A 55,906-nucleotide genomic window follows, 5' to 3' on the forward strand; every position below is an offset into this window, starting at 1 on the left:
GCCCCCCTGCCTGTTCCGCCGGACGCCGCCCGGCATCCGCACGAGGTCAAGGCCCCGTTCGGCGCGACCCGCAACGACGACTATTACTGGCTGCGTGACGACAAGCGCGCGAACAAGGACATGCTGGCCTACCTGCAGGCCGAGAACGCCTATGCCGACCAGGTGCTGGCGCCATTGAAGCCGCTGGAAGACGCGCTGTACAAGGAAATCGTCGGCCGCATCAAGCAGGATGATTCCAGCGTGCCGGCGCGCGAGCGCGGCTACTGGTACTACAGCCGCTTCGAGACCGGGCAGGACTACCCGATCCACGCACGCCGCAAGGGCAGCATGGATGCCGCCGAAGAAGTGCTGCTGGACGTCAACGCAATGGCCGCCGGCAAGGGCTACTTCAATGTCGGCTCGATGGAAGTCAGCCAGGACAACCAGCTGCTGGCCTGGGCCGACGATGACGTGGGCCGTCGCCAGTACACGATCCGCTTCAAGGACCTGCGGACCGGGCAGGTGCTGCCCGACGTGATCACCGGCAGTTCCGGCGACCTGGTCTGGGCCGACGACAACCGCACCGTGCTGTACGTCGAGAACGATCCGGAAACGCTGCTGACCGTGCGCGTGAAAAAGCACGTGCTGGGCACCCCGGCCAGCGCCGACACCGTCGTCTACGAAGAGAAGGACGACAGCTTCTACATGGGCATCGGCCGCACCCGCGACGACCGCTTCATCACCATCGGCGTGCACAGTACCGTGTCGTCGGAAGAGCGCTACGCGCCGGCCGGCGACCCGACCACGTTCACCGTGCTGGCGCCACGCCAGCGCGACGTCGAGTACGACGGCGACCACTACGATGGCCGCTGGGTGATACGTACCAACGACAGTGCAAAGAACTTCAAACTGGTCACCGCACCGACCGATGCCACTTCGCGTGCGCAGTGGAAGGACTGGATCGCGCATGACGATGCGGTGTTCATCGAAGGCTTCGAGCTGTTTGATGGCTTCACCGCCATTGCCGAGCGCTCCGAAGGCCTGGAGCGCATCCGCCTGCTGTTCAAGGATGGCCGCAGCGACTACGTGAAGGCCGATGAGCCGGCGTACTCGATGGGCCTGGGCGACAACACCGAGGCCGATACGCCATGGCTGCGCTACGTCTACACCTCGATGACCACCCCGACCACCGTGTTCGAGCTGAACACCGCCACCGGCGAGCGCCGCCAGCTGAAGGTGCAGCCGGTGATCGGCTATGACGCATCGAAGTACGAAACCGAACGCGTCTGGATCACCGCGCGCGATGGCGTGAAGGTGCCGGTGTCGCTGGTCTACCGCAAGGGCTACCAGAAGGACGGCAAGGGCGCGCTGTTCCAGTACGCCTACGGCAGCTACGGCATGTCGATGGACCCGTACTTCAACCAGACGGCAGTGAGCCTGCTCGATCGCGGCGTGGTGTATGCCATCGCCCACATCCGCGGTGGCCAGGAGATGGGCCGCGACTGGTACGAGAACGGCAAGCTGCTGCACAAGCAGAACACCTTCAACGACTTCATCGACGTTACCCGTGGACTGGTGGCGCAGGGCTGGGCGGCGAAGGATCGCGTGGCCGCGTCCGGTGGCAGTGCCGGTGGCCTGCTGATGGGGGCGGTGGCCAACCAGGCGCCGCAGGACTACCGGGTGATGGTGGCGCAGGTGCCGTTCGTGGACGTGGTCACCACCATGCTGGATCCGACCATCCCGCTGACCACCAACGAGTACGACGAGTGGGGCAACCCGGAGCAGAAGCAGTACTACGACTACATGCTCTCGTACTCGCCCTACGACAATGTCAGGAAGCAGGATTATCCGGCGCTGTTCGTCGGTACCGGCCTGTGGGATTCGCAGGTGCAGTACTGGGAACCGGCCAAGTGGGTGGCCAGGCTGCGCGACGACAACACTGGCCATTACCCGATCCTGTTCCGCACCAACATGGAGGCCGGCCATGGCGGCAAGTCGGGTCGCTTCCAGCGTTACCGCGAGCTGTCCGAATCGTATGCCTTCGTGCTGCAGCAACTGGGTATCGCAGCACCGTGATTGCGGCGGGGTGCCGGGCGTTGCCGGGCACCCCGAACCGTTATCCTTGCGAGCATGAGCCTGCCTGAACCGCCTGCCGCCCAGGACGCAGCCCCGACCCGCCGGCCGGTGCGTTTCCGCTGGGCATGGTGGCTGCTCGCCTATGTCAGTCTCGGCACCGGCATTGTCGGCATCTTCGTGCCGGGGCTGCCGACAACCGTATTCATCCTGATCTCGGCATGGGCCGCCTCGCGCGGCTCCGAGCGGCTGCACGCCTGGCTGCTGCAGCATCCGCGCTTCGGGCCGGCCATCAGCAACTGGCAGGCGCATGGCGCGGTCAGCCGCTACGGCAAATGGATGGCCACGATCACCATGGCGGTCTGCGCCGGGATCATGCTGTGGTGCGTGCCGATCGCCTGGGTGAAATGGTTTTCCATCGGCAGCATGACCGTGGTGGCGATCTGGCTGTGGACGCGGCCGCTGCCGCCGCCGCCGCAGGACTGACCCTTCCGCCGGGCATGGCCCGGCGCTGCCATGGGGGCCGTACCCTCCACCAACCGCTCAGCCGGCAGTGGCTATACTCGGGGCATGAAGATTCCCCATCGAAACGCCATCCTGATTCCGCTGGCAGCGGCCTCGCTGCTGTTCCTGTCCGCCTGCGGCAACAAGGGCCCGCTGGTGCTGCCGCAGAAGCCGGTGCCGGTGGAAGAGACCGTCGAGCCGGCCACCGATGCCGACGGCGAAGCCACCCCGCCTGCCACCCAGGACACGGGTGACGGCAGTCCGTCGGTGACCCCGGACCCGGTGAAGAAGGTGGACGACGGGAATGAGTAAGACCGGTTCCACCGCGCTGCGTTTCAGCAAGATGCACGGCGCGGGTAACGATTTCGTAGTGATCGACCTGCGCGACGGCACCGCGCCGCCCACGCCACAGCTGGCCGCGCGCCTGGCCGACCGCCACACCGGCGTGGGCTGCGACCAGATCCTGACCATCGAGGCCCCGCGCGTCGAAGGCTCGGTCGCCTCGTACCGGATCTGGAACGCCGATGGCTCCAATTCCGAGCAGTGCGGCAACGGCGCGCGCTGCATCGCGGCCTGGCTGGTGCGCGAGGGCAGTGCCCAGGGCGATGCATTCGTCATCGACAGCCCACTGGCCAGCCATGCGGTGCAGGTGCTGGGCCAGGGCCAGTATGCGGTGACCATGGGCGTACCCGCATTCGAACCTGCCAGCGTGCCGCTGGTCGGCTTTGCCCACCCGCGCGAGGAGTATCTGCTGCCGCTGCAGGGCGAGAGCGTGCGGTTTGCTGCGGTGTCGATGGGCAATCCGCATGCCGTGATCGAGGTGGGCCTGATCGATGCGGCGCCGGTCGAGCGCGTCGGCGCGCTGCTGCAGCAGCATGCCTCGTTCCCGAAGTCGGTGAACGTGGGTTTCACCCAGGTCATCGCGCCGGACCATGCGCGGTTGCGCGTGTTCGAGCGGGGCGTCGGCGAGACCCTCGCCTGCGGCAGCGGCGCCTGTGCAGCCGCAGTCACCCTCATGCAGCGCGGTCGCCTGCAGCGCGATGCACGCATCAGCCTGCCCGGCGGCGAACTGCGCATCCAGTGGCCGGGCGAGGGGCAGCCCGTGGTGATGGCCGGCCCCACCGCATTCGTCTTCGAAGGGGAGTGGATCGCATGACTGAGACCGTCGACAAGCTCGGGGCCCATGAAGTCGCTGCCTGGTTGCGGCGCCATCCGGCCTTCCTCAAGCAGTTCCCGGACCTGGCGCTGACCCTGGTGGTGCCGCGCGATGACGGCCCGACCGCATCGCTGGCCAGCTACCAGCTGGAGCTGCTGCGGGAAAAGAACCGCGAGCTGGCGCGACGGTTGGCCGATCTGGGCGCGACCGCCCAGGTCAACGAACGGCTGGCGGTGCGCACCCACCAGCTGACGCTGGCACTGATGAAGCAGGGCAGTGCCGCCGATACCCTGCGTGCGATGGCCGCCTCGCTGCAGGAGGATTTTGCGGGTGATCTGGTGCGGCTGGTCGTGCACGTGCCGGTGGCCGGGCTGGAACAGGCCGAATGGCTGCAGGTCATCGCGGCCGACGATCCACGCCTGGGCCCCTTCCGTGATTGCCTGAAGGACGGTGAGCCGATCTGCGGCCGCCTGCAGCCGGAAAAGAACGCGGTGCTGTATGGCGCGCGCAGTGAGGAGGTGCAGACCACCGCCCTGCTGCCGCTGCCGGGTGTCGGCCTGATCGCGGTCGGCAGCCATGACCCGAACCGCTTCTACCCGGGCATGGGCACGCTGTTCCTGCGCATGATGGGCGAGGCCCTGGCCACCGGCCTCAAGCGCTTCCAGGACTGAGCGGAGCGCGGCGGCGATGAGCGCGGTCATGGCGTTCCTGCAGCACCTGCAGGTGGAACGGCGGATGTCGGCGCATACGCTGGACGCCTACCGTCGCGACCTGGATGCGCTGGCGGCATGGGCCGAGCCGCGGGGCGTGCCGGTGGAGGCGCTGGATGCTGACGCCGTGCGACAGTTCGTCGCCGATGAACATCGCCGGGGCCTGTCGGCCAAGAGCCTGCAGCGGCGGCTGTCTGCCTGCCGCAGCTTTTATGCGTGGCTGCTCAGGCATGGCCGCATCGAGGTCAGTCCAGCGGCCACCCTGAAGGCACCGCGAGCGCCGCGCAGGCTGCCGCAGGTGCTCGACGCCGATGAAGCCGTGCAACTGGTCGAACTGGAACCGGAAGGCGAGCTGGGGCGACGCGACCGCGCGCTGCTGGAGCTGTTCTATTCCTCCGGCCTGCGCCTGAGCGAGGTCTGCGCATTGACCTGGCGTGACCTGGATTTTGCCAGCGGACTGGTCAACGTGATGGGCAAAGGCAACCGCCAGCGTCGGGTACCGTTCGGCAAGCCGGCGCGCGAGGCACTGCTTGCGTGGCGCAGCGAAAGCGGCGGCGCCGCGGCCTCCCCGGTGTTTCCGGGCCGCAACGGGCCGATCAGCCAGCGCGCGGTGCAGATCCGCATCCGCCAGCTGGCGCAGCGGCAAGGGCTGTTCAAGCACGTGCATCCGCACATGCTGCGGCACAGCTTCGCCAGCCACATCCTCGAGTCGTCCGGCGACCTGCGCGGCGTGCAGGAACTGCTGGGGCACGCCGACATCGCCACCACGCAGATCTACACCCATCTGGATTTCCAGCACCTGGCCAAGGTCTACGACGCTGCGCATCCGCGCGCCAAGCGCCGCCGGTAGCGCCAATCCACGCCCGGCGGCAGTGGTAGCGCCGGGCCGTGCCCGGCGGATACGGCGGCCGCTGGCGCCCGAGCCCTGAACGGCAGCCATCCGCGCAGGCTTGATCGGCCCCGGCGCTGTCCCCATGTCCCGGGAACAGCTATCGGAGGCCGCATGGACCCCAGTCAGAACCCCAACGTTTTCCACGCCACCACCATCGTCTGCGTGCGTCGCGGCGAGCATGTGGCCATTGCCGGCGACGGCCAGGTCACGCTCGGCCACACCGTGATGAAGGGCAATGCGCGCAAGGTGCGCCGGCTGGGTCGCGATGGCCAGGTGCTGGCCGGTTTCGCCGGCGCGGCCGCCGATGCCTTCACCCTGTTCGAGCTGTTCGAGGCCAAGCTGGAAAAGCACGGCCAGCTGCAGCGTGCCGCCGTCGAGCTGGCCAAGGACTGGCGCACCGAGCGTCGCCTGGGCAAGCTGGAAGCACTGCTGGCCGTGGCCGACAAGGAAACCTCGCTGATCATCAGCGGTACCGGCGATGTGATCGAGCCGGAAGACGGCATCATCGCCATCGGTTCCGGCGGTTCCTACGCGCTGTCGGCGGCCCGCGCGCTGATGGCGCACACGGCGCTGGATGCGCGCACCATCGCCAGTGAAGCGATCAACATCGCGGGCGACATCTGCATCTACACCAACCGCAACGTGGTGGTCGAGGAGCTGTGACGCTCCCTGATCCGCCGGGCATGGCCCGGCGCTACCGGCCGGGCCGTCTGGTTCCGGTGTCATCGACAACGCATTCGTGAGCCCATCCATGTCGAAGATCGAAGTTTCCTCCGCCACCATGACGCCGCGCGAGATCGTGCAGGAGCTGGACCGGCACATCGTTGGCCAGCATGACGCCAAGCGCGCCGTGGCCATCGCCCTGCGCAACCGCTGGCGCCGCATGCAGCTGCCGGCCGAGCTGCGCAACGAGGTCATGCCGAAGAACATCCTGATGATCGGCCCGACCGGCGTCGGCAAGACCGAGATCGCGCGTCGCCTGGCCACGCTGGCCAATGCGCCGTTCGTGAAGGTCGAAGCGACCCGTTTCACCGAGGTCGGCTACGTCGGCAAGGACGTCGAACAGATCATCCGCGATCTGGCCGATACCGCGGTCAAGCTGTACCGCGAGCAGGCCAAGGTGCGCGTGCGCACCCAGGCAGAAGAACGTGCCGAAGACCGCATTCTCGATGCGCTGCTGCCACGCCGCAGCGGCGGCATCGGTTTCGACCCGGAAGTGGCGCGCAACGAGCCGTCGGCACAGGACAACGAAACCCGCATCAAGTTCCGCAAGATGCTGCGCAATGGCGAGCTGGACGAGCGCGAGATTGAACTGGATCTGGCCGCCAACGTCAGCATGGACATCATGACGCCGCCGGGCATGGAGGAGATGGGCCAGCAGCTGAAGTCCATGTTCGCCAATCTCGGCGGTGGTGCCAAGGCGCACAAGCGCACCTTGACCATCAAGGCGGCACGCCCGCTGCTGCTGGAGGAAGAAGCCGGCAAGCTGGTCAACGAGGACGATATCCGCACTGCGGCGATCGAAGCCTGCGAGCAGCATGGCATCGTCTTCATCGACGAGATCGACAAGGTTGCCAAGCGCGGTGACAACGTGGGTGGTGGCGACGTCTCGCGTGAAGGCGTGCAGCGCGATCTGCTGCCGCTGGTGGAAGGCTCGAACGTGTCGACCAAGTACGGCACGATCAAGACCGACCATATCCTGTTCATCGCTTCCGGTGCCTTCCACCTGGCCAAGCCGAGCGATCTGATTCCGGAGCTGCAGGGTCGTTTCCCGATCCGCGTGGAACTGGGCGCGCTGAGCAAGGGTGATTTCGTGCGCATCCTGACCGAGCCGAAGGCGGCGCTGACCAAGCAGTACGAAGCGCTGCTGGCCACCGAAGGCGTCAAGGTCAGCTTCACTGCCGACGCCATCGACCGCCTGGCCGAGATCGCCTTCCAGGTGAACGAGCGCCAGGAGAACATCGGTGCCCGCCGCCTGCATACGGTACTGGAGCGCCTGCTGGATTCGCTCAGCTACGAAGCGCCTGACCGCGATGGCGAGACCCTGGCCATCGACAGCGCTTACGTCGATGCGCATCTGGGTGAACTGGTGCAGGATCCGGACCTGAGCCGCTACATCCTGTAACGCAGAAGGCCGCCGAAAGGCGGCCTTCTTGTTTGAGGGATCCGACCCCTGTGCGCTCAGGCCTCCGGCAACGGCGCAGGTACGGTGCCCGGCTCGAACACGCCTTCCTTCACGTAGGCGGCCAGGGTCATGTCCAGCGCGAGCATGCCGTCGCGCTGGAGATCCATCAGATCCGGCTCGACCATCGCGCCATGCAGCACCCCCAGCACGGTCGCGTGCAGCATGCGCGCGGCGATCTTCGGGTCGGCGCCTTCGCGCAGCTGGCCCAGCGCCTGCGCGCGTCGCAGCGCACGCTCCATCCGGTCCAGCGCGTCGCGGAAACCGGCCTGCTGGAGTTCGGTCAGCACCTTGGTGTCGGCCGAAGCATCGCTGCGCAGCATGATCTCCATGGTCTTGCGCAGGCGCTCGTCTTCGGACAGCTCGATGAAGGAATGGATCATCACCGCGCGCAGATCATGCACCGGCGTATCGCGCTGCTCGGTGGAGGTGCGCTCCAGTTCCTGCATGAAAGGCAGGTGCACCCGTTCGATGATCGCGGCCAGCACCTCGCCCTTGTTCTTGAAGTGCCAGTACACGGCGCCGCGGGTATAGCCGGCGCGGGCACCGATCATCTCCAGCGTGGTACGGGCCACGCCATGTTCATGGAAGCAGGCTTCGGCGGCGTCAAGGATGCCTTCCCGGGTTGCCTGGGTGTCCTCTTTGGTCTTGCGGGCCATGGGTACGAGTACGGGTGAAACGTGGCTGAATTGTACCTGTTTACAAACAAACAAGCATGTATGTATATTTCACCTCCATCGTTCCCGTCGTGTGCGTGGCTGTCCTGTTCCGGCACCCATGACTGCCCGGGTGGCGTTGTACGTGAGGCCTCAACCCGTTCCCGGGAGGTGTCCGCCGTATCAGCGCCTGCTGAGATTCTTCCTTCCAAGAGCCTTCCCCATGTTGCTGAGCCGAATCCGACCCTTTGCGCTGTCGCTGGCCATCGCCACGACCGTGGCCGCCTGTGGCGGCGAACCCCAGGCCCCCGAACAGGGGCCCGGCCAGGTCAGCGTGGTCACGCTGAAGTCCGAGACCGTGGGTCTGACCCGCGAGTTGCCGGGCCGGACCAATGCCTTCCTGGTGGCCGAAGTCCGTCCGCAGGTCAGCGGCATCGTGGCCAAGCGCCTGTTTACCGAGGGCGGCATGGTCAAGGCCGGCGAGCCGTTGTACCAGCTGGATGACGCCAGCTACCGCGCCCAGGCCAACAGTGCCCGCGCACAGCTGGCCCGCGCCGAAGCCACGGCCAACGCCGCGCGCCTGAGTGCCAAGCGCATCACCGAGCTGGCCAAGGTCGATGCGGTCAGCCAGCAGGATCTGGAAAACGCCGTAGCCGCGCAGAAGCAGGCCGAGGCCGATGTCGGCGCCGCCCGGGCTTCGCTGGATTCGGCCAACGTCACGCTGGGCTACGCGCGCATCACCGCGCCCATCAGCGGCCGCATCGGCAAGTCCAGCGTCACCCAAGGTGCGCTGGTGAACGCCGGCCAGGCCGACGCCCTGGCCACAGTGCAGCAGCTGGATCCGATCTATGTCGACCTCACCCAGTCCTCGGCCGAGCTGCTGCAGCTGCGCCGCGAGCTGGCCGCCGGCCGCCTGCAGGACAACCAGCAGACGCCGGTCAGCATCCTGCTGGAAGACGGCAGCGCTTTCGAGCACAAGGGCACGCTGGAGTTCTCCGAAGTCAGCGTCGATCCAGCCACCGGCAGCTTCGGCCTGCGGGTCAAGGTGGAAAACCCCGATGGCCTGCTGATGCCGGGCATGTACGTGCGCGCAGTGATCGGTGGCGGCGTGCGCAGCGACGCGGTGCTGGTGCCGATGCAGGGCATCGCACGCGATGCCAAGGGTGACACCACGGCGATGGTGGTCGGCAAGGACAGCAAGGTCGAAGTCCGCCCGGTCAAGGTCAGCCGCACCATCGGCGACAAGTGGCTGGTCGAGGATGGCCTGAAGCCCGGCGACAAGGTCATCGTCGAAGGCCTGCAGAAGATCGGCCCCGGCATGCCGGTCAACGCCACCGAAAAGGGCGCCGCACCGGCCAAGCCGGCCGCTGCCCCGCCTGCGGCTCCGGCCGGCGACGCGAAGTAAGCGGAGAATTCCATGGCACGCTTTTTCATCGATCGACCCATCTTCGCGTGGGTCATCGCCATCATCATCATGCTCGCCGGCGGCCTGGCCCTGTTCAAGCTGCCGGTCTCGATGTATCCCAACGTCGCTCCGCCGGCGGTGGAAATCAGCGCCACCTACCCGGGTGCCTCGGCCAAAGTGGTCGAAGACTCGGTGACGCAGATCATCGAGCAGAACATGAAGGGCCTTGATGGCCTGATCTACTTCTCCTCCAACAGCTCGGCCAACGGCCAGGCGACCATCACCCTGACCTTCGAGAGCGGTACCAATCCGGACATCGCGCAGGTGCAGGTGCAGAACAAGCTGCAGCTGGCCATGCCGCTGCTGCCGCAGGAAGTGCAGCGGCAGGGCATCAACGTGGCCAAGTCCAGCTCGGGCTTCCTGAACGTGATCGCCTTCGTCTCCGAAGACGGCAGCATGGATGCCAACGACATCGCCGATTACGTCGGCTCCAATGTCGTCGATCGCCTGAGCCGGGTCCCGGGCGTGGGCAACATCCAGGTCTTCGGCGGCAAGTACGCCATGCGCATCTGGCTGGACCCGAACAAGCTGCATACCTATGGCCTGTCGGTGCCGGAAGTGACCGCAGCGATCCAGGCACAGAACGCACAGGTGGCGATCGGCCAGCTGGGCGGCGCGCCCTCGGTCAAGGGCCAGCAGCTCAACGCCACGATCAATGCGCAGTCGCGCCTGCAGACGCCGGAGCAGTTCCGCAACATCGTCGTGCGCGGCGCGCAGGACGGTGCCGAACTGCGCCTGGGTGATGTCGCCCGCGTCGAGCTGGGCGCGGAATCCTACGACTTCGTCACCCGCTACAACGGCCAGCCGGCCAGCGGCCTGGCCGTCACCCTGGCCACCGGCGCCAATGCGCTCGACACCGCCGCCGGCGTGGATGCTGCGCTGGACGACCTGAAGAACTTCTTCCCGGCCGGCCTGAAGGCCGAGATTCCGTACGACACCACGCCGTTCGTACGCGTGTCGATCAAGGGCGTCGTGCAGACCCTGATCGAAGCGATCGTGCTGGTGTTCGTGGTGATGTACCTGTTCCTGCAGAACTTCCGCGCCACCCTGATCCCGACCATCGCCGTGCCGGTGGTGCTGCTGGGCACGTTCGGTGTACTGGCGATGCTCGGCTTCTCGGTGAACATGCTGACCATGTTCGCGATGGTGCTGGCGATCGGCCTGCTGGTGGACGACGCCATCGTGGTGGTGGAGAACGTCGAGCGCATCATGTCCGAGGAGGGCCTGTCGCCGCTGGAGGCCACCCGCAAGTCGATGGGCCAGATCACCGGTGCACTGGTCGGCATCGGCCTGGTGCTGTCGGCCGTCTTCGTGCCGATGGCCTTCATGAGTGGCTCCACCGGCGTGATCTACCGGCAGTTCTCGGCCACGATCGTTTCGGCGATGGCGCTGTCGGTGCTGGTCGCGATCGTACTGACCCCGGCGCTGTGCGCCACCCTGCTCAAGCCGCTGAAGAAGGGCGAGCATCATGTCGCCCACCGCGGCCTGGCCGGTCGCTTCTTCAACGGCTTCAACCGGGGTTTCGACCGCACCAGCGAAAGCTACCAGCGTGGTGTACGCGGCATCCTGAATCGTCCGTGGCGTTTCATGGGCATCGTCGCCGCGCTGTTCGTACTGATGGCGGTTCTGTTCGTGCGCCTGCCCAGCTCGTTCCTGCCCAATGAAGACCAGGGCGTGCTGATGGCGCTGGTGCAGGCCCCGGTCGGCGCCACCCAGGAACGTACCCTGGAATCGATCGCGGCACTGGAGAACCACTTCCTGGAGAACGAGAAGGCGGCGGTCGAGTCGGTGTTCTCGGTGCAGGGCTTCAGCTTCGCCGGCATGGGCCAGAACGCGGGCATGGCCTTCGTCAAGCTGAAGGACTGGAGCGAGCGTGACGCCGACAACGGCGTGATGCCGATCACCGGCCGCGCCATGGCTGCGCTGGGTGGGATCAAGGACGCCTTCATCTTCGCCTTCCCGCCGCCGGCGATCCCGGAGCTGGGTACCGCTTCGGGCTACACCTTCTTCCTGAAGGACAACAGCGGCCAGGGCCACGATGCACTGGTGGCCGCGCGTGACCAGCTGCTCGGCCTGGCGGCCGGCAGCAAGAAGCTGGCCAACGTCCGCCCGAACGGACAGGAAGACACGCCGCAGTTCCGCATCGACATCGACGTGGCCAAGGCAACGTCGCTGGGGCTGTCGATCGCCCAGGTCAATACCACCCTGGCCACCGCATGGGGCAGCGCGTACATCGATGATTTCGTCGATCGTGGCCGCGTCAAGCGCGTGTTCGTGCAGGCCGACCAGCCGTTCCGCATGGTGCCGGAGGACTTCGATCTCTGGTCGGTGAAGAACGACAAGGGCGAGATGGTTCCGTTCAGCGCCTTCGCCAGCAAGCACTGGGACTACGGCTCGCCGCGCCTGGAGCGCTACAACGGCGTGTCGGCAATGGAAATCCAGGGCGAACCGGCCCCGGGAGTCGCCTCCGGTGACGCCATGACCGAGATCGAGCAGCTGGCCAAGCAGCTGCCGGCGGGCTTCGGCATCGAGTGGACCGCGATGTCCTATCAGGAACGCCAGGCCGGCTCGCAGACCCCGCTGCTGTACACGCTGTCGCTGATGATCGTGTTCCTGTGCCTGGCCGCGATGTACGAAAGCTGGAGTGTTCCGACCGCCGTGCTGCTGGCCGCCCCGCTGGGTATCCTCGGCGCGGTGCTGGCCAACACCTTCAAGGGCCTGGAGCGCGACATCTACTTCCAGGTGGCAATGCTGACCACGGTGGGCCTGACCAGCAAGAACGCGATCCTGATCGTAGAGTTCGCCAAGGAAAACCTGGAGAAGGGGGCCGGCCTGATCGAATCGATCATGCATGCCGTGCGCGATCGCCTGCGTCCCATCGTGATGACCTCGCTTGCATTCGGCATGGGCGTGGTGCCGCTGGCGATCTCCACCGGTGCCGGTTCCGGCGCCAAGCAGGCCATCGGCATCGGCGTGCTGGGCGGCATGATCGTCGGCACCGCGCTGGGCGTGTTCTTCGTGCCGCTGTTCTTCGTGGTGGTGCAGCGCGTGTTCAAACGCAGGACCGCCGAGTGATGGAATCCGGCAGCGCCGGGCCATGCCCGGCGGATGCCTTACCACGTAGCTGCCGGGAACGGCCCGGCGCTACCACCGTGACCCCCAAGGTGTCGCCATGAAATTCTCTTCTCTTGCTGTATCCCTGGCCGCCGTGCTCACGGTCGCCGGCTGCTCCACCCTCGCGCCGAAGGACACGGCCGTTGCCCCGGCGATTCCTGCGCAGTGGCCGGCAGAGGCCACGCAGGGCCAGGTTGCCGATGTGGCCACGCTGGGCTGGCGTGACTTCTTCACCGATCCACGCCTGCAGCAGGTGATCGGCCAGGCGCTGGACAACAACCGCGACCTGCGTGTGGCCGTGCTCAATGTCGAGCGCGCACGCGGCCAGTACCGGGTGCAGCGCGCCGACCGGGTGCCGGGTGTGGCCATCACCGGGCAGATGGAGCGCACAGGTACGGATGCGGGAGTCACCGAGCAGTTCACTGCCGGCGTCGGCGTGGCCGAATTCGAGCTGGACCTGTTCGGCCGCGTGCGCAACCTCAGCGAAGCAGCCCTGCAGCAGTACTTCGCCATCGCCGCCAACCGCCGTAATGCACAGCTGAGCCTGGTGGCCGAGACGGCAACGGCGTGGCTGACCTACGGCGCCGACAGCCAGCAGCTGAAGATCGCCGAAGCGACGCTGAAGACCTATGAGGATTCGCTGCGCCTGGCAGAAGCACGCCATGAACGTGGCGGCAGTTCAGCACTGGAACTGACCCAGACCCGCACCCTGGTCGAAACCGCGCGCACCGATGCCGCACGCCTGCGCGGCCAGCTCGCGCAGGACCGCAACGCCCTGGCGCTGCTGGCCGGTGGCCAGGTCGACCCGGCTCTGCTGCCGGATGGCATCGAGCCGCAATTGCTGGCACTGGCCCCACCACCGGCCGGCCTGCCCAGCGACGTGCTGCTGCTGCGCCCGGACATCATGGCGGCCGAACACCAGTTGCTGGCTGCCAACGCCAACATCGGCGCTGCCCGCGCAGCGTTCTTCCCGAGCATTTCGCTGACAGGCAGCATCGGCAGCGGATCGAACGAACTGTCGAACCTCTTCGACAGCGGCACGCGCGTGTGGAGCTTCCTGCCGAAGATCACCCTGCCGATCTTCCAGGGCGGCCGTCTGCGTGCCAATCTCGACATCGCCAATGCAGATCGTGATATCGCATTGGCGCAGTACGAGAAGGCGATCCAGAACGGCTTCCGCGAAGCGGCGGATGCGCTGGCGATGAACGTAAGCCTGGATGAGCAGGTCAGCGCCCAGCAGCGTCTGGTCGACGCGGCCGAGCAGGCCAACCGGCTGTCGCAGGCACGCTATGACGCCGGCCTGGACAGCTTCGTCAGCCTGCTCGACGCGCGTCGTACGGCCTACAGCGCGCAGCAGACGCGGCTGCAGGCGCAGCTGGCCCAGCAGGCGAACCGCATCACCCTGTACAAGGTGCTGGGCGGCGGCTGGCACGAACGCAGCTGACGGGACGCGCCGGGCATGGCCCGGCGTGGATTCTGGTAGCGCCGGGTCATACCCGGCGGCGCTTCGATCAGGCGTTCGCGGGTCGTCGTGTCAGGGCTACACCGCTTCATCATCACGGCGCACCGTGTGGCAGGCCCGCACACGGGCCAGCGCGTCGCCGGCTTCGCGTGCCATCCGCTCATACTCGGCGCGGATCTCTTCCAGCCGCTGTTCGTCCAGTTCTTCCAGATCCAGCAGCTCGTTGTTGGCTTCCGCGGTGGCCCGGATCAGTTCGTCCAGCTTGATCTGCATCGCCGCCGTATCGGCGTTCTGCGTGTGCTGGATCAGGAAGACCATCAGGAAGGTGATGATGGTGGTGCCGGTGTTGATGACCAGCTGCCAGGTGTCGTTGAAGCCGAACACCGGGCCGGAGATGCCCCACACCACCACGATGGCTACTGCACCCAGAAAGGTCCACGGAGAGCCGGTGGCGGCCGCGGCCTTCTTGGCGATGGTATTGAACAGGTTTCTTGCTTTCACCGTCGTCGTCCCGCTGGGGTGACGTGATGATCGGCGCGTGGCCGTGCAGCCCGCGTGCAGCAGGCCTGCTCAGGCGCGCAGCCGCGGTGCGTCCTGCAGGCGCACGCGGCTGGCCTGGTAGACGTGCTGCCAGCAGCGGTCGACGAACTCGCGGGCCTGTGCTTCGCTCAGCCGCGGCATGATCTGCAGCGCATACTGGGTCTGGAACATCTCGTCACGCTGCTCGTTGCTGGCGCGCGGCTGGGTGATCAGCGAATCGCAGGCGAACTTGATCCAGGGTACGTAGGAACCGAACGAATTATGAGGCAGCGCACCGTCGGCATGCTGGCGGCGCCAGTGCTCGAGTTCCGCATCGACGTCGATGACCGGGGGAATGGCAGGGACTTCAGTGTGCATGTCGATCCAATCGGTTGAGGTGGACGTGGAGTGGGGGGAATCGCAGTGTTGCCTGATCACCGGTGGAAGCGGTGTCATCGCAATGTGGAAACAGCGTTGCGATTGCCGATCAGTTGGGCGTGCTCGACCACGCCGAGGTCTTCAGCGATGTCCGCCATCGCGTTGCACAGGCGGACGTGGTCGCGTGGATGGTCGCGCACCAGTTCCAGCTGCATGCTCTGATAAGCGGTCCAGAACAGGGCACCGCGCCGATGCAACCGATATTGGCCCCGCAGGCGGGCGCGGATTCCGTCAAGGATCAGATTGGGCGTGGGGCTTGCAGCGTGCGCGCACATGGCTGGCTCCGCCGGGGTAGGGGGCCCCGGTAACCCCACCGTAGGCGTGCCGGAGCGGTGGGGTGTTACCGCGGCGTGTGCATGCGTGCCGACGGAGTGCGCAGCGCGTCACATCGAACGCCGCAGACGCTGACTGCACAAGGGCCTGCCGCGGATGAAGCATTCATTAAACGCGGGCTGGGGTCAGTCCACGGCACTCATTCGCCGATGTCTTCGTTCCAGATCTCGGGATATTGCGCAATGAAGCTCCCGAGCAGGTCGACGCATTCCTGGCTGTCGAGGTCGATCACATTGACGCCGTTTTCGCGCAGCCAGTCGATGCCGCCCTGGAACGTGCGGGACTCGCCGACCACCACGGTGCCGATGTTGAACTGGCGCACCAGTCCCGAGCAGTACCAGCACGGGGCCAGGGTGGTCACCATGATCGTGTCGCGGTAGCGACGCTGGCGCCCGGCCTTGCGGAAGGCGTCGGTCTCGCCGTGCACGGAGGGATCGCCTTCCTGCACCCGGCGGTTGTGGCCGCAGCCGAGCAGGCGACCGTCGTTGTGGTACAGCGCCGCGCCGATCGGCACGCCGCCCTCGGCCAAGCCCTGGCGGGCTTCGGCGATGGCGGTCTGCAGCAGGGCCTGGTAATCAGGTGTGGTGATCATGCGGGGCTCCGGAAGGTCATGGGCTGCCATGATAAGGCGCTGTTCCCCCGCAGCGGCCCTGGCGGTGCGATAATCGGGGGCATGAGCGAATCCCCCTACAAATCCGGTACCACCCATTTCGGGTTCCGCGACGTCGCCGCCAAGGACAAGCAGAAGCTGGTCGGGCAGGTGTTCACCTCGGTCGCGCGCAACTACGACCTGATGAACGACCTGATGAGCCTGGGCGTGCACCGGGCGTGGAAGCGTTACTACGTGGCGACCGCGCAGGTGAAGCCCGGTGACCGCGTGCTTGACCTCGCGGGGGGCACTGGCGACATTGCCGCCCTGCTGAAGGAGCGCGTCGGCGCCGAAGGTTCGGTGGTTCTGGGCGACATCAATGCCGGCATGCTGTCGGTGGGCCGTGATCGCCTCACCAACCGCGGCCTGGTGCTGGGCCTGGACTACGTCCAGTGCAATGCCGAGGCCCTGCCGTTCCCGGACAACAGCTTCGACCTTGTCACCATCGCCTTCGGCCTGCGCAACGTGACCGACAAGGATGCTGGCCTGCGCGAGATGTACCGCGTGCTCAAGGTCGGCGGCCAGGCGCGTGTGCTGGAGTTCTCCGAGGTCACCGCCGACTGGTTCAAGCCGATCTACGACTTCCACTCGTTCAAGATCCTGCCGAAGCTGGGCAAGCTGTTCGCCAATGATTCGGACAGCTACCAGTACCTGGCCGAGAGCATCCGCAAGCATCCGCCGCAGGACGAGCTGAAGGCCATGATGGGCGAGGCCGGTTTCGAGCGCTGCCACTACAAGAACCTGACCGGCGGCATCGTGTCGATCCACTCCGGCTACAAGCTGTAAGCCTTGCCCTTGGTGGGTGCCAACCTTGGTTGGCACTCGGCCGCTGCGGTCATCCGCTCTGGTAGGTGCCGACCTTGGTCGGCACGGGCCTGCCACATGCGTTGATGGATCCGTGCCAACCAAGGTTGGCACCTACCCAGGGCGCCGCCGCAGGATCGGCCTTGGCCGCCTTACCCCGCACCGCGCAACGCCTGCGGGGCCGGAGGGAGGTACCATTGGGGTTTGCTCCCCGTAACGGTCCCGATTCATGCGCAATCCGCTGATGCTCCTTCCGTTGGCCGTGGCCCTGGCCGCTGGCTGCTCCCAGGAGGCGGCCGCGCCCGCCGCCGCCCCGACTGCCGAAAAGGCCCCCGCCGCTCCCGTGAACGCCGAGAACCGCAGCCACGACGAAAGCTCGTACGCCGAGCCGGACAAGGTCGTCATCAAGGACATCGCGCTGGACCTGAAGCTGGACTTCGACCAGAAGCAGATCGGCGGTACCGCGACCTACACCCTGGAGTGGAAGCAGAAGGACGCCACGCAGCTGGTGCTCGACACCCGCGAGCTGACCGTGTCCAAGGTCGAAGCCGTTGCCGCCGACGGCGCACGCAGCCCGCTGAAGTTCGAGCTGGCGGCGGCCGACAAGGTGTTCGGCAGCAAGCTGACCATCGAGGCCCCGCAGCAGCCGTCCAAGGTCGAGGTGACCTACCACACCGCGCCGACCGCCTCGGGCCTGCAGTGGCTGGCGCCGTCGATGACCGAAGGCAAGAAGCTCCCCTTCATGTTCAGCCAGTCGCAGGCCATCCATGCCCGTTCCTGGGTGCCGCTGCAGGACACCCCGAGCGTGCGCTTCACCTACAGCGCGCACGTGGTCTCGCGCCCGGACGTCATGGTGCTGATGAGCGCCGACAACGACCCCAAGGCCGCGCGTGATGGTGACTACACCTTCAAGATGCCGCAGCCGATCCCGTCCTACCTGCTGGCGATCGCCGCCGGCGATCTGGTGTTCGAGCCGATCTCCGGCCGCTCCGGCGTCTGGGCCGAACCGACCATGGTCGGCAAGGCGGCCAAGGAGTTCGAGGACACCGAGAAGATGATTGGTGCCGCCGAGAAGCTGTACGGCGAGTACCGCTGGGGCCGTTACGACATGCTGGTGCTGCCGCCGTCGTTCCCGTTCGGCGGCATGGAGAACCCGCGCCTGACCTTCGCCACCCCGACCGTGATCGTCGGCGACAAGTCGCTGGTCTCGCTGGTCGCCCACGAACTGGCGCACAGCTGGTCGGGCAACCTGGTGACCAACGCCAGCTGGAAGGACATCTGGCTCAACGAGGGCTTCACCACCTACGTCCAGGGCCGCATCACCGAAGCGCTGTACGGCAAGGAGATGGCCGAAATGGAGCGGCAGATCGACCAGACCGACCTGCTGGCGGAAGTGAAGGACATGAGCCCCGCCGACCAGGCGCTGGCGCTGCCGCCGCTGAACGAGCGTGACCCCGATGAAGCCCTGAGCCAGGTGGCCTACGTCAAGGGTTCCTGGTTCCTGGAGTTCCTGGAACAGCGTTTCGGCCGCGAGACCTTCGATCCGTTCCTGCGCGGCTGGTTCGATGACCACGCCTTCCAGAGCGCGAATACCGACCAGTTCGTCGAGTACCTGAAGAAGAACCTGCTGCCGAAGAACCCGTCGGCAGTGACGGAAGCCGAACTGAAGGCATGGCTGGACGAGCCGGGCATCCCGGCGTTCGCGGCCAAGGCGCAGTCGCGCAACTTCAGCAGCGTCGATACCGCGCGCATCGCCTTCACCAGCGCAGGCACCGTGCCCAGCAGCCAGGTCATCGCTGACTGGAGCACCCAGGAGTGGGTGCGCTTCATCGACGGCCTGGGCACGACCCAGCCGCTGGACACGCTGGCCACGCTGGACAAGGCCTTCCACTTCACGGGCACGCCGAATGGCGAGATCGCCATGCGCTGGTATCCGCTGGCCATCCGCAGCGGCTACGAGCCGGCCAATGAGGCCGCGGCGGCATTCATCGAGCGTGTCGGCCGTCGCAAGCTGATCCTGCCGATCTACGCCGAACTGGTGAAGACGCCGAAGGGGCTGGAGCTGGCCAAGCAGGCCTTCGAGAAGGCCAAGCCGGGCTACCATCCGATCACCACTGCCTCGGTCCAGGACATGCTGGCCAAGGCCGAAGCCAAGTAAGAACAAGCGCCGGGCACTGCCCGGCGCTTTTTTTGTAGAGTCGAGCCATGCGCGACTTTGCAAGCATGCGAAAAACACGAAGGACCTCTGCCATGAAACGACTGATCCTGCTCACCGCCTGCACCCTGGCCCTGGCCGCCTGCAGCAATCCCGAAGAAGAGCGCAAGGCGCAGGAAGCCGCCGCGGCCGCCGTTCAGGCGCAGAAGGAAGCCAAGGCCGAGGACGTGGCCAGGCAGTACGACATGGCCGTCGCCGCGCAGGACTGGGAGCGCGCGCGACTGCATGGCGCCGCGCTGCTGGATGAGTACAAGGACACGGCCGCCGCCGAGCGCATCGCCGCAGGCTTCGAAGAGGTCAAGGCCAAGGGCGATGCCGCGCGCGACCTGCGCCGCATGCAGGCGCTGTGGCAGTACAACCAGATACCGGTCGGCAACAAGGGCAACCAGGTGTCGGCGCAGATCTACAGCAAGGAACGGGTGGACGTGGATGGCAGCGGCGCCAAGCCGGTGCAGCTGGTGTTCCGCGATCACCCGGAGTGGAAGCGGCACGCCTACCTGGTGCTGCAGGCCGGCGATTTCCGCTGCCCGCAGTGTACGGTGAAGGTGACCGTGGACGACGGCAAGCCGGTGTCGATGGCCGCCTGGCGGCCGCAGACCGATGAGGCGATTGCGCTGTTCATCACCGATCAGAAGGCGCTGTGGAAGCTTGCGCGCAAGGGCAAGTCGATCAGCATCGAGTTCCCGGTCAAGGCCGGCGGCACCCGCACGGCGGTGTTCGAAACCGGTGGCGTCGACGCCAGCCGCATGCCGCAGTGGTGGCAGTGATCGTTGCGGCGGGCAGCGCCGTGCACGCGTTGTCCGCGATCCGGCACTGGGTGTTCGACATGGACGGCACGCTGACTGTGGCCGTGCATGATTTCGCCGCGATCCGCCGCGCACTGGAGATCGCCGCCGAGGAAGACATCCTCGACCATATCGCGGCGCTGCCTGACGCATCGGCGCAGGCCAAGCGTGAGTGGTTGCTGGACCACGAGCGCGGGCTGGCCGAGGGGGCGTTGCCGGCACCGGGCGCGGTGAAGCTGCTGCGCGCGCTGGCGGCGGCTGGCTGCCGGCTGGGCATCCTGACCCGCAACGACCATGCGCTGGCGAAGCTGACGCTGGAGGCGATCGGGGTCGGGGAACTGTTCGACGATGCCGACATCATCGGCCGCGAAGAAGCGGTGCCCAAGCCCTCGCCGGATGGCCTGCAGCAGCACCTGCGGCGCTGGGGCGTTGCCGCCGCGCAGGCGGTGATGGTGGGTGACCACGCCTATGATCTGGACTGCGGCCGTGCCGCCGGCACCCACACCGTGCTGGTCAACCTGCCTGACAACCCGTGGCCGGGCCGCGCGGATTGGCACTTCGCCGATTGCCGCGCCCTGTTGGCAGCGTGGCAGGGCGCATGACCGTGTAGAGCCGAGCCCACGCTCGGCTGCTCTGCGGTCAGATCGCGCTGGCGCGCGCAGGCCGAGCATGGGCTCGGCTCTACAGACAGCAGGCAACGTGTCGGTCGGAAGTTCCGGTGGTGCCGGCCGCTGGCCGGCAGTGTCGACCCAGGTCGACACCCACCGAGCAGATGCGCGGGCAGTTCGGTTTACGCGCCCAGCGCGTAACCGAACTGCTGCTTGAACTGCTCGTTGAACTCATCGAAGGTGAAGCGCTGGTTCTGGGTGCCCGGGTGCTCGACCTTCAGTGCGCCCATCAGGTTGCCCATGCGGCCGATGGTCAGCCAGTCGTAGCCTTTCTGGATGCCGTAGATCAGGCCGGCGCGGAAGGCATCGCCGCAGCCGGTCGGATCGACCACACGGCGCTCGTGCGCCGGCGGGATGTCGTAGCTCTTGTCCGGCGTGTGGATGACCGCGCCCTTCGGGCCGCGGGTGGTGATGTAGGCCTGCACGCGGCTGACGATTTCCTTCTCGTCCCAGCCGGTGCGTTCCTGCAGCAGGTTCGACTCGTAGTCGTTGACCACCACGTAGTCGGCCTGCTCGATGAACTGGCGCAGCTCCGGTCCGTTGAACAGCGGCATGGCCTGGCCCGGGTCGAAGATGAACGGGATGCCGTCCTCGTGGAACTCCAGCGCGTTCTGGATCATGCCTTCGCGGCCGTCCGGGCCGACCAGGCCCAGGGTCACGCCCGGCACGCCACGCACGTGGTTCTCGTAGGAACGCATCATCGCGCCCGGGTGGAAGGCGGTGATCTGGTTGTTGTCGTGGTCGGTGGTGATGAAGGCCTGCGGGGTGAACAGCTCATCGATCACGCGCACGCGCGACAGGTCGATGCCCAGGCCATCGAAGTACTCGCGGTACGGGCCGAAGTCCGAGCCGACCGTGCCCATCGGGATCGGGTGGCCGCCCAGCAGATGCAGGTTGTAGGCGATGTTGCCGGCGCAGCCGCCGAACTCGCGGCGCATCCGCGGGACCAGGAACGACACGTTCAGGATGTGCACCTTGTCCGGCAGGATGTGATTCTTGAACTGGTCCGGAAACACCATGATGGTGTCGAAGGCAAGAGAACCACAGATCAGAGCGGACATCGATGTAAGCCTATGCGGTGAATTTTGGGGTGGGCCTGCCCGCTTCGACGGGCAAGCAAACGGCGCCCTTGGGCGCCCGACGGCGCAAAGGTTACCCGCTGGTGCCGCTCAGGGCCAGAAGCGGGTGATGCCGGATCAGGCCCAAAGCCTGTGAAGACGCGGGTTCAGCTGGATTTTTCCTTGCTCGGCGGCAGGCGGGTTGCTAGGCTTGTCGGCCTCGATTTCTGCCCATTTTTTCGCCATCCCGCGGCGGGCACGACACCCCTCAGGACTCCTTCCTCAGATGTTCAAGAAACTCCGTGGCATGTTCTCCAATGACCTGTCCATCGACCTGGGCACGGCCAACACCCTCATCTACGTGCGCGGGCAGGGGATCGTGCTGAATGAGCCTTCGGTCGTGGCCGTGCGCCAGGACCGTGCCATCGGTGGCACCCGCTCGGTGGCAGCCGTCGGTGCCGAGGCCAAGCAGATGCTGGGCCGTACCCCGGGCCACATCACCACCATCCGCCCGATGAAGGATGGCGTCATCGCCGACTTCACCTATACCGAGGCGATGCTCAAGCACTTCATCAAGAAGGTGCACAAGTCCCGCGTGCTGCGCCCGAGTCCGCGCGTGCTGGTCTGTGTGCCGGCCGGCTCGACCCAGGTCGAGCGTCGTGCGATCAAGGAATCGGCCGAGGAAGCCGGTGCCCGCGACGTGTACCTGATCGAAGAGCCGATGGCCGCTGCGATCGGCGCCGGCATGCCGGTCACCGAAGCCCGTGGCTCGATGGTCATCGATATCGGCGGTGGCACCACCGAAGTGGCGGTCATCTCCCTCAACGGCATCGTCTATTCGGCCTCCGTCCGCATCGGTGGCGACCGCTTCGACGAGTCGATCACCAACTACGTGCGCCGCAACCACGGCATGCTGATCGGTGAAGCCACGGCCGAGCGCATCAAGGTGGAGCTGGGCTGTGCCTACCCGCAGGCGGAGGTGCAGGAGCTGGAGATTTCCGGCCGCAACCTCGCCGAGGGCGTGCCGAAGATGATCAAGATCAGCTCCAACGAAGTGCTCGAAGCCCTGCACGAACCCCTGTCGGGCATCGTCAGCGCGGTCAAGCTGGCCCTGGAGCAGACGCCGCCAGAACTGTGCGCCGACGTCGCCGAGCGCGGCATCGTGCTGACCGGTGGTGGCGCCCTGCTGCGCGACCTGGATCGCCTGATCTCCGAGGAGACCGGCCTGCACGTGCAGGTGGCCGACGATCCGCTGACCTGCGTGGCCCGCGGCGGTGGTCGTGCGCTGGAGCTGGTCGACATGCACGGCAACGAGTTCTTTGCGCCGGAATAAGCCGTCCCGGCCGTTCCTGCCCGCAGCGCCCCTCCGGGGTGCGGCCCGTCGCGTTGGCGGGCCGGCACCGGCGGGGCGTCCGCGTGTTTCCCCTCCGCCTTCTGCCAGTTGAATCGTTGCCGTGCCGCCCTACGCCGGTCCTCCCGTTGCTTCCCGATCCGGTGATGCCGCCAGCCCGCTGCGGCTGCTGGCCTATCTCGCGCTGGCCATCACCCTGATCGTCCTCGACGACCAGGCCGGCTGGCTGGCGCGCCTGCGTGAACAGGCCAACACCCTGGTGCAGCCGGTCTGGGCCCTGGCAGGCCTGCCGGGCAAGCTGGGCAGCCAGGTCAAGGACAACGCGGCCAGCCACAGCCAGCTGGTCAGCGAGAACCGCGAGCTGCGCAACCAGCTGCTGCTGGCCAACGCCCGCCTGACCCGTCTGCAGACCGCTGCGCTGGACAATGCCCAGCTGCGCGAACTGTTGAACGTGGCCGAGCGCAGCGGACTGGACGTGCAGTTGGCGCCGATCCTCGATATCGACCTGGACCCGGTGAAACAGCGTCTGGTACTCGACGCAGGCAGCCGCGAGGGAGTGCATGTCGGCCAGGCGGTGATCGACGCCGGTGGGCTGATGGGCCAGGTGATCAGCGTTACCGGCGGCACCTCTACCGTGCTGCTGCTGACCGACCCCGACCATGCCGTGCCGGTGACCGTGGCCCGCAACGGTGTCCGCCTGATCGTCTACGGTCGCGGCGATACGCTGGAACTGCGCGACATCCCGCTCAGTGCCGGGGTGGAAGTGGGCGATGAGATCGTCACCTCCGGTCTCGGTGGCCGTTTCCCGGCCGGTTTCCCGGTCGGCACCATCACCGCGCTGCGCCCGGATGACACCCATGCCTTCCTGGTCGGTGAGCTGAAGCCGGCCGCACAGCTCGACCGCGGCCGCGATGTGCTGCTGCTGCGCCCGGGCGCAGCGATCCGCATCCCGCCGGAAGTACGCCTGCAGCTGGAGGACACCGCGCCAGGCGGGCCAGCCAATGCGGCAACCGTGCCAGTCCCGGCAACGCCGGCAGCAGCACCGGCAGCAGCACCGGCAGACGCCCGCGCAGGGCAGCCGTCGGCGCCGGCCGTCACTCCGGCGTCTTCGACCGCCCCGGATCCGCAGCCGGCAACCGGACCGGCCGCCGCCGCAGAGGTCCAGCGATGAGCCGCCTGCGCGACAATCCCTGGGTGCTGCCGGCCAGTCTGGTGGTGGCCCTGCTGCTGGGCCTGCTGCCGTTGCCGGCCCTGCTGCAGCCGCTGCGCCCGTACTGGCTGGCGCTGGTGCTGGCGTACTGGGTGATCGAAACGCCCGAGCGCGTTGGTCTCGGCATCGCATTCGCCAGTGGCGTTGTCGCCGACCTGCTGTATGGCGGGGTGCTGGGTGAACAAGCGCTGCGCCTGGTGATGCTGGCCTTCATCCTGCAGCGCTTCCGCGCCCGCATCCGCTTCTTCCCGATGTCCCAGCAGATGCTCGCCATTGGTGGCCTGCTGTTCAACGACCGCATCGTCAGCGCGCTGGTGCACATCGTGGTGGATGAGCCGACGCTGCCGTGGTCGTACTGGTGGGCGCCGCTGCTGGGCATGGGCCTGTGGCCGCTGGTATTCGTGCTGCTGGACGCGGTGCGTTTCGGCAAACGCGGGCGTTGAGCCATGATTCCGCGCCGCCAGGTCAAGAACCCGCACGCCGAAGCCGAGCAGTTCCGCCGTCGTGCGGCGCTGGGTTTCCTGGGGGTGCTGGTCTGCCTGCTCGGGCTGGGGGGCTGGTACTTCAAGCTGCAGGTGCTGGACCACGACATCTACGCCACCCGTTCGGAAGCCAACCGCATCAAGCCGCGGCCGGTGGTGCCGGGGCGCGGCATGATCTACGACCGCAACGGCCGCCTGCTGGCCGAGAACGTGCCGGCTTTCCGCCTGGACGTGACCCCGGACAAGGTCAAGGACATGGATGCCACGCTGGAAGGACTGGCAAAGATCATCGAGATCAGTCCGGAAGAGCTGGAGGCGTTCAACAAGTCGCGCAAGGCGCGCCGGAAGTTCCTGCCGGTCACGCTCAAGCTGCGCATGACCGACGATGAGATGGCACGCTTCGCCGTCGATCGCTGGCGCTTCCCGGGTGTCGAGCTGGAGCCCTACCTGACCCGTCGTTATCCGTACGGCGATCTGTTCGCGCATATCATCGGCTACGTCGGTCGTGTCGATGACAAGGATCTGGAGATCCTTGGCGAGGGCAATGCCGCGTTGACCCACATCGGCAAGTCGGGCCTGGAGCGTTATTACGAGCAGCAGCTGCGCGGCAAGGTCGGTTACGAGCAGGTGGAGACCAACGTGCAGGGCCGTGCGATCCGCACCATCGGGCGCGTTGCCGCGCAGTCCGGTGTCGACCTGCGCCTGTCGATCGACGCCGACCTGCAGCGGGCGATGGTTGCCGCCTTCGGCGACCAGGAAGGCTCGGCGGTCGCGATGGACCCGCGCACGGGCGAGGTCCTGGCGATGGTCAGCCTGCCGTCGTACGACCCGAACCTGTTCGTCAACGGCATCTCCCACGCCGATTTCAAAGCGTTGAACGACAATCCATCGCGCCCGCAGTTCAACCGCCTTGTACTGGGCGGCGTGGCCCCCGGCTCGACGCTCAAGCCGCTGATCGCACTGGCCGGTCTGGACGCCGGTGTGCGCCGCCCGGAAGACAAGATCCTGTCCACCGGCATGTTCTACCTGCCCGGCACCAGCCGCGGCTGGGGCGATGCCAACCGTGGCGGCCATGGCTGGACCGACCTGCGCAAGTCGATCTCAAATTCGGTCAATACCTATTACTACCGGCTGGCGCTGGACCTGGGCATCGAGCGTTTCGACCATTACATGGACTATTACGGTTTCGGCCAGCCGACCGGCATCGACCTGACCGGCGAGATCGGCGGCATCCTGCCGTCACCGGCGTACAAGCGGAAGACCCGCAAGGAAGCGTGGTACCCCGGCGATACGGTCAACATCAGCATCGGCCAGGGCGACTGGAAGGTCACCCCGCTGCAGCTGGCGCGGGGCGTCAGCGGTCTGGCCAGCGGGCAGCTGCGCACGCCGCACCTGGTCATCCAGCAGCGCGAAGGGTTCGACAGCGAGTGGACCGGGGTGCCGGCACGCGACAGCAAGCCGGTCAGCCCCAATCCGAACAACGTGCAGGCCGTGCGCGAAGGCATGATGGCGACCATGCAGCCCGGCGGCAGCGGCTGGCGGGTGGCGGTCGGGGCGCCGTACGTGATGGCCGGCAAGACCGGCACCGCGCAGGTGGTCAGCCGCCGTGGCACGGCAGCGGTGAATCCCAAGAGCCTGCCGATGCACCTGCGCCACCGTGCGCTGTTCGTTGGCTTCGCGCCGGCTGATCAGCCGGTGATCGCATTGGCGATCGCGGTGGAAGGCGGCGGTTACGGCGGCTCGGCAGCTGCGCCGATCGCACGCAAGGTGTTCGATGCCTGGCTGCTGGGCAAGATGCCCGATGGCATCCAGCCGCTGGACAGTGAACGCGGCACCACCGCCATCGGTGCGACCGCTTTCGACAACGAGGACGTGGGCGCCCGCCAGGCGGGGGATGCTGCCGCCGCACAGGTCGGTGAGCATCCGGTGCTGATCGGCGCTGCGGTCCCGCAGCCCCAGCCGCAGCCGGGAACACCCGCTGCGCCGGCACCGGCACTGCCTGCCGCGCCGCGTCCACCGGCGGCTGCGGAGGCGACGCGATGAAGGCCTTCCTGCGATGGGCCGGGGACATGCTGCGGCGCTTCTTCAGCACGCTGGACTGGGTGCTGTGCCTTGCCCTGGGCGCGCTGATGATGATCGGCCTGGCCACGCTGAAGAGTGCAGGCGGCGACAGCCTGGTAATGGCGCAGGGCGCCCGCTTCGCCGTGGGCATGGCTGCGCTGTGGGCCATCTCGCGGGTACCGATCCTGCGCATCCGTTCGGCGACGCCGATGATCTACGCGATCTCGATGATCCCGTTGCTGGCGGTGTTCGTGCTCGGTACCGGCAAATACGGCCGGCAGTGGCTGGACCTGAAGTTCTTCTACCTGCAGCCGGCTGAACTGCTGAAGGTGAGCCTGCCGATGATGGTGGCCTGGTACCTGCACCGGGTGCCCTTGCCACCACGCATCAATACGGTGCTGGTGTCGCTGGTCATCATCGGCGTGCCGACCGGTCTGGTGATGCTGCAGCCGGACTTCGGCACGGGCGTGCTGATCGCCGCCAGCGGCGTGTTCGTGCTGCTGCTGGCCGGGTTGCCATGGTGGTGGGTGGGGCTGGGCGTGGGCGGCGTGGCCGCGGTTGCGCCGCTGGCCTGGTTCTGGCTGCTGCGGCCCTACCAGAAGGACCGCATCATGATGTTCCTCGACCCGGAAATGGATGCGCTGGGCGCGGGCTGGAACATCATCCAGTCGAAGATCGCGATCGGTTCCGGCGGGTTCGACGGCAAGGGCTGGGGCGAAGGCTCGCAGTCGCACCTGAACTTCATTCCCGAGCAGACCACCGACTTTGCATTCTCGGTGTTGAGCGAGGAATTCGGCTGGATCGGCGTGGCCGTCGTGCTGGCGCTGTACCTGGTGGTGATCGGGCGCTGCCTGTGGATTGCCAGCCAGTCGCGCGACTCCTATTCGCGGCTGCTGGCCGGTGCCACCGGCCTGGCGTTCTTCGTCTACGTGCTGGTCAATGGCGGAATGATCTCGGGTCTGTTGCCGGTGGTGGGCGTACCGATGCCGTTGATCAGCTATGGCGGTACGTCGGCCGTCTCGCTGCTGGCCGGCTTCGGGCTGGTGATGGCGGTGCGCAGCCACAATCCCGTGCACGGCGGCTACGGCTAGCACCTCCGGGAGCGCGCGGCCGACGCGGGTTGCTGCACCTCTGCGGTTTCGGGCAAGGCCGGGGCCGTCCAACGCTTGCGCAACGCCCTTCATGGAAGCGTTCCCATGAAGACGCGCAACAGCAGGTCCGCTGACCAAAGCCCTAAAAAAACGTTATCTAGTTCACACTTTTACGCTGCGTTGATTTTGATCAATGGACTTGTCGCAATCGGCCTGCACAATGGCGGCCCGTTCGGCACGGCGCGCCGTCTATCGTTGCAGCGCGAGGGGGCGTCGGGCGGGAAGCAGTACTGATCCAACGGATACAGGGCGCGCGGGGGTACTGCCACTGGGGAGCGGCAGCCGCGCGCGTATCGACCGGATCCGGTCGCCGGTTGCGTCTGCGGGGATGGGGACGCAACCGGCAACCTCTCAACTGAATACGATGGATCGCTCACATCGTTTTCACAATTTCGACTGCTTGCAAGCAAATCGTTGTGATTCATGGTGTTAGGGGTTCTAATTCATCCATGACCTGCTAACCTGCGACGATGATTCGACGCACTCTGGCCTGCATGCTTACCCTCGGCCTGGTCGCCTGCGCGACCCAGCCGACATCTCCACCGTCTTCACCGCAGGCCAGCAGTACGCCGCGCCATCCGGCCACCAAGCCCAAGGGACCGGCCGAGGCCGCGCCGGAAGCCACCGCCGCCACCGCGCCGCCGGTCGATCTCACGCCGGTTCCGTTCGAGACTGCGCGCGCCACCTTCATCGCCGATACCGCCAAGCGTTACGGACTCCAGCCCGACGAGATCCGTCGCGTGCTCGACCAGGCGCAGGTGCGCCAGCCGATCATCGCCGCGATGTCGCGCCCTGCCGAACGGGTCAAACCCTGGAACGAATACCGGCCGATGTTCATCAGCAAGGCGCGCATCGAGGGGGGCCGTGCCTTCCTCGCCGAACACCGCGCCGAGCTGGATCGCGTGCAGCAGCGCACCGGTGTTCCGGCCGAGGTGATCGTGGCGATCATCGGCGTGGAGACAAGCTATGGCAGGAATGCCGGCAACCACCGCGTGCTCGATGCGCTGTACACGCTGGCCTTCTACTACCCGCGCAGCGGCGATCCGGAGAAGCTGGAACGCGAGGTGCGCCGCGAGCTGTTCTTCCGTGATGAACTGGCCAAGCTGTTTGAACTGGGCCGCGAGGAGAAACTCGACATCACCACGCTCAAGGGCAGCTATGCCGGTGCGATGGGCATGGGCCAGTTCATGCCGTCCAGCTACCTGGACTATGCCGTGGATGGCAACGGCGACGGTCGCCGTGACCTGTTCAACAGCTACGACGACGTGTTTTCCTCCATTGCCAACTACTTCGTGAAGAAGGGAGGCTGGGTCCGGGGCGGGCAGGTGGCCGTGCCGGCGACACTCGCTCCGGGGCGCGAGGAATTCAATCCGACCGAGTGGGCACCGACCTGGTCGCTGGCCGATCTGGCCCAGCGTGGCTATCAGCCTGCCGCACCGGTACAGCCGGGTGCGACGGCCACTCCGGTTACGCTCGAGGGCAGCGCCGGCAAGCAGTACTGGCTGGGCTTCCAGAACTACTACGCGATCACCCGCTACAACCTCTCGAAGATGTATGCGATGGCCGTGTTCCAGTTGTCGCAGGCCATTGCCGGACAGGAGCTGCCCCCGGCATGAACATCAGATGGCTGGTCCCTGGATTGATCGTCCTCGCGCTGGCCGCCTGCAGCAGCGCGCCGAAGAAGCCGGCCACCGCCGGCCACGGTGGAACGCCTTCCGGTACGGTGGTGCAGGGCAGGGGCACGCGCCCGGCGCATTGTCCGGAGGGATCGCCCTATGCGGCGGCCAAGGAAGACCCGAACACGCGGGGCAACTACACCGCCGGCGGCCTGTACCGGCCGGGCGTGAAAGACAGCACGCCGACCTACATTCCGAACGTGGCCTGCATTCCCGAGCCGGAAGTGACGGCTGAAACACGCTCGGCCATCGGCAACAAATCGCCGTACGTGGTGCTGGGCAAGTCGTACAAGGTGCTCGACGATACCCGCGATTATGTCGAGCGCGGTACGGCGTCGTACTACGGCGCCAAGTTCCATGGCCGCCTGACCTCGAACCGGGAGGTCTACGACATGTACCAGTTCACCGCTGCGCACAAGACGCTGCCGCTGCCCAGCTTCGCCCGCGTGACCAATCTGGACAACGGCGAGTCGGTGATCGTGCGGGTCAATGACCGGGGCCCGTTCCACGATGGCCGCGTGGTCGATCTGAGCTATGCCGCTGCGGTACGCCTGGGCATCACCCAGCGCGGAACCGGCAATGTGGAGGTGCGCGCGCTGCAGCCGGGTGAGGGCAATCTGCTGGCGCAGAAGCCGTCGCGCCGCGAGCGCCGGGCGGCCGAAGCCGCCGCCGCTGCCGGTGCGGCGACGACGATGGCGAGCACTGTCGCCACGCGCCCGGCGGCCGACAGCGACATCGACCGCCTGGTCAAACGCCTGCCTGCCGATGCGGCGCCGACCCGGGGCCAGCCGGCCACCACGCAGGCGGTGGTCAGCACGTTGCCGGACGTGGCGGTCAGCAGCCTGCCGCCGAGTGCAGTGGGCGTCCGCACTGCGGCACCTGCCGCTGCGCCGGCGAGGGTCGCCGCCACGGCGCCGCGCGCTTCCGCGGCACCGGCCAGCAGCCCCACGCTGTCGCAGCAGGTGGTGGGTGCGGTGATGGTGCAGGTGGCCAGCTTCTCCAACCGTGACAATGCCAATCGTGCGATGGGCCAGCTCAATGCGGCCGGCATCGTCGGCGCGACCATCAGCGACATCGCCGCCGGTGGCCGCACGCTCTTCCGTCTGCGCGTACCCGCCAGCGACCATGCCAGTGCCGCGGAACTTGTCGGCCGCATCGCCGGTCTGGGCCTTGGATCGCCGCAGATCGTCAAGGATTGATCCCGCCCGGGTCGGTGCTGCCGGCCCGGGCCCCCCCGGCCTACAATGGCCATTCTGTTCCCCCTCCATTCCCGGCCGTCCCTGGAGCCCGCTGTCCAATGAATTTCCGTTCCGCCGCCACCGCCCTGGCCGCCACCCTGGTGGTGGGCCTGGCTTCTGCCCAGACGCCGCTGCCGACCCCGGCCGCACCTGCACCTGCCGCCGCTGCGGCTCCGGCCACCGTGGCCACGCCACCGGCCCCGGTGCCGAGTGTGTCCAAGGCCTGGATCCTGATGGACTACGCCACCGGCCAGGTGCTGGCGGGCGAGAACATCCACGAGCAGCTGGCGCCGGCCAGCATCACCAAGGTGATGACCTCCTACGTGATCGCCGCTGAGGTCAAGAACGGCAAGGTCCGTGCGGATGACCAGGTGATGATGAGCGAGCGCGCCTGGCGCGAAGGCGGTGCGGGTACCGACGGCAGCTACAGCGGCTTCCCGGTGAACCAGACCGCGCGCCTGGAAGACATGGAAAAGGGCATGGCCATCCAGTCCGGCAACGATGCCGCGATCGCCCTGGCCGAGCACGTGGCGGGCAGCGAGGAAGCCTTCGCCTCGCTGATGAACAGCTACGCCGCCAAGATCGGCATGAAGAACTCGCACTTCGTCAACGCCCACGGCCTGACCGCCGCGGGCCACCACAGCACCGCCTATGACCTGGCGTTGCTGGGACGGGCGATGGTGCGTGATTACCCGGAAACCTACGCGTACAACAAGATCAAGGAATTCCAGGTCGGCAACATCAAGCAGCCCAACCGCAACCTGCTGTTGTGGCGCGACGGCAGTGTCGATGGCATCAAGACCGGGCACACCTCCGAGGCGGGCTACTGCCTGATGAGTTCGGCGCAGCGCGGCGACCAGCGCCTGATCGCGGTGGTGCTGGGCGGCGCCTCCGAGAAGCAGCGCGCCGATGACAGCCTGGCGCTGTTGAACTGGGGCTTCCGCTTCTTCGAAACGCACCGCCTGTATGAGCCGGGCAAGGCCGTCGCCGAGCACAAGGTGTGGAAGGGCACCAGTGACAAGGTGCAGCTGGGCGTGGCGCAGCCGATGCTGGTCAGCGTGCCGCGTGGCCGCTACAACGATCTGAAGCCGAGCATCGATGTGCCCAAGACCCTGGAAGCGCCGTTCACGGCCGGCCAGCAGATCGGCACGGTGAAGGTGAGCCTGGATGGCAAGGTGGTGGCCGAAGCACCGCTGGTGGCGGTGGCTGCCGTCGAGCAGGCCGGTTTCTTCAAGCGCCTGTGGGACAGCTTCTGGATGTGGTGGGAATCGGAATGATGCGCAGCGCCGTGCGCTGACATGAAAAGGAAAAGGCCGGCGCATGCCGGCCTTTTCCGTTGCAGCCAATGTGCGGACCAGATGTCCGCACTGTTCTAGAGCGAACGGCTGATGGTGAAGCTGCCGAACACCGGTGCCTCGCGCTGGCCGTTGAACTCGCGGGTGCTGTGGTAGCGCGCCGCCGCGAACTTCCAGCGACCGCGCATCACCGCGATTCCGTAGCCGCCGTAGGCCACGATGTGGCGCTTGTCGACGCTGTGGCTGTTGCGGAAGGTGTTGCCGTCCAGGGTGATGTTGCGGATCACCCAGGCGGCATCGCTGGTGGCGAACAGGTGCCATGACCAGCCGCTCGGCCTGCCACCGCGGGTCGGCGCGGTGTTCTCGCCGGCAGGACGCAGCGGCGTGCTGCCGAAGTCATCCGGCAGTTTCCAGCCGAAGCGCACCTCGCCACCGATGTTGGCCTTGGTCGCCAGGTTGCCGACCGAGCCGCCGTAGTGGCTGATCGCGTCCCAGCCCCAGCCGCCCGCGTTGATGCTGGCGTCGCCCGGCCAACGACGCATCCGCTCATGGGTCAGCATCACCAGCGGCTCGTTGTGCAGTTGGTTGTCCCAGCCCTGGAATTTCTCGTCGCCCAGCACCTCATGCACGGCGTTCTGCACCTGCTTGCCCTGGGCCCACGGACCGACAACGCCCAGCGTCAGCTGGGTGGTCTGCAGCCGATCACCACTGCGCGCGTTGTAGCCGAAGCTGGCGATCAGCACGCCCGCATAGGGGCGGTCATCCTTGATCAGGTCCTTCCGGGTGAAGTCGGTCGGGGTGAAGATGCCCTGGGCGATGCTGAAGATCATGTTCTGCTGTTCGAACCGGCCCGGGTGCAGGCGCTCCAGATAGCCGTTGACCCAGCGCGCCAGGCGCGGCAGGCAGGGATCGTCCGTGTAATCGACGAGGTTCGGTGATACGAAGGTCAGTTCGGCGCCGTTGGTATACCCCTGGTCCTGGTGGCGGCCGCCGAACAGGTCGTTGTCAACGCGGAAATTGATCTGCGGCGGGTGCTCACGCATGGCATCGGGGCCGCATTGTTCGGCGGCCTGCGCGGCAAGGGGGAGGGCGGCGGCCAGGAGGCCGGACAGCCCGAAGGCTGCGACGCTACGCATGGATGGAATGCTCATGGGGAAAGGGGTGGTCGTCTGTCGTTATATGCAACGACACGGTACCCCGGCCCGCGTGACGGTACGAGCGCGTCCCGGTCACTTGTCTGTTCCGAAAACGACATTGTCTCGTGACGACAACCGGCGCCGGGGGGGGCTTGTCGCGCGCCCGCGGCAGGAAGCTGAATGGGAATTCAGGTGCAACGCAGCGGCCTGCCGGTGTCCGCGTTGACCTGGATGAATACTCTTGGGTTTGTTGCCCTGCGGCCCGATAATGGGTCCATGGAAATCAAGTCCGACAACCCCGACCACGGCTTCCAGTTCCCCGGCCAGTTCGAGCTCAGCGCCATGGGCCCGGCCAACCGCGGCCTGGAGCATGAGCTTCCTCGACTGCTGCAGGCCGAAGGCCTCGACGTCGTGAACGAGCGCATCAGCTGGAAGCATTCGTCCAATGGCAAGTACGTGTCGGTCCGGCTGGTGTTCAAGGCCGAGACCCGCGAACAGTACGACGCCGCCCATCGGGCGCTGCGCGATCACCCGGAAGTGAAGTGGACGCTGTAGCCGACAGCTGCCCGGCCGACGCCGCTCCGGAAAACCGCCCGCCGCGTCCGGCGCTGGTGCGCGACCTTGGCCGCCAGGCCTATGAGCCGGTCTGGCGGGCGATGCAGCGCTTCACCGATCAGCGCGCTGACGAGACGACCGACGAGCTGTGGGTGGTGGAACACGATCCGGTGTTCACCCTCGGCCAGGCCGGCAAGGACGAGCATGTGCTGGCCCCGGGGGCGATCCCGGTGCTGCACGTGGACCGCGGCGGCCAGGTCACCTACCACGGGCCGGGGCAGATCGTGATCTACCCGCTGCTGCGCCTGCCGCGCCTGGGCATCGGCGTGCGCGACTACGTGTGCCGCATCGAGCAGGCCATCATCGATACGTTGGCCGAATGGAACATCGGTGCCGAACGTCGCGAAGGTGCCCCGGGCGTCTACGTTGGCAATGCCAAGATTGCCGCGCTGGGCATCCGCGTGCGCCGTGGCTGCACCTTCCATGGCCTGGCCTTCAACGTGGCCATGGACCTGGAACCCTTCCACCGCATCAACCCCTGTGGTTATCAGGGGCTGCAGGTGACCTCGGTGGTAGACTTGGGCGGGCCGTCCGGGATGGATGCCGTCAAGACGGTGCTGCTGGAACAGCTGGCCCGCCAGTTCGGCCTGCGGCTGCAGCACGTGCCCGAACTGCCTGATCTCTCTGCGGCCGCGTGACCGCTCCCCGGAACTGCCATGACTGAAACCACTGCCCGCACCATTCCCCTGCAGATCGTGCAGGGCGACATTCCGACCGCCGCACCGTTGCAGGCCGGCGTCAAGCAGCTGGGCGGGGACAAGATCAACCGTTCGCCGGTTCAGTTCGCCGATGCACCGGTGCTGCGCAAGCCTTCCTGGATCCGCGTGCGCATTCCCTCGGGCAATGCGGTCCAGAACCTGAAGGCCAAGCTGCGCGAGAACCGCCTGGTGACGGTCTGCGAGGAAGCCAGCTGCCCGAACATCCATGAGTGCTTCGGCCACGGTACGGCGACCTTCATGATCCTGGGCGAGGTCTGCACCCGCCGCTGCTCGTTCTGCGACGTCGCCCACGGCCGGCCCAAGCCGCCGGATGCCAACGAGCCGGCCAGCCTCGGCCAGACGGTGGCCGACATGGGCCTGAAGTATGTGGTGGTGACCAGTGTCGACCGCGATGACCTGCGCGACGGCGGTGCCCAGCACTTCGTCGACTGCATCACCGCCATCCGTGAGAAGTCGCCGGGTACCCGCATCGAAGTGCTGACCCCGGACTTCCGCGGCAAGGGCCGCATGGAGCGCGCGCTGGACATCCTCGCGCAGAACCCGCCGGACGTGTTCAACCACAACATCGAGACCGTGCCGGACCTGTACCGCAACGTGCGCCCGGGCGCGGACTACCAGTGGTCGCTGACGCTGCTGAAGAACTTCAAGGCCCAGCACCCGCAGGTGCCGACCAAGAGCGGCATCATGCTGGGTCTGGGCGAGGACTTCGAGCAGATCAAGGCGACGATGCGTGACCTGCGTGCCCACGACGTGGACATGATCACCATCGGCCAGTACCTGCAGCCGACCGCGCACCACCACCCGGTGCTGAAGTACTGGACGCCCGAGGATTACAAGGCGCTGGAAGACTACGGCTATGAGCTGGGCTTCAGCCACGTCGCCTCCGGCCCCATGGTGCGCTCTTCGTACCACGCCGACGTGCAGGCCAAGGGCGCCGGAGTTTCCTGACCGGTAGCGGGGGGGGCGGACACGCCGGGGGTGAGACCGCGGGACGCCCCGCCGGGGCCCCCGCGAGGTTGCGCCGGGCACGGCCGGGGGTTTCTTTCCTGGGGCGCTCGCGGGGCCGGCCCCGCCGCTACCGATGGGCGTGCCTACCACCGTGGTGGGCGCGGACCGTTGGTCCGCACGCCTTCGCCTGCATTCACAATTTGCTACACCGGCCCCGCTAGGCTGGTTTTCCACCGGATGCGGACGGGTGACAAACCCGGCAACTTTCGGCACTGTCGTGATGTCTGAACACCACGCAGTCTCCCCCTTGGCAAGGCGCCTTCGAGCACGTTCATGAAATTCAAAGCCCCCGCATTCCTGATGGCCCTGGCGCTGGTAGCGCCGCTGGCGCTGTCGGCCAAGGCCGATTCGCCGGCGCTGCCGGCTGCGGCGACCGCCGATCAGGTGACCACCTCCAAGCTGGTGTACGGCCTGTTGTCCGACAGCCGGTACGCCTACCGTCCGCGTGCGCTCGATGAAGCCACCTCCAAGGATGTGTTCAAGCGTTACCTGGAGACCCTGGACGGCGGCAAGCAGTACTTCACCCAGGCCGATGTGGCGCGCTTCGCACCCTTCGAGGCGAACATCGCCAATGCCATCCGTGGCGGTGAACTTGAGCCGGCCTTCCAGGTCTTCGCGGTGTACAAGCAGCGCGTAGGCGAGCGCGTGGCCTACGCACGCAAGCTGCTCAGGCAGGAGCCGGACTTCACCACCGACGAGCGCTTTGAGTACGACCGCAAGAAGGTGCCGTGGGCGGCCAGCAATGCCGAGCTGGATGAACTGTGGCGCAAGTCGGTCAAGAATGACTGGCTGCGCCTGAAGCTGGCCGGCAAGAAGCCGGACGACATCCGCAAGACGCTCGACAAGCGCTACGCGACGCTGGAGAAGTCGGTCAACGAGCTGAAGGGCGAGGATGTCTTCCAGTTCTTCCTCAACGCCTACACCAGTGCGGTCGATCCGCACACCGACTACTTCACTCCGCGTACCGCCGAGAACTTCAACCAGGCGATGTCGCTGTCGCTGGAAGGCATCGGTGCGCAGCTGCAGCGGCAGGACGACATGGTGGTGATCCGCGAGATCATCGCCGGTGGACCGGCCTCCGTGGATGGCACCCTGAAGCCGGGTGACCGCATCGTCGGCGTCGGTCAGGGCAAGTCGGGCGTGGTCGAGGATGTGATCGGCTGGCGCATCGACGATGTCGTGGCCAAGATCCGCGGTGCCAAGGATACCCAGGTCAAGCTGGAGTTCATCCCGGCCGAGGAGGGCGCCGATGGCAAGCATCACACCCTGGTCCTGACCCGGCAGAAGGTGCGCCTGGCCGAGCAGGCCGCCAAGGGTGAAACCATGACCATTCCGGCCGCCAATGGCGAGCCGGCGCGGAAGATCGGCGTGATCAAGCTGCCGACCTTCTACCAGGACTTCGAGGGCCGCCGCCGCAATGCCGCCGATTATGCGTCGGCCACCCGCGATGTGGCCAAGCTGCTGGCGGGCTTCAAGAACGACAAGCTCGACGGCGTCGTGCTGGACCTGCGCAACAACGGTGGTGGCTCGCTGGACGAGGCGATCGAACTGACCGGGCTGTTCATCGAACAGGGCCCCGTGGTGCAGGTGCGTGAATCGGGCGGCCGCATCACCGTCAACAGCGACCGCAATCAGGGCGTGGCGTGGGACGGCCCGCTGGCCGTGCTGGTCAACCGTGGTTCGGCCTCGGCGTCGGAAATCTTCGCCGGTGCCATCCAGGACTACGGCCGCGGCCTGGTGATCGGCGAGACCACCTTCGGCAAGGGCACCGTGCAGAACATCGTCGACCTTGATCGCTGGCCGAGCGGCGAAACGCAGCGCTTCGGCCAGGTCAAGCTGACCATCGCCCAGTTCTTCCGCATCAGCGGCAGCAGCACCCAGCACAAGGGCGTGGTGCCGGACCTGGCGTTCCCCGCCAGCGTCGATGCCACCGAGTTCGGCGAAAGCACCTACGACAATGCCCTGCCGTGGACCCGCATCGCCGCGGTGCCGCATACGCAGTACGGCAACTTCGCGCCGCTGCTGCCGAAGCTGGAAACCCGCCACGAGGCACGCATCGCCACCGACAAGGAATTCGTGTGGTGGAACGAGGATGTCGAGCAGTTCCGTGCCGAAGCAGCGAAGAAGTATGTCTCGCTCAATGAAGCGACGCGTCGTGCCGAGCGGGAACGCCAGGACACCCAGCGCAAGGAGCGCCAGATCATGCGCAAGGAGCTGGGCCTGGCCCTGGATCCGCTGGCCGATGACAGCAGCGATGACGGCCTGACCGGCAACGAGCGCGATATCGTCAAGGATGCCGCCCGTGAGAAGGCCGCCGAGAAGCGACCGGACCCGCTGCTGCGTGAATCCGCTGCGATCCTGGCCGATGCGGTGAATCTGCTGGCCAATGATCGCCCGCTGTCGGCGCAGGTGCTGCCGCAGTCCACCGGGGCCGGTCGCTGGGCCGACTGAGCCACGCGTGACATGAAGTACCCCACGGGGCCGGCAATGCCGGCCCCGTCTGCGTTGACGGGCAGCGCCGGGTCATGCCCGGCGCTGCCGGTGCATGAACCGGGAGCAACAACCTGCGCCGCCAGCGGTGCTGTCGACCTGCCGCACACGGGGGCGGGACTACCCTAGCAGCTACCTTTCTCGCAGGAGTTCCCATGCGGGTCTCCCCTCTGTGCAGCGTTGCCGTCGGTATTGCCAGTGCCCTGATCCTGTCGGCCTGCGGTGGCCGCGCCGCCGACAGCACCGTGCTGCGCGAGTCCTTCGATTCCGGCGACACCTTCTCCCGGACGGTCGACAGCCGCCCGGCCGATGCCTGTGAAGCGGCGCGACGGGCCCTGCTCAGCCAGGGCTATGCGATCGCCCGCGTCGATGACGCGCAGGTGGAGGGGAGCAAGAACTTCCAGCCACGCGAGGACGATCACGAGCAACTGGTACTCCGCATCTCCTGCGCGCCGCGTGGCAGCCAGTCGCTGGTGTTCGTCAGCGCGGTGCAGGACCGCTATGCGTTGAAGAAGAGCCCGACCTCGGCCAGCGTGGGCGTGGGCGCGCTGGGTTCGGTATCGCTGCCGTTCGGCAGCAATGACGATTCCCTGGTGAAGGTCGCCAGCAGCACCATCACCGATGCCGACTTCTACCGCCGGTTCTTCCAGCGCCTGCAGCAGTACCTGCCGGCCACCCCCGGTGAGGCGCCGCCGGTTCCGGAACGGTTGCCCGCTCCTCCCGTATCGGAGCCGGCGGCGGCGACGGATCAGGGTTGAGCGTGCGGCGTGGGCTGATGGTCATGGCCCTGCTGCTGGCTTCGCCGGCAGGCAGCGCGGCGGCGGCCGCGGACTGCACGCAGGGCCTGCTGCAGCGGCTGGGCTGGCGGTTTGAAGTGGCTGCGGTCAGTGCGCCGCAGATCCAGGGTGGCCCGGTGTGCACCCGGGCATCGCTGGCCGAGGCGCAGGCCGCAGGTGATCTGCGTGTGCGATGGCCGCAGACGCTGGACGGGGCGCAGCGCGAGGCGCTGCTGCAGCAGCTGCTGGAGGATCCTGCCACGGTCTGTGCCTATGCCTTCGAACTGGGCGCGGCGACCCGACGGGCCGCCACCTCGCTGCAGGGCAACCCGCAGTTCCGCTTCTCCGGCGCACAGCTGGGCTGGATCGGCTTCGGGATGCAGGGCGCACGGGCGCAGGGGTGGCAACGCGTGCGCAGCTTCGGCCGCGGCTACGTTCCCGTGGATGGCAACAGCCGCGCGCTGCAGGCGTTCTACGGCGGTGCGGTGCGTGCCGAATGCGGTGTCGGCCGCCAGGTCGCGCAGCTGGCAACGCAGCGTGAGCTGTATGGCGATGCTGCGTTCGACGCGGAGTTCACCGCAGGCGAACTGTCGATCGGCACCTTCATCGCGCTGCACGGCACCGACAGTGTCCTGCTCGGTGCGCATGCGGGCGACTTCCTTGCCGACGGCAAAGCCGTGCGCACCTCGGTGAGGGGACGTCAGGCCTTCGCGGGCCTGCCCGGCTTCATCGAACATGTGTACGACAAGAGCACGCTGGACGATCTGAGCAACCAGGCCGAGAACTTCGTCGTGGTCGACGTCGGGCCGGATGCAGCACAGGCGCTTGCCCGCCACGGAGGCCTGGCCTGGTACGACCAGCGCAATGCCGAGCTGTGGCAACTGGCGCAGGGGCTGCCGCGGGTGGGGCGGCGCTATTTCGAGCGGCTCCTGTTCGAACGCGACCCCGGACTGCGGGCGCGCCTTCCAGCGCGCTACCACGCCCGCCTGGCACGCATGGATCAGGTGCTGGACGATCCGTTCTACCAGCAGTTCGTGATCTACGTGCATCCGCGCGGTATACGTCCTATCGGCTACCACATCGCCCGGCTGCTCGACCGCAATCCACGGACGCCGTTTTCGATCGACCTGGCGGTGCACAATCTGCATACCACGCTCTACCGGCGTTGGCGCGAGGCGCAGCTGCGCCACTGTGCGTCAACCGGCAGGCCAGGCAGCCTGACCCTAGACCCCAACTGAAGGTGAAACAATGGATATTGCAATGATCGGCCTTGGCCGCATGGGCGCCAACATGGCCCAGCGCCTGCATCGCGGCGGCCACCGCGTGGTCGGCTACGACCCGGGCGAGGGCGCCCGCCAGCGCGCCGCGGAGGCCGGCATCGAAGTGGTCGATTCACTGGCCGCCGCGGTCGCCGCGCTGCCGGTGCCGCGCGTGCTGTGGTTGATGGTGCCGGCGGGCGAAACGGTCGACCAGACCCTCGGCCAGCTGACCCCGCACCTGGCCGAGGGTGACATCGTCATTGACGGCGGAAACTCCAATTACCAGGATTCGATCCGCCGCGCCAAGGCGCTGGCCGAGGACGACCTGGGCTACGTCGACTGCGGCACCAGCGGCGGCATCTGGGGCCTGCAGGAGGGCTACAGCCTGATGGTCGGCGGTGAGGCGAAGGTGGTGGAGCAGGTTGCGCCGCTGCTGCGCACACTGGCGCCGGCGGAGGATCGGGGTTGGGCACGCGTCGGTCCTCCCGGTGCGGGCCATTTCACCAAGATGGTCCACAACGGCATCGAGTACGGAATGATGCAGGCCTACGCCGAAGGCTTCGCACTGATGGAACGCAAGCAGGACATGGAGCTGGACCTGGCGCAGGTTGCCGAGGTCTGGCGCCATGGCAGCGTGGTGCGTTCGTGGTTGCTGGACCTGAGTGCCGAGGCGCTCAAGCGCAATCCGTCGCTGGATGGCATCGCCCCCTACGTGGAGGATTCCGGTGAAGGCCGCTGGACCGTGGCCGAAGCGATCGCGCTGGATGTGCCGGCGCCGGTGATCACGCTCTCGCTGCTGGAACGCCTGCGGTCGCGCGAGTCGAATTCGTTCACTGACCGCCTGCTGGCGGCGATGCGCAACGAGTTCGGTGGGCATGCGATCAAGAAGTCGTAAGCGCCAGGACCGGAGCCCTTCGGCGCTGCCGTGGGGTTCCGGGCCGCGGACCGCGATCAGTTCAGTGCGATGCGCCGAGCCTCGCAAGCGCTGTCCCTGCCAGCCTGCAGCAAGCGCATTACCTGCAGCGCCTGCAATGGGCTGACCGTGGGTTCACCGTCACCCTGCATCGCCGCAGCGAACTGGGCATACAGGCGGCGATAGTCGCCCGGCAGGTTGTCGACCGTGCTGCGTTGCACGTTGTCCTCGGCATCGCAGTACACCCGCTCGCCGTGACGCGGGTCGATGCCCCAGCCCGGCGCGCCCGGCGCAACGCCGCGGCGCAGCTGTGCTTCCTGTACGTCCAGGCCCTGCTTGATCCAGCTGGCGCGGCTGCCGTGCACGGCGAACCGGGGCGTCGGTGCCGCCACCAGCGAACCGGCATGGAGGATCGCGCGGTGCCTCGGGTAATGCAGCACCGCATGGAAGTAATCGATGCCGCTGCCGCCTTCGCGCTGCACCGCCAGGTCCGCGTCGATCGCCTGCGGCCAGCCGAACAGCACCAGCATCTGATCCAGCAGATGCGGTGCAAGGTCATACCACAGGCCACTGCCAGGCCCCTCCTGCTCCCGCCAGCGCTCGCGCACGTGGGGCCGGTAGCGATCGAAATGCGCATGGCATTCGGCGACTTCGCCGAGCGCACCTTCGGCCAGCAGGGCCTGCAACGTCAGGAAATCGGCGTCGAAACGGCGATTCTGGAACACCGTGACGATGCGGTCTGCATCGCGCGCCGCCGCCAGCACGGCTTCGGCTTCGGCCACGTCCAGTGCGAAGGGTTTGTCCACCAGCACATGCTTGCCTGCGGCCAGCGCTGCCATCGCCAATGGTGCGTGCTGGTCATTCGGCGTGGCAATCACCACCGCGTCCACCGCCGGATCGTCGAATACGTCCTGGGGTGCCGCGCGCACGTGTACATCGCTGAACGCTCGCAGCAGCAGGTCGCGCTGCGAACTGACCACGCTGTGCAGGGTCAGTCCCGGGGTGTGCTGGATCAGCGGCGCGTGGAAAACGCGGCCGGCAAGGCCGTACCCGATCAGGGCCAGTTGCAGGTCAGGGCGCATGGCAGTGCTCCGCGCAGATCAGACATGCAGGGTAAACGACGGGGGCCAGGATCCAAAGCTGAACGGTTGCGTTGAAATCCGGCGCGATTCACGGCGGCGTGACCGTAGCGCCACGCCTGCTGCACGGCGCTGCGGCCACACTGGCCCCACATTCCGCAGGAGGTAACACACGATGAACAACCCGACCCGTACGCTGATTGCTTCGGCCCTCACCCTGGGCCTGGCGCTGTCCTCCTCGGCTGCATTCGCCAAGGATCCGTCAGCCAAGAGTCCGCCTGCCACCGACCATTCGGCGATGACCCACGCCGATCGCCACGACTCCAACGAGCCGGTGACCGACACCTGGATCACCACCAAGGTGAAGGCCGACCTGCTGGCCAGCAGCAATGTGCCGGGCACCGAGGTCAAGGTGGAAACCGTGAATGGCGTCGTCAGCCTCAGCGGCACGGTGGCGACCCAGGCCGAGCATGACAAGGCCGTCACTACGGCCAAGGGCATCAAGGGCGTCACCCGCGTTGATGCCAGCGCGCTGAAGGTCAACGCGGCGGCCAAGCGCTGATCCCGTGCGCCGCCCCGCCGGGGCGCCGCAGTACAGCTGGCAGTACAGCTGCATGACGGTGGAGCCGGGCCAGCCCCGGCTCCACCCATCGTGTTTTCTGGAGCGTTCAGCTGCCGGGACCAGACGTTCCAGAGGTGTGACCGCCTGCGCTATATTGCCGGTTCCGCCGCAGCTGGGCCTGTCCGGGCCCATCCCTCTGCGGCCGTGCTGATGAGGAACTATGGCGCTGGTGTTCAGTGACGACATCTGGGATCGCTGGCGATTGCCAGCCTTGGCGCTGGCCGCCGCCGCGATCATCGTCGTGCCGTGGTTGACCCAGCGCAAGCTTCAGCGTGAGAACGAAGAAGCCATGGCCTGGGTGACGCATACGCAGGCGGTTGGCGTGGCGCTCCAACAGTTGCAGGCCGATGTGCGCGATGTCGAGTCGGCGGCGTTGACGCTGTCCAAGGGCGTGGACGCGCCCGGTCTGCGCGAGCGCATGGCCAAGGCCAACGAGATTCCCGGCCGACTCGCAGAGCTGGGCCGGATGACACGCGATAATCCTGAGCAGCTGATCCGCATCGGTCGCATCGAGTCCATGCTGGAAGGGCGGCTGGCGGTGGCGCGCGCGCTGGCCAAGGCCGAACCGAACAGTGACCAGCGCGCGCTGGTACAGGACCTGAGCACCCGTTACCCGATCCGCAGCGTGGTTGAAGAGCTGCAGAACAGCGAGCAGGCGCTGCTGGCCGAGCGGGCCGAACAGGCTGCGCGGCAGCGCAGGCAGACCGAATTCGTCTCGTGGAGCTCGCTGGTGGTACAGCTGGCGCTGCTCGGCCTGGTGCTCTGGCTGCTGCAGCGGCAGATCGGTCGCCGCCTGCAGGCCGAACGGCAGTCGCTGCGCTCGGCCGCGCGCGCTGCCTCAGTACTGCAGACCGTGCGTGAGCCGATCGTGCTGCTCGACCGCGAGCTGCGCGTGCAGCTGCACAATCCGGCCTTTGCCGAGTTGTACGGTCTGCAGGACGAACGTGCCGATGGCCTGCTGCTGGATGACGTCGGCGACGGCGCCTGGCGGGACGCCGTCGTGCGCCAGCGCCTGGTCGATGTGCTGCTGCGCGGTCGCGAGCTGTGGGACTTCGAGCACGAACAGCGCACCTCCGAGGGCGTGGTGCGCTACATGCTGCTCAACGCGCGGCGCATGCCGCTGCCGGATACCGACGATGAAGTGGTGTTGCTGACCGTCAGCGATGTCACCGTGCAGCGCGCCGTGCAGTCGCGTGTGGAGGAACTGAACCGCCAGCTGGAAGGCAAGGTGGCGCAGGTCTCGGAGGTCAATCGCGAGCTGGAAGCATTCAGCTATTCGGTGTCGCATGACCTGCGCGCGCCGCTGCGCCACGTTGCCGGCTTCTCCGACAAGCTGTCGCGCCACCTGGGCGAGAGCGCCGACGAGAAGAGCCTGCATTACCTTGGGGTGATCTCCAGCTCGGCGCGGCGCATGGCGACGCTGATCGACGATCTGCTGGTCTATTCGCGGCTGGGGCGCGCAGCGATGCGCCAGCAGGCAGTGGACATGCAGTCGCTGGTGTCCGATACCCGCGCGATGCTCGATTCCAACCTGCAGGCCGAGGCTGAAAGCAGTGGCCAGGTCCATCACGTCGAATGGAACATCGCACCGCTGCCGATCGTGGTGGCCGATGAGAACATGATGCGCCAGGTGTGGCTGAACCTGCTCGGCAACGCGGTCAAGTATTCCAGTAACCGCGAACCGGCGAAGATCCGCGTGGATTACCAGGCGCAGCCCGATGGCGGCCATCAGTTCACGGTCAGCGACAATGGTGCAGGCTTTGACATGGCCTATGCCGGAAAGCTGTTCGGCGTGTTCCAGCGCCTGCACAAGGCCAGTGATTACCCCGGTACCGGCATCGGCCTGGCCAGCGTACGCCGCGTGCTGACCCGTCATGGAGGCCGGGTCTGGGCCGAAGCCGAGCCGGACGCCGGCGCAACCTTTCACTTCTACCTGCCTCCCGCGCTCGACGCGGACAAACAAGGTCCCTCCGCATGACGACTCTGCGCACCATCCTTCTTGCCGAAGACAGCCCGGCCGATGCCGAGATGGCGATCGACGCCCTGCAGGAAGCCCGCCTGGCCAATCCCATCGTGCACGTCGAGGACGGCGTGGAGGTCATGGACTACCTGCTGCGGCGCGGTACCTTCGCCAGCCGCGAGGAGGGCCTGCCGGCGGTGCTGCTGCTGGACATCAAGATGCCGCGCATGGACGGCCTGGAAGTGCTGCGGCAGATCCGTGAGCACGAGGAGCTCAAGCGCCTTCCCGTGGTGATCCTGTCGTCCTCGCGCGAAGAGAGCGATCTGGCCCGCAGCTGGGACATGGGCGTGAACGCCTACGTGGTCAAGCCGGTGGACGTGGACCAGTTCTTCGGTGCCGTGCAGACCCTGGGCAAGTTCTGGGCACTGATCAACCAGGCACCGGAACTCGAGTAAGCCCATGCCCCTGACCGGTCCCTCCCTCGGGGCACTGCGCATCCTGCTGGTGGAGGATTCGCCGGAAGACGCCGAGCTGATGTCCGAACAGATGCTGGATGCGGGCCTGGAAGCCCGCTTCGAGCGCGTTGAGAGCGAGGCGGAACTGCGCCAGGCGCTGGCCGCCTTCCAGCCGGATATCGTGCTGTCCGACCTGAGCATGCCGGGTTTCTCCGGCGACGATGCCCTGCGCATCGTGCGCGAGACGGCGCCGGATGTTCCCTTCATCTTCGTCTCGGGCACGATGGGTGAGGAGAATGCAGTGGCGGCGCTGCAGAAGGGCGCCAACGACTACATCATCAAGCACCAGCCGGCGCGCCTGCCGTCGGCGGTGGCCCGTGCGATCCGCGAGGCGCGCAGCGCGGTGGAGCGTTCGCGCGTGGAGACCGAGCTGATGCGCGCGCAACGGCTGGAAAGCCTTTCGCTGCTCGCCGCTGGCCTCAGCCACGACCTGCGCAACATCCTGCAGCCGCTGCTGATCATGCCGGACCTGCTGAAGGCGCGCACCGATGATCCGCAGCTGCACCACCTTGCGGATGTGATCGCCGAGTGCGGCCGCCGCGGTCATGAAATGGCGGAATCGATGTTGTCGTTCGTCCGTGGCTCGCGCAAGCCCAGCGAACGCGTCCAGATCGACGGCCTGTTCGACGCGGTGGCGCTGCTGCTGCGCAGCAACGTGCCCGATGCGGTGCGCCTGCACCTGCAGGTGGAGGATGAGGGCCTGGCGGTCGATGCGAACTACACCGAGCTGCAGCAGGTGCTGTTGAACCTGGCACTCAATGCGATCCAGGCGATGCCCAGCGGCGGCCGCCTGAGCCTGACCGCAAGCCATGCCGGCGAGCGCGACGGTGTGGACTGGATGCGCATCGCCGTGGCCGATGAAGGCATCGGCATGGATGCCGATACGCTCTCGCATCTGTTCAATCCCTTCTTCACCACCAAGGCGGACGGTACCGGCCTGGGCCTGATTTCCTGCAAGCGCATCGTCGAAGGTGCTGGCGGCAGCATCACGGTCACCAGCCAGCCGGGGCAGGGCACCTGTTTCGAGCTGCGCCTGCCGATGCGTGACACCATCGAGAGCGGCGAGCCGATCGAGCAGCTGGTGGCACTCGGCAGTGGCCAGTCGATCCTGGTGGTCGATGGCGAAGCCACGCGCCTGTCGCTGCTGGGCAACGCGCTGTCCAGCCAGGGATATCAGCTGCAGCTGGCTTCCGATGGACCGGCGGCGTTGCGCTGGATGCAGCAGGAGGCGATGCCGGCGCTGGTGATCGCCGACGCCGGCTCCAAACTGCTGCCGGCCAGCCAGCTGCTGGGCGAAATGGCCGGGCTGGGTTACCGGGGGCCGGCGCTGGTGCTGGAAGACGCGTCAGTGGACGTTCCGGCCGATGCATTCCCTGATGGCATCGAGGTGCATGTGCTGCGCAAGCCGTTGCAGATGCAGCAGGTGTTCCGCGCTGTGGCAGAGGCACTGGGCTGAATTTGCGTCGCCGGGCCATGCCCGGCGCTACCGGAAGCGGTAGGTAGCGCCAGGCCATGCCCGGCGGCAGGTCACGCCGGCCGTTCCGGGGTCTCCCACGGGAAGCGTGGCAGGCTGTCCACGGCCTGTTCCAGCCGCCGTGACCAGTTCTGGTGGATGTCCGCATACAGGGGCGAGTCCGCGCCCAGCCGCAGCTGCTGGGCGATCCGCAGCTCGCCGTCGCGCAGCAATGCCAGATCGATCGGCAGCCCGACCGACAGGTTGGAACGGATGGTCGAATCCAGCGACACGATCGCCGTGCGTGCGGCGTCCTCTAGGCGCGTGGCCGGGCTGAGGATGCGGTCGAGGATCGGCTTGCCATACTTGGACTCGCCGATCTGCAGGTAGGGGGTCTCCGGCGAGGCGGCGATGGCATTGCCCAGCGGGTAGATCATGTACAGGCCGGGGCGTTCGCCGGCGACCTGGCCGCCGAAGATCAGCGTGGCCTGGGTGTTGACGCCGTCATGGCCGTGCTCGCTGTGGCCGCCGTGCACCTGGCTGTCCACCAGCAGGCGACCGACGTAGGCAGCCGCTTCGAACAGATGGGTCATGTCGCGCAGGTTGGGCGTGCGCCGCTCGCTGGCGTCCCGGGTCAGGCGCGAGACCAGCAACTGGGTGGTGGCCAGGTTGCCCGCCGCCATCAACACGTAGGCCGCCTGGCCGGGATACTCGAACACGTGCAGCTTGCGGTGCACGCGCACATCGTCCAGCGAGGCATTGGTCCGGGTGTCGGCAGCGAAGACCAGGCCCTGGTCCACCTCGATTCCAACGCAATAGGTCATGTCGGTGCCCTATCATGTGCGTCCCGGATTGTAGGCAGGCCGCCGTGACGACGGCATGCCCACGCCCCCCCAGACCCGTCACCTGAACCGCATGACCACCGTGCTCCTCAGCCTGGGCAGCAACGTCCAGCCCCGCCGCCATCTCCACGCCGCGGTGGCGGCCCTGCGCGAGCGTTTCGGCGCGTTGCAGGTGTCTCCGGCCTACCGCACGGCCGCGGTCGGCTTCGATGGCCCGGCCTTCCTCAACAATGGCGTGCTGATCCAGACCGATCTGCCGCTGCAGGCGCTGGATGATTGGCTGCACGCACTGGAAGACGCCCACGGTCGTGATCGCAGTGGTCCGCGCTTCTCCGACCGCACCCTGGACATCGACGTGGTGTTCTACGGCAACCACATCGTGGAAGGCCCGGGCCATCTGCGCATTCCGCGCCCCGAGCTGAAGCACGCCTTCGTGCTGAAGCCGCTGGCGGACATCGCGCCAGACTTCATCGACCCGGTCAGCGGCCTGGCCCTGGCGGCGCTGTGGCGCGCACACGCTCAGTTTGGCGAGGCATTCGAGGTGGTTGACCTGGAATGAGGGCCGCTGCGCTCGCCTACGTAGATCGGTAGCGCCGGGCCATGCCCGGCGGACTTCAACTCACCGTGCGTCCGCCATCCACGCGCAGGGTGTGGCCGGTGACGAAGCTGGCTTCGGCCACCAGCCAGTACACCGCCTCGGCGATCTCCTCCACCGTGCCGGTGCGTGCCAGCGGCGTGCGCGCCAGCAGGGCCTCGCGGGCGAAATCGTCCTTTCCCTGCTCGGGCCACAGGATCGCACCGGGGGCGACCGCATTGACCCGCACTTTCGGCGCCAGTTCCAGCGCCAGTGACCGGGTGGCCATCTCCAGTGCGGCCTTGGCCATGGTGTAGGCCACATGGTCGCGCATCGGGTCGGTGCCGTGCAGATCGGTCAGATTGACGATGCAGCCCTGCTGGCGGCGCAGGTACGGCGCGGCCGCCTGTGACAGCAGCAGCGGTGCACGCGCATTGACCGCGTACAGCTCATCCATCGCTTCGGCGGTCACCTGGCCGAGCGGGGTGGGGAAGAAGTTGGACGCGTTGTTGACCAGCGCATCGAGGCGGCCGAAGTGGGCCACGGCCTGCTCGACCAGATCGGGCAGGGCACCGGCATCGCGCAGGTCGGCCTGCAGGGCCAGCACGCTGCCCGGACGGACGTTGTCCAGGTCGAAGGCGGCCTGCTGCAGCTCGGCGCTGGACGTGTTGGCATGCAGCACCACCGACCAGCCACAGGCGTGGAACTGGCGTGCGATGCCGGCGCCGATCCGGCGCGCGCTGCCGGTGATCAGGGCCACGGGGGCGGTGTCGCTCATCGAGGGTCCTCCAAGGCTCGGCTATCCTGTGCACCATTGTCACCGCATTCGAAGACGCCATGCAGCCTACCTTCCCTCTGCCCGATGCCGACGCCCTGGCCCACAGCGACCAGCTGGCCGCCGCACTGCGCGCTGAAATCCTCGCCCAGGGGGGCGCGATGCCGTTTTCCCGCTTCATGGAACTGTGCCTGTACGCACCCGGGTGGGGCTATTACAGCGCCGGTTCCAGCAAGTTCGGTGGCGGTGGTGACTTCACCACCGCGCCCGAGCTGGGTGGCCTGTTCGCCGGCAGCGTGGCCAATGCGCTGGCGCCGGTGTTCGCCCAGCTCGGTGCGCAGTCGCGGATGCTGGAGCTGGGCGGCGGCACCGGTGCCTTCGCCGAAGCCGTGCTGCTGCGGCTGGCCGAGCTGGATGCGGTGCCTTCGCGTTATGCCATCCTTGAACCCAGTGCCGACCTGCGCCAGCGCCAGCAGCAGCGCCTGCAACAGGCGCTGCCGGCAGAGCTGGCCACGCGCGTGGACTGGATCGACCGTCCGTTCGAAGAGGACTGGGAAGGTGTGGTGTTCGCCAACGAGGTGATCGACGCACTTCCGACCCCGCGCTTCCTGATCAGGGACGGCGAGGTCTACGAGGAAACCGTGGAGCTGGACGCGGAGGGCAACTTCATCCGTGGCGCGCAGCCGGCCGATATTCTGCTCAACGGCGCCGTGCGCCACATCGAACGCTATCTCGAAAGGCCCTTCGCCGACGGATACCGCTCGGAGGTGCTGCCGCAGCTGCCGTACTGGCTGCAGGCAGTGGCTGGCGGCCTGCAACGTGGCGCGATGTTGTTCATCGACTACGGCTACAGCCGCAGCGAGTTCTACCAGCACGATCGCGACGACGGCACGGTGCGCGCCTTCTACCGCCACCACGTGCATAACGACGTGCATCGCTGGCCGGGCCTGCAGGACATCACGGCCTCGGTGGACTTCACCGCGATGGCCGAAGCGGGCCTGCACGGTGGCTTCGAGCTGGCGGGGTACTGCAGCCAGGCCAGCTTCCTGATCGGCAATGGCCTGGACCAGGTGCTGAGCCTGGCCGAGGAGCGTACCGATGAGGTGGGGCGCATCCAGCTGCGCGACCAGGTGAAGAAGCTGACCCTGCCGACCGGCATGGGCGAGCGCTTCCAGGCGATCGGCCTGCAGCGTGGAATCGACTTCGAGCCGGCGTTCGCGCTGGGCGATCTGAGCTGGCGCCTGTGAGCGCGACGGCGCGCATGATCAAGCCGCTGCGGCGGCCGCGGCTATGGACTGCGCTGTGGGTGCTGGCCGTGCTGTTCGTGATCGTGGTCTGCCTGATTCCCCCGCCACCGATTCCCGTGCCGGAGAACGGCGACAAGGTCGAGCATTTCCTGGCGTACTTCATTCTGTCCGGCAGTGCCGTGCAGCTGTTCCGGCAAGGACGTCCGCTGCTGTGGGTCGGGCTGGGCCTGGTGCTGATGGGAATCGGGATCGAGTTCGCACAGGGGGCGCTGACACGCGACCGCATGGCCGACCCGATGGACGCCCTGGCCAACACGGTTGGCGTTCTTGCCGGATTGGGCCTCGCGCTGACCCCGCTGCGCGACCTCCTGCTGCGCTGGCGGGGCTGACACGCCTTCCCTGGTTGAAGTGGAACCGGGCATGGCCCGGCTCCACAGCGGTTACTTCTGCAGCGTCACTTCGTCCAGCACCCACATCGCCGGGCGGGTATCACCGGTGAAGTTGATGCACAGGTCGTCGGTGCCATGCGTGCCCTTCGGCAGCGTCGCACGCAGGCTCACGAAGCCATCGGCATCGGGCGTGGCCGGCAGCGGGACTTCGGCCAGCACCTTGCCCGTGCAGCTGCCCCGGCGGATCAGCATCTCGCCGTGCGCGCGCCTGGCCTTCTCGAAGCGACGGTTCGGCTCGTCATGCGCCAGCTGGAAGTAGTAGGGGATGCGACCGGCGCGCACCTCCACGCTGCCGATGCCGTCCAGCTGCGCCTGTGGCCAGCGCCAGCAGGGCTGGAAGATGTCCACGTTGAAGACCGCGCGTGCGCCCTCGCGCGGGCCATCGTCTTCCAGGCGCAGTACCAGGCCCTTGTTGCCAACGCAGCTGAGCAGTTCGTCGCTGCGGCGGGCGAGCAGCGATTGCGGAGTGAACGCGGCTACGGTGGGCTCTGCGGCCAGCATCCGGCCCTGGTAGAACGCTGCGGCCTGTACCGTGGTGGGCACCTTCGCGGTCAGCGGCTGCTGGTACAGCGGCGACTGCGCGGTCACCGGCTGGCCATCGGTGCTGTAGCGCACCTCGTAGCCCAGCGGGTTGGCCAGCGACACCGTCACCGTGCCTGCGGCGCGATCATCGTGGTACGCCACGCCCACTTCGAACGGGGTCTGTGCATAGGCGAGTCCCCATGCGCGGTAGCGCTGCAGCTGTGACGGCAGGCGTGCCAGGAAGTCGCGGAAGTCACGCTTCCCGGGCGGGCTCCAGCCGGTCTCGGCCACCGCCGCCAGGCGTGGGAACAGGTTGTGCTGCAGCCGCGCATAGCTGCGGGTGTGCTCGGTGAACATGTTCGCCTGCAGGCCGAGGATGTGTCCGCGCTTGTCGGCGGGCAGTTCGTCCGGCACCGGCTCGAAGTTGTAGAGCTTGCCGAGGTTGACCTGCGTGGGGCGGCCCGGCGGTTCATTGGGCGAGGCGGTCTGCAGGTAGTCCAGGTACAGGTAGCCGACCGGCGACATGATCACGTCATGGCCGGCGCTGGCAGCGGCCAGGCCGCCTTCGGTACCGCGCCAGGACATCACCGTGGCCTGCGGCGGCAGGCCGCCTTCGAGGATCTCGTCCCAGCCGATCAGGCGGCGGTCGTGCGCTTCCAGGAAGGTTTCCAGGCGCTTGATGATGTGGCTCTGCATGGCCATCTCATCCTTGATGCCCAGCTCGCGCATGCGCTGCTGCACCTGCTTTGAGGCGATCCATTGGTCCTTGACCGCCTCGTCGCCACCCACGTGCACGTACTTCGCCGGGAACAGTGCGATCACCTCCTCCAGCACGTTCTCGAGGAAGGTCACGGTGCTGTCTTCCACGTTGAAGAGGTTGGGGAACACGCCCCATTCGCTGATCGGCTTCAGCGGCGTGCTGATCGAGCCCAGCTCCGGATAGGCGGCGATCGCGGCGGTGGCATGGCCCGGCACGTCGATTTCCGGAATCACCTGGATGTGCAGCTTGGCTGCATAGGCAATCACTTCACGGATCTGCTCCTGCGTGTAGAAACCGCAATACGGGTACTCCTGTCTGGTCACCGGATCGATGCCGCCCTCTCCTGCGGGCAGGCGGCAACTGCCCACGCCGGTCAGCTTCGGGTAGCGCTTGATCTCCATGCGCCAGCCCTGGTCATCGGTCAGGTGCCAATGGAAGGTGTTGAGCTTGTGCGCGGACATCGCATCAAGCACGCGCTTGATCTCGTCCAGGCTCTGGAAATGCCGTGCCGAGTCGAGCATGAAGCCCCGCCAGGGGAAACGCGGCGCATCCTGGATCTGCACGGCCGGCAGCGCGCCCTGGCTGCCGCCGGTGGCCAGCTGGGCCAGCGTGGTGGCGCCGTAGAACAGGCCGGTCTCGTTGCCGGCCTGCACCAGCACGCCCTGCGCGGTGCTCTCCAGCGTGTAGCTCTCGCCGCTGTCGCGGAAGGTGGGAACGATCTGGAAGCGGATGCCGCCGGCCTTGGCCGCAGCCTTGCCGGTAGCCAGCACCAGGCGCGGGCCACCGCTGCGCGCCAGCAGGTCGGCGAACTGGGTGGCGACCCGCTGTGCGGCCTCGCCGTCTGCGTACAGCGCGGTCGTGGCGGACACAGTGATGCCACTGCCCTGGCCGGGCTGCACGCTGGCGGGGGCGGGAATCAGCATCAGGCTGTTGGCGCGCAGCTGCGGGCCAGGAGCTTCAGCGGCGGGCACCGGATCGGCGGCGAAGGCCGGCAGGGCCGGCAGCAGGGCAAACAGGCTGCCCAGCAGCAGTGCGCCGTGCATCCTGGCGCGGAAGGGCTTGACCATCGGAACGACTCCTTGGAACGGTGCGATGAACGCTATACATGAAAAACGCCGGGCCCGGAATGACCCAGGCCCGGCGTGCGTGCACGACTCGGCGATGACGCGGCCGATGGATCAGTACTTGAAGCGGAAGTTGAGGTAGTACTGGCGGCCGTTGCTGTAGAACGACGTCGGAATGGCCGCGGTCTGGTAGTACTTGTAGGTCGGGTTGTTGAGGTTCAGCGCATCCAGGCTGATGCTCAGCCAGTCGGTGGCCTTGTAGCTCAGCGAGGCCGACAGCGCGCCGAAATCATCCTGGTAGTACGGGTTGGTGCCCGACAGGCTGATCAGGAACGACGAGCGGTGCGTGTAGCTGACGCGTGCCCCGAAACGCTCGTTCTCGAAGTAGGCCCCCACGTTGTAGGTGTTCTTCGAGGTACCCAGCAGGTTGTGCGAACCGTCGGACCAGGTGTGGGCCGTGGTGCCGTTGGCGTAGGTGTAGTTGGCGTTGATGCCGAAGTACTCGCCGATCGGCTGCTCATAGGCCACTTCCACACCGGTGACCTTGCCGTCGGCATTGATCGGGGTGGAGATCTGGTAGGTCTCGAGCTGGTTGGTCAGTTCGCTGTACAGCTGGCGCGAGACCACGTCGAAGGCGATGTAGTCCTTCATGTCCATGTGGTACGCACCGACCGACAGCAGGCCGCGCGGCATGAAGTACCACTCCAGGTTGGCGTCGAAGTTGGTGGACAGGGTCGGCTTCAGGTTCGGGTTGCCACCGCCGCCGGTCTTGTTCAGGTCCGAACCCCACGACGAAGCGCCCAGGGCCGAATAATCCGGCAGGGTCTGGGTCTGCGACGCGGCCACGCGCAGCACCAGCCTGTCGTCCAGGTCGAACTTGATGTTGGCGCTGGGCAGGACGCGGTTGCGCTTGTTCTGGAAGGCGGTGCGCTCCCACATGCCGAACAGGCTGCTCACATCGGCATCGGCGGCATTGCTGACCGCGTTGTAGGTGTCGATGTCCTGCTTGATGTTGACGTAGCGCAGGCCGACGTTGCCGCTCCACCAGTCGCCGCTGAAGTTGGCCTGCACGTAGCCGGCGAAGTTCTTCTCCTTCACCTTCCACTCGGCACCGTAGTTGTGGCGGCCGGTGGGGCCATCGTTGCCGGCCAGCCAGGTGGAGTTGTTGATGATCGCGTTCTTCAGTGCATCCGGCGTGTAGTACCAGATGTTGCGCGGGAAGGTGCCGCCGACATCACCGGCGAAGCCGCTGGGATAGTTGGCGGTGGCGCTGCCCTGCAGTGCGGACCAGATGTCACCCGGGGTCGCACCTTCCGGCGAGAGCGCTTCGCGTTCGTGGTCGGCGAAGCGCACGCCGAAGTCCACGGAGTTCAGCACGCCGGTGCCGAAATACTGGCTGAAGTCCAGCGTGGCCCAGTCTTCCTTGTCTTCGGCGCGGACCAGCTGGTTGCCCCACGTGCCGAAACTGGTGACGCCGCTGGGGCTGATGTCGCCGCCGATGTTCCAGTCCACCGGCGAACCGGCGCCGTGCGTTGCCCAGCTGGCACCGCCGCCCTGGCCGAGCGTGACTTCAGCAATGAACTGGCGCGGGGTTTCACCGGTGCCCTTGGTGGTACCGGCCTGGAACTTCATGTCCAGGGTGTCGTTGATCTGCCAGTCGGCGTCGAACGTGACGTAGTTGGTCTTGGCCGTGGCTTCACGGTAGATCATGTCGTAGACACCGTAGTTGGTGCCCGGAACGCCCGCGTAGGTGGCATTGCTCAACACGCCGTCGGTCACGGTGTAGCCCGGGTTCGGCGCCTGCGACTTGGCGAAGTTGCCGCCCCACAGCATGAAATTGCGGTTGTAGTTGTTGGCTTCCAGCTTGGAGGAGAAGCCGCTCAGCGACAGGTTCAGCGTATCGGTCGGCTTGAACTGGATGGTCACCAGCCCGCCCTTGCGTTCGCGGGTCTGTTCGAACAGGGTCGAACCCAGCAGGCCGGGGACGGCCACGCCGATCAGGTCCGGATTGGTGAGGGCCACCGGATCATCGGCGCCGATCCGGGTGAAACCGCCCGGGATTTCCTGCGCCTCACGGCGGAGCTCGCGCTTCTGGTAGAAGGCCTGCAGCATCACGCCGAAGTTGTTGGCGTCATTCTTGTAGTTGAACAGCGCCGAGTACTGCGGGTCGGTCGACTTGGCCTGGTCCGAACGGACCGCACCCACCGAGGCTTCCGCACTGAAGGGCTTGGCGAACTCCAGCGGCTTGCGGGTGATGATGTTGACGGTACCGGTGGTGCCGCCATCCTGCAGCTTGGCCTGCGAGGACTTGTTCACTTCCACCGAGCTCACCAGCTCGGAGGGCAGCAGCGAGTAGCTGACGCTGCGGCCGACGTTGTTGCCCTGGCTGAGCACGAACCAGTCGGCCGAGCCGACCGTGTGGCCGTTGATCAGGGTCTGGGTCAGGCTCGGGCTGGTGCCACGCAGGCTGACGCGGTCGGCTTCATCGAAGCCGCCTTCGTCGGCGCTGGACGAGCTGATGTTGACGCCGGGCAGGCGCTGCAGGGTGTCGGCCACATTGTGCGCCGGCAGCTTGCCGACGTCTTCGGCGGTCACCACTTCCACGCGCGCGTTGGCTTCGCGCTTGGTATCCAGCGACTTCTCCATCGAGCCACGGATGCCGGTGACGGTCACGGTGTCCAGGTCGGTTGCGGTCGGCGCAGCCTGCTGGGCATGTGCGCTGAAAGCGAGGCAGCTGACGATGGCGGCCGAAAGCAGGGTCTTGCGGGTGTTCATGATGTCTCTCCTCATCACTCGATTGGGTGCCGGCGGCGGTGTTCGGTTGCGGTTGCGTTGACGTGCGCGGGGCGGCGGCGATGTCCCGTGCATTGGCGTGCCACGTACTGCGTGCTGCGATTGCGTTGAAGCCTGTTGCGGTGTCAGGCGGCCGACTGCTGCAGGTACCAGCTGGCAGCACCGACCACGCCCAGCTGGCCGTGCTCGACCACCTTCACCGGGATGCG

General features: G+C 66.9%; 51 protein-coding genes and 1 pseudogene (3 of these 52 only partly in view). 38 read left to right on the top strand and 14 right to left on the bottom strand.

Annotated features, from left to right (window positions below):
- Positions 1-2, bottom strand: a pseudogene (locus ACVOJ1_RS13610) (hypothetical protein) (its annotated part extends 64 nt beyond the left edge of the window); the annotation flags it as partial.
- Here ACVOJ1_RS13610 and ACVOJ1_RS13615 point away from each other — a divergent pair.
- The 8 genes from ACVOJ1_RS13615 to hslU all read left to right on the top strand — a co-directional run.
- Positions 1-2,055, top strand: the 3' portion of a protein-coding gene (locus tag ACVOJ1_RS13615) for a S9 family peptidase (protein WP_481558714.1). Its footprint begins 21 nt before the window's first position; only the last 2,055 of its 2,076 coding nucleotides appear in the window; its start codon lies beyond the left edge, outside the window; it ends in the stop codon at positions 2,053-2,055. The pseudogene ACVOJ1_RS13610 and the gene ACVOJ1_RS13615 sit on opposite strands and share 23 nt — an antisense overlap.
- 54 nt (positions 2,056-2,109) lie before the next feature.
- Positions 2,110-2,538, top strand: coding sequence for a YbaN family protein (locus ACVOJ1_RS13620; RefSeq protein WP_346480544.1), 429 nt, complete (start codon positions 2,110-2,112; stop codon positions 2,536-2,538).
- Positions 2,539-2,622: 84 nt separating this feature from the next.
- On the top strand, positions 2,623-2,868 hold the full coding sequence (gene lptM / locus ACVOJ1_RS13625; RefSeq protein ID WP_053520180.1) for an LPS translocon maturation chaperone LptM: 246 nt from the start codon (positions 2,623-2,625) through the stop codon (positions 2,866-2,868).
- Positions 2,861-3,712, top strand: a complete 852-nt coding sequence (gene dapF / locus ACVOJ1_RS13630) for a diaminopimelate epimerase (RefSeq protein ID WP_065175178.1) — start codon at positions 2,861-2,863, stop codon at positions 3,710-3,712. The genes lptM and dapF overlap by 8 nt, the downstream gene beginning before the upstream one ends.
- Positions 3,709-4,383, top strand: coding sequence for a DUF484 family protein (locus ACVOJ1_RS13635; protein ID WP_065175177.1), 675 nt, complete (start codon positions 3,709-3,711; stop codon positions 4,381-4,383). Before dapF ends, ACVOJ1_RS13635 begins: the two co-directional genes overlap by 4 nt.
- A 16-nt stretch (positions 4,384-4,399) precedes the next feature.
- Positions 4,400-5,272, top strand: coding sequence for a tyrosine recombinase XerC (gene xerC, locus ACVOJ1_RS13640; protein WP_111186205.1), 873 nt, complete (start codon positions 4,400-4,402; stop codon positions 5,270-5,272).
- A 153-nt stretch (positions 5,273-5,425) separates the two neighbouring features.
- A complete protein-coding gene (gene hslV / locus ACVOJ1_RS13645; protein WP_053520176.1) occupies positions 5,426-5,977 on the top strand; it encodes an ATP-dependent protease subunit HslV in 552 nt (183 codons plus the stop codon).
- 88 nt (positions 5,978-6,065) lie between these two features.
- Positions 6,066-7,439, top strand: a complete 1,374-nt coding sequence (gene hslU, locus ACVOJ1_RS13650; RefSeq protein WP_053520175.1) for an ATP-dependent protease ATPase subunit HslU — start codon at positions 6,066-6,068, stop codon at positions 7,437-7,439.
- Between the two features lie 56 nt (positions 7,440-7,495).
- On the opposite strand, the gene ACVOJ1_RS13655 is transcribed toward hslU, so the two are convergent.
- Positions 7,496-8,155, bottom strand: a complete 660-nt coding sequence (locus tag ACVOJ1_RS13655) for a TetR family transcriptional regulator (protein ID WP_065175175.1) — start codon at positions 8,153-8,155, stop codon at positions 7,496-7,498.
- A 220-nt stretch (positions 8,156-8,375) separates the two neighbouring features.
- Here ACVOJ1_RS13655 and smeD point away from each other — a divergent pair, with 220 nt between their 5' ends.
- The 3 genes from smeD to smeF all read left to right on the top strand — a co-directional run bounded on the left by smeD (position 8,376) and on the right by smeF (position 14,175).
- The gene (gene smeD / locus ACVOJ1_RS13660) at positions 8,376-9,557 is read left to right on the top strand and encodes a multidrug efflux RND transporter periplasmic adaptor subunit SmeD (RefSeq protein ID WP_065175174.1); all 1,182 of its coding nucleotides are present in this window, start codon (positions 8,376-8,378) and stop codon (positions 9,555-9,557) included.
- 12 nt (positions 9,558-9,569) lie between these two features.
- Positions 9,570-12,692, top strand: coding sequence for a multidrug efflux RND transporter permease subunit SmeE (smeE, locus tag ACVOJ1_RS13665; protein WP_346480545.1), 3,123 nt, complete (start codon positions 9,570-9,572; stop codon positions 12,690-12,692).
- 97 nt (positions 12,693-12,789) lie between these two features.
- Positions 12,790-14,175 (top strand): multidrug efflux RND transporter outer membrane subunit SmeF, encoded by a 1,386-nt coding sequence (smeF, locus tag ACVOJ1_RS13670; protein WP_164150669.1) that lies wholly within the window; start codon positions 12,790-12,792, stop codon positions 14,173-14,175.
- A gap of 96 nt (positions 14,176-14,271) precedes the next feature.
- Here smeF and ACVOJ1_RS13675 read toward each other — a convergent pair whose 3' ends face one another.
- From ACVOJ1_RS13675 to ACVOJ1_RS13690, 4 genes are all read right to left on the bottom strand, one after another.
- Complete coding sequence (locus tag ACVOJ1_RS13675; RefSeq protein ID WP_053520445.1) at positions 14,272-14,694, bottom strand: low affinity iron permease family protein; 423 nt, start codon at positions 14,692-14,694, stop codon at positions 14,272-14,274.
- A gap of 69 nt (positions 14,695-14,763) precedes the next feature.
- Positions 14,764-15,090, bottom strand: coding sequence for a hypothetical protein (locus tag ACVOJ1_RS13680; RefSeq protein ID WP_065175172.1), 327 nt, complete (start codon positions 15,088-15,090; stop codon positions 14,764-14,766).
- Between the two features lie 74 nt (positions 15,091-15,164).
- Positions 15,165-15,425: a hypothetical protein gene (locus ACVOJ1_RS13685; protein ID WP_180876838.1), complete on the bottom strand. Its 261-nt coding sequence runs from the start codon at positions 15,423-15,425 to the stop codon at positions 15,165-15,167.
- Positions 15,426-15,622: 197 nt separating this feature from the next.
- The gene (locus tag ACVOJ1_RS13690) at positions 15,623-16,075 is read right to left on the bottom strand and encodes a nucleoside deaminase (RefSeq protein WP_197571616.1); all 453 of its coding nucleotides are present in this window, start codon (positions 16,073-16,075) and stop codon (positions 15,623-15,625) included.
- Between the two features lie 81 nt (positions 16,076-16,156).
- On the opposite strand from ACVOJ1_RS13690, the gene ubiE reads away from it, so the two are divergent.
- From ubiE to ACVOJ1_RS13710, 4 genes are all read left to right on the top strand, one after another.
- Complete coding sequence (gene ubiE, locus ACVOJ1_RS13695; protein ID WP_053520441.1) at positions 16,157-16,918, top strand: bifunctional demethylmenaquinone methyltransferase/2-methoxy-6-polyprenyl-1,4-benzoquinol methylase UbiE; 762 nt, start codon at positions 16,157-16,159, stop codon at positions 16,916-16,918.
- Between the two features lie 247 nt (positions 16,919-17,165).
- Positions 17,166-19,094 (top strand): M1 family metallopeptidase, encoded by a 1,929-nt coding sequence (locus tag ACVOJ1_RS13700; protein WP_193396467.1) that lies wholly within the window; start codon positions 17,166-17,168, stop codon positions 19,092-19,094.
- A 92-nt stretch (positions 19,095-19,186) separates the two neighbouring features.
- Positions 19,187-19,918, top strand: a complete 732-nt coding sequence (locus ACVOJ1_RS13705; RefSeq protein WP_193396468.1) for a hypothetical protein — start codon at positions 19,187-19,189, stop codon at positions 19,916-19,918.
- Positions 19,918-20,538, top strand: coding sequence for an HAD family hydrolase (locus ACVOJ1_RS13710; RefSeq protein ID WP_346480551.1), 621 nt, complete (start codon positions 19,918-19,920; stop codon positions 20,536-20,538). The genes ACVOJ1_RS13705 and ACVOJ1_RS13710 overlap by 1 nt, the downstream gene beginning before the upstream one ends.
- 188 nt (positions 20,539-20,726) lie before the next feature.
- On the opposite strand, the gene ACVOJ1_RS13715 is transcribed toward ACVOJ1_RS13710, so the two are convergent.
- Complete coding sequence (locus ACVOJ1_RS13715; protein ID WP_053519641.1) at positions 20,727-21,665, bottom strand: carbohydrate kinase family protein; 939 nt, start codon at positions 21,663-21,665, stop codon at positions 20,727-20,729.
- Positions 21,666-21,948: 283 nt separating this feature from the next.
- On the opposite strand from ACVOJ1_RS13715, the gene ACVOJ1_RS13720 reads away from it, so the two are divergent.
- The 9 genes from ACVOJ1_RS13720 to ACVOJ1_RS13760 all read left to right on the top strand — a co-directional run bounded on the left by ACVOJ1_RS13720 (position 21,949) and on the right by ACVOJ1_RS13760 (position 32,108).
- Positions 21,949-22,995 carry a rod shape-determining protein gene (locus tag ACVOJ1_RS13720; RefSeq protein ID WP_005411077.1) on the top strand — a complete coding sequence of 349 codons (1,047 nt, stop codon included), beginning with the start codon at positions 21,949-21,951 and terminating at the stop codon, positions 22,993-22,995.
- Between the two features lie 121 nt (positions 22,996-23,116).
- Positions 23,117-24,184 (top strand): rod shape-determining protein MreC, encoded by a 1,068-nt coding sequence (gene mreC, locus ACVOJ1_RS13725; RefSeq protein WP_262218923.1) that lies wholly within the window; start codon positions 23,117-23,119, stop codon positions 24,182-24,184.
- The gene (gene mreD, locus ACVOJ1_RS13730; protein ID WP_053519639.1) at positions 24,181-24,666 is read left to right on the top strand and encodes a rod shape-determining protein MreD; all 486 of its coding nucleotides are present in this window, start codon (positions 24,181-24,183) and stop codon (positions 24,664-24,666) included. The genes mreC and mreD overlap by 4 nt, the downstream gene beginning before the upstream one ends.
- A gap of 3 nt (positions 24,667-24,669) precedes the next feature.
- Positions 24,670-26,748 carry a penicillin-binding protein 2 gene (mrdA, locus tag ACVOJ1_RS13735; RefSeq protein ID WP_065175165.1) on the top strand — a complete coding sequence of 693 codons (2,079 nt, stop codon included), beginning with the start codon at positions 24,670-24,672 and terminating at the stop codon, positions 26,746-26,748.
- Positions 26,745-27,857 (top strand): rod shape-determining protein RodA, encoded by a 1,113-nt coding sequence (gene rodA, locus ACVOJ1_RS13740; RefSeq protein ID WP_053519637.1) that lies wholly within the window; start codon positions 26,745-26,747, stop codon positions 27,855-27,857. The genes mrdA and rodA overlap by 4 nt, the downstream gene beginning before the upstream one ends.
- A 105-nt stretch (positions 27,858-27,962) precedes the next feature.
- On the top strand, positions 27,963-28,151 hold the full coding sequence (locus ACVOJ1_RS13745; protein WP_197572726.1) for a hypothetical protein: 189 nt from the start codon (positions 27,963-27,965) through the stop codon (positions 28,149-28,151).
- A 236-nt stretch (positions 28,152-28,387) separates the two neighbouring features.
- A complete protein-coding gene (gene mltB / locus ACVOJ1_RS13750; protein ID WP_197572549.1) occupies positions 28,388-29,533 on the top strand; it encodes a lytic murein transglycosylase B in 1,146 nt (381 codons plus the stop codon).
- Positions 29,530-30,792 carry a septal ring lytic transglycosylase RlpA family protein gene (locus tag ACVOJ1_RS13755; RefSeq protein WP_197600926.1) on the top strand — a complete coding sequence of 421 codons (1,263 nt, stop codon included), beginning with the start codon at positions 29,530-29,532 and terminating at the stop codon, positions 30,790-30,792. Before mltB ends, ACVOJ1_RS13755 begins: the two co-directional genes overlap by 4 nt.
- 98 nt (positions 30,793-30,890) lie before the next feature.
- Positions 30,891-32,108, top strand: a complete 1,218-nt coding sequence (locus ACVOJ1_RS13760) for a D-alanyl-D-alanine carboxypeptidase family protein (RefSeq protein ID WP_053519634.1) — start codon at positions 30,891-30,893, stop codon at positions 32,106-32,108.
- Between the two features lie 95 nt (positions 32,109-32,203).
- On the opposite strand, the gene ACVOJ1_RS13765 is transcribed toward ACVOJ1_RS13760, so the two are convergent.
- Positions 32,204-33,262 (bottom strand): lipid A deacylase LpxR family protein, encoded by a 1,059-nt coding sequence (locus ACVOJ1_RS13765; RefSeq protein ID WP_262218921.1) that lies wholly within the window; start codon positions 33,260-33,262, stop codon positions 32,204-32,206.
- A gap of 276 nt (positions 33,263-33,538) precedes the next feature.
- Between ACVOJ1_RS13765 and ACVOJ1_RS13770 the strand changes: the two genes are divergently transcribed.
- The 7 genes from ACVOJ1_RS13770 (at position 33,539) to gnd (ending at position 41,024) form a co-directional block, all read left to right on the top strand.
- The gene (locus ACVOJ1_RS13770; protein WP_053519645.1) at positions 33,539-33,817 is read left to right on the top strand and encodes a YbeD family protein; all 279 of its coding nucleotides are present in this window, start codon (positions 33,539-33,541) and stop codon (positions 33,815-33,817) included.
- A complete protein-coding gene (gene lipB, locus ACVOJ1_RS13775; protein ID WP_053519632.1) occupies positions 33,805-34,515 on the top strand; it encodes a lipoyl(octanoyl) transferase LipB in 711 nt (236 codons plus the stop codon). The genes ACVOJ1_RS13770 and lipB overlap by 13 nt, the downstream gene beginning before the upstream one ends.
- A gap of 18 nt (positions 34,516-34,533) precedes the next feature.
- Complete coding sequence (lipA, locus tag ACVOJ1_RS13780) at positions 34,534-35,544, top strand: lipoyl synthase (RefSeq protein ID WP_065175161.1); 1,011 nt, start codon at positions 34,534-34,536, stop codon at positions 35,542-35,544.
- A gap of 333 nt (positions 35,545-35,877) precedes the next feature.
- Positions 35,878-38,055, top strand: coding sequence for a carboxy terminal-processing peptidase (locus ACVOJ1_RS13785; RefSeq protein WP_053519630.1), 2,178 nt, complete (start codon positions 35,878-35,880; stop codon positions 38,053-38,055).
- A gap of 194 nt (positions 38,056-38,249) precedes the next feature.
- Positions 38,250-38,852: a DUF2242 domain-containing protein gene (locus ACVOJ1_RS13790; RefSeq protein WP_346480546.1), complete on the top strand. Its 603-nt coding sequence runs from the start codon at positions 38,250-38,252 to the stop codon at positions 38,850-38,852.
- 17 nt (positions 38,853-38,869) lie between these two features.
- The gene (locus tag ACVOJ1_RS13795) at positions 38,870-40,108 is read left to right on the top strand and encodes a hypothetical protein (RefSeq protein ID WP_065181762.1); all 1,239 of its coding nucleotides are present in this window, start codon (positions 38,870-38,872) and stop codon (positions 40,106-40,108) included.
- A gap of 10 nt (positions 40,109-40,118) precedes the next feature.
- Positions 40,119-41,024, top strand: a complete 906-nt coding sequence (gene gnd, locus ACVOJ1_RS13800) for a phosphogluconate dehydrogenase (NAD(+)-dependent, decarboxylating) (RefSeq protein ID WP_053519312.1) — start codon at positions 40,119-40,121, stop codon at positions 41,022-41,024.
- Positions 41,025-41,080: 56 nt separating this feature from the next.
- On the opposite strand, the gene ACVOJ1_RS13805 is transcribed toward gnd, so the two are convergent.
- Positions 41,081-42,124, bottom strand: a complete 1,044-nt coding sequence (locus tag ACVOJ1_RS13805) for an oxidoreductase (protein ID WP_346480547.1) — start codon at positions 42,122-42,124, stop codon at positions 41,081-41,083.
- 172 nt (positions 42,125-42,296) lie between these two features.
- On the opposite strand from ACVOJ1_RS13805, the gene ACVOJ1_RS13810 reads away from it, so the two are divergent.
- The 4 genes from ACVOJ1_RS13810 (at position 42,297) to ACVOJ1_RS13825 (ending at position 46,674) form a co-directional block, all read left to right on the top strand.
- Positions 42,297-42,683 (top strand): BON domain-containing protein, encoded by a 387-nt coding sequence (locus tag ACVOJ1_RS13810; protein ID WP_111186190.1) that lies wholly within the window; start codon positions 42,297-42,299, stop codon positions 42,681-42,683.
- A 220-nt stretch (positions 42,684-42,903) separates the two neighbouring features.
- On the top strand, positions 42,904-44,721 hold the full coding sequence (locus ACVOJ1_RS13815) for a sensor histidine kinase (protein WP_111186189.1): 1,818 nt from the start codon (positions 42,904-42,906) through the stop codon (positions 44,719-44,721).
- Entirely contained in the window at positions 44,718-45,158 is a 441-nt protein-coding gene (locus tag ACVOJ1_RS13820) for a response regulator (protein WP_053519303.1), read from the top strand. Before ACVOJ1_RS13815 ends, ACVOJ1_RS13820 begins: the two co-directional genes overlap by 4 nt.
- A 4-nt stretch (positions 45,159-45,162) precedes the next feature.
- On the top strand, positions 45,163-46,674 hold the full coding sequence (locus tag ACVOJ1_RS13825) for an ATP-binding response regulator (RefSeq protein ID WP_263175777.1): 1,512 nt from the start codon (positions 45,163-45,165) through the stop codon (positions 46,672-46,674).
- Positions 46,675-46,745: 71 nt separating this feature from the next.
- Here the strand turns inward: ACVOJ1_RS13825 and ACVOJ1_RS13830 are convergent, their stop codons facing one another.
- Positions 46,746-47,495, bottom strand: coding sequence for a proteasome-type protease (locus ACVOJ1_RS13830; RefSeq protein ID WP_263175775.1), 750 nt, complete (start codon positions 47,493-47,495; stop codon positions 46,746-46,748).
- A gap of 91 nt (positions 47,496-47,586) precedes the next feature.
- Between ACVOJ1_RS13830 and folK the strand changes: the two genes are divergently transcribed.
- On the top strand, positions 47,587-48,072 hold the full coding sequence (gene folK / locus ACVOJ1_RS13835; protein ID WP_065175155.1) for a 2-amino-4-hydroxy-6-hydroxymethyldihydropteridine diphosphokinase: 486 nt from the start codon (positions 47,587-47,589) through the stop codon (positions 48,070-48,072).
- A gap of 55 nt (positions 48,073-48,127) precedes the next feature.
- On the opposite strand, the gene ACVOJ1_RS13840 is transcribed toward folK, so the two are convergent.
- Positions 48,128-48,865, bottom strand: coding sequence for a pteridine reductase (locus tag ACVOJ1_RS13840; protein ID WP_346480548.1), 738 nt, complete (start codon positions 48,863-48,865; stop codon positions 48,128-48,130).
- A 59-nt stretch (positions 48,866-48,924) separates the two neighbouring features.
- Between ACVOJ1_RS13840 and ACVOJ1_RS13845 the strand changes: the two genes are divergently transcribed.
- Together ACVOJ1_RS13845 and ACVOJ1_RS13850 are read left to right on the top strand one after the other, a co-directional pair.
- Entirely contained in the window at positions 48,925-50,109 is a 1,185-nt protein-coding gene (locus tag ACVOJ1_RS13845) for a class I SAM-dependent methyltransferase (RefSeq protein WP_180877152.1), read from the top strand.
- Positions 50,110-50,123: 14 nt separating this feature from the next.
- Positions 50,124-50,498, top strand: a complete 375-nt coding sequence (locus tag ACVOJ1_RS13850; protein WP_065175153.1) for a VanZ family protein — start codon at positions 50,124-50,126, stop codon at positions 50,496-50,498.
- Between the two features lie 51 nt (positions 50,499-50,549).
- On the opposite strand, the gene ACVOJ1_RS13855 is transcribed toward ACVOJ1_RS13850, so the two are convergent.
- The 3 genes from ACVOJ1_RS13855 to ACVOJ1_RS13865 form a co-directional block, all read right to left on the bottom strand.
- Positions 50,550-52,907, bottom strand: coding sequence for a family 20 glycosylhydrolase (locus ACVOJ1_RS13855; RefSeq protein WP_346480549.1), 2,358 nt, complete (start codon positions 52,905-52,907; stop codon positions 50,550-50,552).
- 111 nt (positions 52,908-53,018) lie between these two features.
- Positions 53,019-55,679 (bottom strand): TonB-dependent receptor, encoded by a 2,661-nt coding sequence (locus ACVOJ1_RS13860; protein ID WP_346480550.1) that lies wholly within the window; start codon positions 55,677-55,679, stop codon positions 53,019-53,021.
- Between the two features lie 143 nt (positions 55,680-55,822).
- Positions 55,823-55,906, bottom strand: partial view of a glucokinase family protein gene (locus ACVOJ1_RS13865; protein WP_053519284.1) — the 3' portion only. 933 nt of this gene lie beyond the right edge of the window; only the last 84 of its 1,017 coding nucleotides appear in the window; its start codon lies beyond the right edge, outside the window — the gene reads right to left on this strand; it ends in the stop codon at positions 55,823-55,825.

This window comes from Stenotrophomonas sp. STEN225, from assembly GCF_056756445.1.

Excerpts from the sequence above, each read along its gene's own strand:
- ACVOJ1_RS13620 (WP_346480544.1), top strand. The coding sequence starts at position 2,110 with ATGAGCCTGCCTGAACCGCCTGCCGCCCAGGACGCAGCCCCGACCCGC.
- lptM (WP_053520180.1), top strand. The coding sequence starts at position 2,623 with ATGAAGATTCCCCATCGAAACGCCATCCTGATTCCGCTGGCAGCGGCC.
- dapF (WP_065175178.1), top strand. The coding sequence starts at position 2,861 with ATGAGTAAGACCGGTTCCACCGCGCTGCGTTTCAGCAAGATGCACGGC.
- ACVOJ1_RS13635 (WP_065175177.1), top strand. The coding sequence starts at position 3,709 with ATGACTGAGACCGTCGACAAGCTCGGGGCCCATGAAGTCGCTGCCTGG.
- xerC (WP_111186205.1), top strand. The coding sequence starts at position 4,400 with ATGAGCGCGGTCATGGCGTTCCTGCAGCACCTGCAGGTGGAACGGCGG.
- hslV (WP_053520176.1), top strand. The coding sequence starts at position 5,426 with ATGGACCCCAGTCAGAACCCCAACGTTTTCCACGCCACCACCATCGTC.
- hslU (WP_053520175.1), top strand. The coding sequence starts at position 6,066 with ATGTCGAAGATCGAAGTTTCCTCCGCCACCATGACGCCGCGCGAGATC.
- ACVOJ1_RS13655 (WP_065175175.1), bottom strand. The coding sequence starts at position 8,155 with ATGGCCCGCAAGACCAAAGAGGACACCCAGGCAACCCGGGAAGGCATC.
- smeD (WP_065175174.1), top strand. The coding sequence starts at position 8,376 with ATGTTGCTGAGCCGAATCCGACCCTTTGCGCTGTCGCTGGCCATCGCC.
- smeE (WP_346480545.1), top strand. The coding sequence starts at position 9,570 with ATGGCACGCTTTTTCATCGATCGACCCATCTTCGCGTGGGTCATCGCC.
- smeF (WP_164150669.1), top strand. The coding sequence starts at position 12,790 with ATGAAATTCTCTTCTCTTGCTGTATCCCTGGCCGCCGTGCTCACGGTC.
- ACVOJ1_RS13680 (WP_065175172.1), bottom strand. The coding sequence starts at position 15,090 with ATGCACACTGAAGTCCCTGCCATTCCCCCGGTCATCGACGTCGATGCG.
- ACVOJ1_RS13685 (WP_180876838.1), bottom strand. The coding sequence starts at position 15,425 with ATGTGCGCGCACGCTGCAAGCCCCACGCCCAATCTGATCCTTGACGGA.
- ACVOJ1_RS13690 (WP_197571616.1), bottom strand. The coding sequence starts at position 16,075 with ATGATCACCACACCTGATTACCAGGCCCTGCTGCAGACCGCCATCGCC.
- ubiE (WP_053520441.1), top strand. The coding sequence starts at position 16,157 with ATGAGCGAATCCCCCTACAAATCCGGTACCACCCATTTCGGGTTCCGC.
- ACVOJ1_RS13700 (WP_193396467.1), top strand. The coding sequence starts at position 17,166 with ATGCGCAATCCGCTGATGCTCCTTCCGTTGGCCGTGGCCCTGGCCGCT.
- ACVOJ1_RS13705 (WP_193396468.1), top strand. The coding sequence starts at position 19,187 with ATGAAACGACTGATCCTGCTCACCGCCTGCACCCTGGCCCTGGCCGCC.
- ACVOJ1_RS13715 (WP_053519641.1), bottom strand. The coding sequence starts at position 21,665 with ATGTCCGCTCTGATCTGTGGTTCTCTTGCCTTCGACACCATCATGGTG.
- ACVOJ1_RS13720 (WP_005411077.1), top strand. The coding sequence starts at position 21,949 with ATGTTCAAGAAACTCCGTGGCATGTTCTCCAATGACCTGTCCATCGAC.
- mreD (WP_053519639.1), top strand. The coding sequence starts at position 24,181 with ATGAGCCGCCTGCGCGACAATCCCTGGGTGCTGCCGGCCAGTCTGGTG.
- mrdA (WP_065175165.1), top strand. The coding sequence starts at position 24,670 with ATGATTCCGCGCCGCCAGGTCAAGAACCCGCACGCCGAAGCCGAGCAG.
- rodA (WP_053519637.1), top strand. The coding sequence starts at position 26,745 with ATGAAGGCCTTCCTGCGATGGGCCGGGGACATGCTGCGGCGCTTCTTC.
- ACVOJ1_RS13745 (WP_197572726.1), top strand. The coding sequence starts at position 27,963 with ATGAAGACGCGCAACAGCAGGTCCGCTGACCAAAGCCCTAAAAAAACG.
- mltB (WP_197572549.1), top strand. The coding sequence starts at position 28,388 with ATGATTCGACGCACTCTGGCCTGCATGCTTACCCTCGGCCTGGTCGCC.
- ACVOJ1_RS13755 (WP_197600926.1), top strand. The coding sequence starts at position 29,530 with ATGAACATCAGATGGCTGGTCCCTGGATTGATCGTCCTCGCGCTGGCC.
- ACVOJ1_RS13760 (WP_053519634.1), top strand. The coding sequence starts at position 30,891 with ATGAATTTCCGTTCCGCCGCCACCGCCCTGGCCGCCACCCTGGTGGTG.
- ACVOJ1_RS13765 (WP_262218921.1), bottom strand. The coding sequence starts at position 33,262 with ATGCGTAGCGTCGCAGCCTTCGGGCTGTCCGGCCTCCTGGCCGCCGCC.
- ACVOJ1_RS13770 (WP_053519645.1), top strand. The coding sequence starts at position 33,539 with ATGGAAATCAAGTCCGACAACCCCGACCACGGCTTCCAGTTCCCCGGC.
- lipA (WP_065175161.1), top strand. The coding sequence starts at position 34,534 with ATGACTGAAACCACTGCCCGCACCATTCCCCTGCAGATCGTGCAGGGC.
- ACVOJ1_RS13785 (WP_053519630.1), top strand. The coding sequence starts at position 35,878 with ATGAAATTCAAAGCCCCCGCATTCCTGATGGCCCTGGCGCTGGTAGCG.
- ACVOJ1_RS13790 (WP_346480546.1), top strand. The coding sequence starts at position 38,250 with ATGCGGGTCTCCCCTCTGTGCAGCGTTGCCGTCGGTATTGCCAGTGCC.
- ACVOJ1_RS13795 (WP_065181762.1), top strand. The coding sequence starts at position 38,870 with ATGGTCATGGCCCTGCTGCTGGCTTCGCCGGCAGGCAGCGCGGCGGCG.
- gnd (WP_053519312.1), top strand. The coding sequence starts at position 40,119 with ATGGATATTGCAATGATCGGCCTTGGCCGCATGGGCGCCAACATGGCC.
- ACVOJ1_RS13805 (WP_346480547.1), bottom strand. The coding sequence starts at position 42,124 with ATGCGCCCTGACCTGCAACTGGCCCTGATCGGGTACGGCCTTGCCGGC.
- ACVOJ1_RS13810 (WP_111186190.1), top strand. The coding sequence starts at position 42,297 with ATGAACAACCCGACCCGTACGCTGATTGCTTCGGCCCTCACCCTGGGC.
- ACVOJ1_RS13815 (WP_111186189.1), top strand. The coding sequence starts at position 42,904 with ATGGCGCTGGTGTTCAGTGACGACATCTGGGATCGCTGGCGATTGCCA.
- ACVOJ1_RS13820 (WP_053519303.1), top strand. The coding sequence starts at position 44,718 with ATGACGACTCTGCGCACCATCCTTCTTGCCGAAGACAGCCCGGCCGAT.
- ACVOJ1_RS13825 (WP_263175777.1), top strand. The coding sequence starts at position 45,163 with ATGCCCCTGACCGGTCCCTCCCTCGGGGCACTGCGCATCCTGCTGGTG.
- ACVOJ1_RS13830 (WP_263175775.1), bottom strand. The coding sequence starts at position 47,495 with ATGACCTATTGCGTTGGAATCGAGGTGGACCAGGGCCTGGTCTTCGCT.
- folK (WP_065175155.1), top strand. The coding sequence starts at position 47,587 with ATGACCACCGTGCTCCTCAGCCTGGGCAGCAACGTCCAGCCCCGCCGC.
- ACVOJ1_RS13840 (WP_346480548.1), bottom strand. The coding sequence starts at position 48,865 with ATGAGCGACACCGCCCCCGTGGCCCTGATCACCGGCAGCGCGCGCCGG.
- ACVOJ1_RS13845 (WP_180877152.1), top strand. The coding sequence starts at position 48,925 with ATGCAGCCTACCTTCCCTCTGCCCGATGCCGACGCCCTGGCCCACAGC.
- ACVOJ1_RS13850 (WP_065175153.1), top strand. The coding sequence starts at position 50,124 with ATGATCAAGCCGCTGCGGCGGCCGCGGCTATGGACTGCGCTGTGGGTG.
- ACVOJ1_RS13855 (WP_346480549.1), bottom strand. The coding sequence starts at position 52,907 with ATGGTCAAGCCCTTCCGCGCCAGGATGCACGGCGCACTGCTGCTGGGC.
- ACVOJ1_RS13860 (WP_346480550.1), bottom strand. The coding sequence starts at position 55,679 with ATGAACACCCGCAAGACCCTGCTTTCGGCCGCCATCGTCAGCTGCCTC.